Source organism: Citrobacter sp. XT1-2-2, from assembly GCF_023516235.1.
GTDB classification, from domain to species: domain Bacteria; phylum Pseudomonadota; class Gammaproteobacteria; order Enterobacterales; family Enterobacteriaceae; genus Citrobacter; species Citrobacter werkmanii.
The window spans coordinates 3,560,510-3,618,180 of the sequence record NZ_CP097324.1 but is presented as its reverse complement, the minus strand read 5'-3'; the positions used below and the strand labels follow the sequence as shown (position 1 = coordinate 3,618,180).

51 protein-coding genes and 1 tRNA gene (2 of these 52 running past the window's edge) are annotated in these 57,671 nt (G+C 51.8%); 30 read left to right on the top strand and 22 right to left on the bottom strand.

The annotated features are described in order from the left end of the window. The 3 genes in view from allB to glxK are tightly spaced (at most 58 nt apart) and all read left to right on the top strand, a layout consistent with a single transcriptional unit that may run on beyond the window. Positions 1-137, top strand: partial view of an allantoinase AllB gene (allB, locus tag M4I31_RS17335; protein WP_085047602.1) — the 3' portion only. It extends 1,225 nt beyond the left edge of the window; only the last 137 of its 1,362 coding nucleotides appear in the window; the start codon falls outside the window, past its left edge; it ends in the stop codon at positions 135-137. Between the two features lie 58 nt (positions 138-195). Beyond that, positions 196-1,494: a uracil/xanthine transporter gene (locus M4I31_RS17330; RefSeq protein ID WP_085047601.1), complete on the top strand. Its 1,299-nt coding sequence runs from the start codon at positions 196-198 to the stop codon at positions 1,492-1,494. Positions 1,495-1,514: 20 nt separating this feature from the next. Next, entirely contained in the window at positions 1,515-2,663 is a 1,149-nt protein-coding gene (gene glxK / locus M4I31_RS17325) for a glycerate 3-kinase (protein ID WP_085047600.1), read from the top strand. Between the two features lie 79 nt (positions 2,664-2,742). Here the strand turns inward: glxK and allE are convergent, their stop codons facing one another. From allE to allD, 3 genes are read right to left on the bottom strand one after another with little or no spacing between them, the layout of a single operon-like run. Further along, positions 2,743-3,528: a (S)-ureidoglycine aminohydrolase gene (allE, locus tag M4I31_RS17320; protein ID WP_085047599.1), complete on the bottom strand. Its 786-nt coding sequence runs from the start codon at positions 3,526-3,528 to the stop codon at positions 2,743-2,745. Between the two features lie 10 nt (positions 3,529-3,538). After that, the gene (gene allC / locus M4I31_RS17315; protein WP_061381596.1) at positions 3,539-4,774 is read right to left on the bottom strand and encodes an allantoate deiminase; all 1,236 of its coding nucleotides are present in this window, start codon (positions 4,772-4,774) and stop codon (positions 3,539-3,541) included. 21 nt (positions 4,775-4,795) lie between these two features. Next, on the bottom strand, positions 4,796-5,845 hold the full coding sequence (gene allD, locus M4I31_RS17310; protein ID WP_069323995.1) for an ureidoglycolate dehydrogenase: 1,050 nt from the start codon (positions 5,843-5,845) through the stop codon (positions 4,796-4,798). Between the two features lie 316 nt (positions 5,846-6,161). Between allD and M4I31_RS17305 the strand changes: the two genes are divergently transcribed. The 4 genes from M4I31_RS17305 to M4I31_RS17290 are packed head-to-tail and all read left to right on the top strand — an operon-like array spanning position 6,162 to position 10,816. Then, a complete protein-coding gene (locus M4I31_RS17305) occupies positions 6,162-7,829 on the top strand; it encodes an acyl-CoA synthetase FdrA (protein ID WP_085047598.1) in 1,668 nt (555 codons plus the stop codon). Positions 7,830-7,838: 9 nt separating this feature from the next. Continuing rightward, entirely contained in the window at positions 7,839-9,098 is a 1,260-nt protein-coding gene (locus M4I31_RS17300) for a DUF1116 domain-containing protein (RefSeq protein WP_038638468.1), read from the top strand. Positions 9,099-9,109: 11 nt separating this feature from the next. Next, positions 9,110-9,919, top strand: a complete 810-nt coding sequence (locus M4I31_RS17295) for a DUF2877 domain-containing protein (RefSeq protein WP_085047597.1) — start codon at positions 9,110-9,112, stop codon at positions 9,917-9,919. 3 nt (positions 9,920-9,922) lie between these two features. Beyond that, positions 9,923-10,816, top strand: coding sequence for a carbamate kinase (locus M4I31_RS17290; RefSeq protein WP_085047596.1), 894 nt, complete (start codon positions 9,923-9,925; stop codon positions 10,814-10,816). 41 nt (positions 10,817-10,857) lie between these two features. On the opposite strand, the gene purK is transcribed toward M4I31_RS17290, so the two are convergent. The 4 genes from purK to ppiB form a co-directional block, all read right to left on the bottom strand. Beyond that, positions 10,858-11,925, bottom strand: a complete 1,068-nt coding sequence (gene purK, locus M4I31_RS17285) for a 5-(carboxyamino)imidazole ribonucleotide synthase (protein WP_085047595.1) — start codon at positions 11,923-11,925, stop codon at positions 10,858-10,860. After that, the gene (gene purE, locus M4I31_RS17280) at positions 11,922-12,431 is read right to left on the bottom strand and encodes a 5-(carboxyamino)imidazole ribonucleotide mutase (protein WP_038638478.1); all 510 of its coding nucleotides are present in this window, start codon (positions 12,429-12,431) and stop codon (positions 11,922-11,924) included. The genes purK and purE overlap by 4 nt, the downstream gene beginning before the upstream one ends. 238 nt (positions 12,432-12,669) lie before the next feature. Next, positions 12,670-13,392 carry a UDP-2,3-diacylglucosamine diphosphatase gene (lpxH, locus tag M4I31_RS17275; protein WP_069323999.1) on the bottom strand — a complete coding sequence of 241 codons (723 nt, stop codon included), beginning with the start codon at positions 13,390-13,392 and terminating at the stop codon, positions 12,670-12,672. A 2-nt stretch (positions 13,393-13,394) separates the two neighbouring features. Continuing rightward, the gene (gene ppiB / locus M4I31_RS17270; RefSeq protein WP_003021875.1) at positions 13,395-13,889 is read right to left on the bottom strand and encodes a peptidylprolyl isomerase B; all 495 of its coding nucleotides are present in this window, start codon (positions 13,887-13,889) and stop codon (positions 13,395-13,397) included. A gap of 173 nt (positions 13,890-14,062) precedes the next feature. Between ppiB and cysS the strand changes: the two genes are divergently transcribed. Then, positions 14,063-15,448, top strand: coding sequence for a cysteine--tRNA ligase (cysS, locus tag M4I31_RS17265; protein ID WP_085047594.1), 1,386 nt, complete (start codon positions 14,063-14,065; stop codon positions 15,446-15,448). Between the two features lie 90 nt (positions 15,449-15,538). Here the strand turns inward: cysS and M4I31_RS17260 are convergent, their stop codons facing one another. From M4I31_RS17260 to folD, 3 genes are all read right to left on the bottom strand, one after another. Beyond that, on the bottom strand, positions 15,539-16,063 hold the full coding sequence (locus M4I31_RS17260; protein WP_069324001.1) for a metal-dependent hydrolase: 525 nt from the start codon (positions 16,061-16,063) through the stop codon (positions 15,539-15,541). A gap of 125 nt (positions 16,064-16,188) precedes the next feature. Further along, on the bottom strand, positions 16,189-16,401 hold the full coding sequence (gene ybcJ / locus M4I31_RS17255; RefSeq protein WP_085047592.1) for a ribosome-associated protein YbcJ: 213 nt from the start codon (positions 16,399-16,401) through the stop codon (positions 16,189-16,191). A gap of 1 nt (position 16,402) precedes the next feature. Then, complete coding sequence (gene folD, locus M4I31_RS17250) at positions 16,403-17,269, bottom strand: bifunctional methylenetetrahydrofolate dehydrogenase/methenyltetrahydrofolate cyclohydrolase FolD (protein ID WP_085047591.1); 867 nt, start codon at positions 17,267-17,269, stop codon at positions 16,403-16,405. A 572-nt stretch (positions 17,270-17,841) separates the two neighbouring features. Here folD and fimA point away from each other — a divergent pair. The 6 genes from fimA to sfmF all read left to right on the top strand — a co-directional run bounded on the left by fimA (position 17,842) and on the right by sfmF (position 23,926). Next, positions 17,842-18,411 carry a type 1 fimbrial major subunit FimA gene (gene fimA / locus M4I31_RS17245; RefSeq protein ID WP_038638492.1) on the top strand — a complete coding sequence of 190 codons (570 nt, stop codon included), beginning with the start codon at positions 17,842-17,844 and terminating at the stop codon, positions 18,409-18,411. Positions 18,412-18,488: 77 nt separating this feature from the next. Then, positions 18,489-19,022 (top strand): type 1 fimbrial protein subunit FimI, encoded by a 534-nt coding sequence (gene fimI, locus M4I31_RS17240; protein ID WP_085047590.1) that lies wholly within the window; start codon positions 18,489-18,491, stop codon positions 19,020-19,022. A 41-nt stretch (positions 19,023-19,063) separates the two neighbouring features. Next, positions 19,064-19,756 (top strand): type 1 fimbria chaperone FimC, encoded by a 693-nt coding sequence (fimC, locus tag M4I31_RS17235; RefSeq protein ID WP_038638498.1) that lies wholly within the window; start codon positions 19,064-19,066, stop codon positions 19,754-19,756. 7 nt (positions 19,757-19,763) lie between these two features. Beyond that, entirely contained in the window at positions 19,764-22,385 is a 2,622-nt protein-coding gene (locus M4I31_RS17230) for a fimbrial biogenesis usher protein (protein ID WP_085047589.1), read from the top strand. Positions 22,386-22,389: 4 nt separating this feature from the next. After that, positions 22,390-23,397 carry a type 1 fimbria D-mannose specific adhesin FimH gene (fimH, locus tag M4I31_RS17225; RefSeq protein ID WP_085047588.1) on the top strand — a complete coding sequence of 336 codons (1,008 nt, stop codon included), beginning with the start codon at positions 22,390-22,392 and terminating at the stop codon, positions 23,395-23,397. Beyond that, positions 23,390-23,926 (top strand): fimbria assembly protein, encoded by a 537-nt coding sequence (gene sfmF / locus M4I31_RS17220; RefSeq protein ID WP_085047587.1) that lies wholly within the window; start codon positions 23,390-23,392, stop codon positions 23,924-23,926. Before fimH ends, sfmF begins: the two co-directional genes overlap by 8 nt. A 49-nt stretch (positions 23,927-23,975) precedes the next feature. Here the strand turns inward: sfmF and fimZ are convergent, their stop codons facing one another. The 3 genes from fimZ to fimW all read right to left on the bottom strand — a co-directional run bounded on the left by fimZ (position 23,976) and on the right by fimW (position 26,897). After that, positions 23,976-24,608 carry a fimbria biosynthesis transcriptional regulator FimZ gene (fimZ, locus tag M4I31_RS17215; protein ID WP_038638509.1) on the bottom strand — a complete coding sequence of 211 codons (633 nt, stop codon included), beginning with the start codon at positions 24,606-24,608 and terminating at the stop codon, positions 23,976-23,978. A gap of 586 nt (positions 24,609-25,194) precedes the next feature. After that, positions 25,195-25,917, bottom strand: coding sequence for a fimbriae Y protein (locus M4I31_RS17210; protein WP_085047586.1), 723 nt, complete (start codon positions 25,915-25,917; stop codon positions 25,195-25,197). 386 nt (positions 25,918-26,303) lie between these two features. Continuing rightward, entirely contained in the window at positions 26,304-26,897 is a 594-nt protein-coding gene (gene fimW, locus M4I31_RS17205) for a fimbria biosynthesis transcriptional regulator FimW (RefSeq protein WP_085047585.1), read from the bottom strand. 37 nt (positions 26,898-26,934) lie between these two features. Between fimW and M4I31_RS17200 the strand changes: the two genes are divergently transcribed. Continuing rightward, positions 26,935-27,114, top strand: coding sequence for a hypothetical protein (locus tag M4I31_RS17200; protein ID WP_069324008.1), 180 nt, complete (start codon positions 26,935-26,937; stop codon positions 27,112-27,114). Between the two features lie 38 nt (positions 27,115-27,152). Beyond that, positions 27,153-27,229 (top strand) — tRNA-Arg (locus M4I31_RS17195). Positions 27,230-27,267: 38 nt separating this feature from the next. Here M4I31_RS17195 and torS read toward each other — a convergent pair. Continuing rightward, positions 27,268-30,024 (bottom strand): TMAO reductase system sensor histidine kinase/response regulator TorS, encoded by a 2,757-nt coding sequence (gene torS / locus M4I31_RS17190; protein WP_217808886.1) that lies wholly within the window; start codon positions 30,022-30,024, stop codon positions 27,268-27,270. A gap of 82 nt (positions 30,025-30,106) precedes the next feature. Here torS and torT point away from each other — a divergent pair, with 82 nt between their 5' ends. After that, on the top strand, positions 30,107-31,138 hold the full coding sequence (gene torT / locus M4I31_RS17185; RefSeq protein WP_085047583.1) for a TMAO reductase system periplasmic protein TorT: 1,032 nt from the start codon (positions 30,107-30,109) through the stop codon (positions 31,136-31,138). Here the strand turns inward: torT and torR are convergent. Beyond that, positions 31,111-31,803 (bottom strand): two-component system response regulator TorR, encoded by a 693-nt coding sequence (gene torR, locus M4I31_RS17180; protein ID WP_085047582.1) that lies wholly within the window; start codon positions 31,801-31,803, stop codon positions 31,111-31,113. The two genes, torT and torR, sit on opposite strands and share 28 nt — an antisense overlap. Positions 31,804-31,934: 131 nt before the next feature. Between torR and torC the strand changes: the two genes are divergently transcribed. The 3 genes from torC to torD are packed head-to-tail and all read left to right on the top strand — an operon-like array spanning position 31,935 to position 36,254. Then, entirely contained in the window at positions 31,935-33,113 is a 1,179-nt protein-coding gene (gene torC / locus M4I31_RS17175) for a pentaheme c-type cytochrome TorC (RefSeq protein WP_079225109.1), read from the top strand. Next, positions 33,103-35,643 carry a trimethylamine-N-oxide reductase TorA gene (gene torA / locus M4I31_RS17170; protein WP_085047581.1) on the top strand — a complete coding sequence of 847 codons (2,541 nt, stop codon included), beginning with the start codon at positions 33,103-33,105 and terminating at the stop codon, positions 35,641-35,643. The genes torC and torA overlap by 11 nt, the downstream gene beginning before the upstream one ends. Then, complete coding sequence (gene torD, locus M4I31_RS17165) at positions 35,640-36,254, top strand: molecular chaperone TorD (protein WP_085047765.1); 615 nt, start codon at positions 35,640-35,642, stop codon at positions 36,252-36,254. Before torA ends, torD begins: the two co-directional genes overlap by 4 nt. Before the next feature lie 65 nt (positions 36,255-36,319). On the opposite strand, the gene uspF is transcribed toward torD, so the two are convergent. From uspF to cusR, 5 genes are all read right to left on the bottom strand, one after another. After that, the gene (gene uspF, locus M4I31_RS17160) at positions 36,320-36,748 is read right to left on the bottom strand and encodes a universal stress protein UspF (protein WP_038638520.1); all 429 of its coding nucleotides are present in this window, start codon (positions 36,746-36,748) and stop codon (positions 36,320-36,322) included. A 163-nt stretch (positions 36,749-36,911) separates the two neighbouring features. Continuing rightward, entirely contained in the window at positions 36,912-37,715 is an 804-nt protein-coding gene (locus M4I31_RS17155) for an MBL fold metallo-hydrolase (protein WP_085047580.1), read from the bottom strand. An 83-nt stretch (positions 37,716-37,798) separates the two neighbouring features. Beyond that, entirely contained in the window at positions 37,799-38,008 is a 210-nt protein-coding gene (locus M4I31_RS17150) for a hypothetical protein (RefSeq protein WP_069323104.1), read from the bottom strand. Between the two features lie 120 nt (positions 38,009-38,128). Further along, complete coding sequence (locus M4I31_RS17145; protein ID WP_085047579.1) at positions 38,129-39,580, bottom strand: Cu(+)/Ag(+) sensor histidine kinase; 1,452 nt, start codon at positions 39,578-39,580, stop codon at positions 38,129-38,131. Beyond that, positions 39,570-40,253, bottom strand: a complete 684-nt coding sequence (gene cusR / locus M4I31_RS17140) for a copper response regulator transcription factor CusR (protein ID WP_085047578.1) — start codon at positions 40,251-40,253, stop codon at positions 39,570-39,572. The genes M4I31_RS17145 and cusR overlap by 11 nt, the downstream gene beginning before the upstream one ends. 195 nt (positions 40,254-40,448) lie before the next feature. On the opposite strand from cusR, the gene M4I31_RS17135 reads away from it, so the two are divergent. The 4 genes from M4I31_RS17135 to M4I31_RS17120 all read left to right on the top strand — a co-directional run bounded on the left by M4I31_RS17135 (position 40,449) and on the right by M4I31_RS17120 (position 46,735). After that, positions 40,449-41,831 (top strand): efflux transporter outer membrane subunit, encoded by a 1,383-nt coding sequence (locus tag M4I31_RS17135; protein WP_085047577.1) that lies wholly within the window; start codon positions 40,449-40,451, stop codon positions 41,829-41,831. A 32-nt stretch (positions 41,832-41,863) separates the two neighbouring features. Beyond that, a complete protein-coding gene (gene cusF / locus M4I31_RS17130; protein WP_069323108.1) occupies positions 41,864-42,211 on the top strand; it encodes a cation efflux system protein CusF in 348 nt (115 codons plus the stop codon). A gap of 76 nt (positions 42,212-42,287) precedes the next feature. Continuing rightward, on the top strand, positions 42,288-43,580 hold the full coding sequence (locus M4I31_RS17125; protein WP_085047576.1) for an efflux RND transporter periplasmic adaptor subunit: 1,293 nt from the start codon (positions 42,288-42,290) through the stop codon (positions 43,578-43,580). Positions 43,581-43,591: 11 nt separating this feature from the next. Next, positions 43,592-46,735, top strand: coding sequence for a CusA/CzcA family heavy metal efflux RND transporter (locus M4I31_RS17120; protein WP_110498597.1), 3,144 nt, complete (start codon positions 43,592-43,594; stop codon positions 46,733-46,735). A 52-nt stretch (positions 46,736-46,787) separates the two neighbouring features. Here M4I31_RS17120 and rclR read toward each other — a convergent pair whose 3' ends face one another. Further along, positions 46,788-47,642 carry a reactive chlorine-specific transcriptional regulator RclR gene (gene rclR / locus M4I31_RS17115; RefSeq protein WP_085047574.1) on the bottom strand — a complete coding sequence of 285 codons (855 nt, stop codon included), beginning with the start codon at positions 47,640-47,642 and terminating at the stop codon, positions 46,788-46,790. A 235-nt stretch (positions 47,643-47,877) separates the two neighbouring features. Between rclR and rclA the strand changes: the two genes are divergently transcribed. The 6 genes from rclA (at position 47,878) to M4I31_RS17085 (ending at position 52,907) form a co-directional block, all read left to right on the top strand. Then, a complete protein-coding gene (rclA, locus tag M4I31_RS17110; protein WP_085047573.1) occupies positions 47,878-49,203 on the top strand; it encodes a reactive chlorine resistance oxidoreductase RclA in 1,326 nt (441 codons plus the stop codon). A 168-nt stretch (positions 49,204-49,371) separates the two neighbouring features. Then, complete coding sequence (rclB, locus tag M4I31_RS17105; RefSeq protein ID WP_038643060.1) at positions 49,372-49,602, top strand: reactive chlorine resistance periplasmic protein RclB; 231 nt, start codon at positions 49,372-49,374, stop codon at positions 49,600-49,602. A gap of 11 nt (positions 49,603-49,613) precedes the next feature. Then, the gene (gene rclC, locus M4I31_RS17100) at positions 49,614-50,174 is read left to right on the top strand and encodes a reactive chlorine resistance membrane protein RclC (RefSeq protein WP_038638553.1); all 561 of its coding nucleotides are present in this window, start codon (positions 49,614-49,616) and stop codon (positions 50,172-50,174) included. Between the two features lie 568 nt (positions 50,175-50,742). Further along, positions 50,743-51,438, top strand: a complete 696-nt coding sequence (locus M4I31_RS17095; protein ID WP_085047572.1) for a flagellar brake protein — start codon at positions 50,743-50,745, stop codon at positions 51,436-51,438. 21 nt (positions 51,439-51,459) lie between these two features. Continuing rightward, positions 51,460-52,041 (top strand): LuxR family transcriptional regulator, encoded by a 582-nt coding sequence (locus M4I31_RS17090; RefSeq protein WP_170973229.1) that lies wholly within the window; start codon positions 51,460-51,462, stop codon positions 52,039-52,041. Positions 52,042-52,139: 98 nt separating this feature from the next. After that, positions 52,140-52,907 carry a bifunctional diguanylate cyclase/phosphodiesterase gene (locus M4I31_RS17085; RefSeq protein ID WP_038638561.1) on the top strand — a complete coding sequence of 256 codons (768 nt, stop codon included), beginning with the start codon at positions 52,140-52,142 and terminating at the stop codon, positions 52,905-52,907. A gap of 144 nt (positions 52,908-53,051) precedes the next feature. Here the strand turns inward: M4I31_RS17085 and M4I31_RS17080 are convergent, their stop codons facing one another. Then, on the bottom strand, positions 53,052-57,671 hold the end of the coding sequence (locus M4I31_RS17080) for an autotransporter outer membrane beta-barrel domain-containing protein (RefSeq protein WP_085047571.1). The gene runs 4,719 nt beyond the window's last position; 4,620 of the gene's 9,339 nt are visible here — the last part of the coding sequence; its start codon lies beyond the right edge, outside the window; it ends in the stop codon at positions 53,052-53,054.

Below are 57,671 nucleotides of genomic sequence, written 5' to 3'. Positions count from 1 at the left end.
AAGTCAGCCCGTATGTTGGCCGGACGATTGGCGCGCGCATTACGAAAACTATTCTTCGCGGGGATGTTATCTATGACATCGAGCAGGGATTCCCGGTAGCGCCAAAAGGTCAATTTATCCTTAAACATCAACAATAATGTGATGCGAATTAATGCCCGTCATGCTGGCGGGCATTCTCTATTTTAAGGTATGAATATGCTTCCTGTTATTAACCGCGAAAGTTTGCTATCTGGCTTTCAGTGGTTTTTCTTTATTTTTTGCAATACGGTCGTGGTCCCCCCAACGCTGGTTTCTGCTTTTCATCTCCCCGCGAGCAATCTGTTAATGCTCACGCAATACGCTTTTTTCACGACATCGCTGGCCTGCCTTGCGCAGGTTATTTGTGGCCATCGTCGCGCCATTATGGAAGGGCCTACCGGTTTATGGTGGGGCACCATTCTGACAATTACCCTGGCTGAGGCGTCACGCGGGACACCGCTCAATGATATCGCCACCAGTCTGAGCGTCGGGATTGTCATTTCCGCTGTGCTGACGATGATTATCGGCTTTAGCGGCTTAGGACACCGGTTGGCCCGGCTATTTACCCCAACGGTGATGGTCTTTTTTATGCTGCTGTTGGGCGCTCAGCTCACCACTATCTTTTTTAAGGGCATGTTGGGATTGCCTTTTGGCATTGCTGACACCAGCGTCAAAATTCAACTGGCGCCTTTTAGCCTGGCGGTTGGCGTGATGTGCTTCATCCTTGCGATGATCATTTTTTTACCGCAGCGGATCTCCCGTTATGCCCTGCTGGTGGGGGCGGTAGTGGGATGGGGACTCTGGCGATTGTGCTTTCCATCAACGTCTTTGCCGTCTGGTGAATTAAGCTGGCAGTGGTTCCCGTTAGGCAGTCATGGCAGGCTGTTACCCGGTATTATCCTGACGGCGGTTATCACCGGTTTGGTGAATATCAGTAATACCTATGGCGCGGTGCGCGGCACGGACGTCTTTTATGCGCATCAAGGCTCCAGCAGCTCGCGTTATCGTCGTAGCTTTATCATTTCCGGTTTTATGACGCTGGTGACAGTGCCTTTTGCCGTGATTCCATTTTCACCTTTTGTCTCCTCTATCGGGCTGTTAACACAAACTGGCGACAGCTCGCGAAAATCATTTATTTACGGCAGCGTATTATGTTTATTGGTGGCGATAGTAACGCCGCTAACCCGCTTATTCTGCGCCATTCCACTGGCGATCAGCAGTGCCGTTATGCTGGTCTCTTATCTGCCGTTGCTCTATTCCGGTCTGGTTTTCAGCCAGCAAATCACCTTTACCGCACGAAATATTTATCGGCTGGCACTCCCGCTGTTTGTGGGCATTTTTTTGATGGGGCTGCCACCGGTTTATTTACAAGATCTTCCACTGACTATTCGGCCATTACTGAGCAATGGCTTATTGGTGGGGATTTTACTGGCAGTGCTTATGGAAAACCTCATTCCATGGGAACGCATTAAATAACAGGATGAAAAGGATTAATGATGAAAATTGTAATTGCGCCAGATTCGTTTAAAGAGAGCTTAAGCGCCGAACAATGCTGCCAGGCAATTAAAGCTGGATTCTCAAGCATATTCCCGGATGCAGAATATATTTGTTTGCCTATTGCGGATGGCGGGGAGGGGACCGTGGATGCCATGGTGGCGGCGACTGGTGGAAAAGTGGTCTCGCTGGAGGTCTGTGGGCCGATGGGGGAAAAGGTCATGGGATTTTATGGCCTGACCGGTGATGGAAAGACCGCCATTATTGAAATGGCTGCGGCGAGTGGACTGATGCTCGTCGAACCGCAGGCGCGTAATCCGCTGCTGGCGTCAAGTTACGGTACTGGCGAACTGATTCGGCATGCGCTGGATGCCGGTATTCGTCATATTATCCTCGGTATCGGCGGGAGTGCGACAGTTGATGGCGGCATGGGGATGGCTCAGGCGCTGGGCGTGCGGTTTCTTGACGCGCAAGGGGCATCATTGAGGGCGGGAGGCGGTAGCTTGTCTCGCCTCGCGAGCATTGACCTGCAACAGTGCGATCCGCGGCTGACAGCATGTCGGATCGAAGTCGCTTGTGATGTGGACAACCCATTGGTTGGCCCGCGCGGCGCGGCAAGGGTATTTGGTCCGCAGAAGGGGGCGACGCCGGAAATGGTTGAGAAACTGGAGGAAGGGTTACTCAACTACGCGCATGTGCTGCAAGCGTTGACCGGTGAAGAGGTCTCTCAGGTTGCGGGCGGTGGGGCGGCGGGCGGAATGGGCATCGCCGCGGCTATCTTTCTGCAGGCCATCATGAAACCAGGGATTGAAATTGTGCTGCAGGCTGTGCAACTGGATCAGTCCATCAAAGATGCATCGCTGGTCATCACCGGCGAGGGACGTATTGATTCGCAAACGGTCGGGGGAAAAGCGCCAATCGGTGTTGCTTCTGTTGCTATGCAGCATCATGTTCCGGTTATTGGTATCGCCGGGGTGCTGGGGGAAGGCGTGGAGGTGGTTCACGATCATGGTATTGATGCGGTGTTCAGTATTTTGCCGCGACTCGCGCCATTGGCGGAAGTGCTGGCGAGCGGTGAAACCAACCTTTATTACTGCGCGCGTAATATTGCTTGCGCGATGAAGCTCGGTCAGGCGATGAATCTGCGTTAAGCATAAAAAAAGCCACGGTGTTAACCGTGGCAAAACCCAACATAGCTAAATAAAAAATTATCAGGCGGGCTGTTCGCCGTTAAATCTCTACATCCCGGTTGCAATCTTTGGAATAGATATAGCTGAATGCTTCGCCACGCCCCACGCCGTAACCCGCCTGCAGGGAGTACGCGCCCATAAAGATGTAGTCGCCTTTTTTCACCGGGACCCATTGGTTATCGAGGTTATAAACGCCCTGGCCTGAGAGAATATAAGCCCCATGTTCCTGTACGTGCGTTTCGATATAACCATGGCTGGCGCCGGGTTCGAATGACAGAATATGCATATTCATATCGAAGCCTAATTCTTTAGGCAGGAAATCCAGCAGGATTACGTCATCCATGCCTTCATAATGAATACGTTCTAACTGGTTGGCATTACCGGAGACCAGCCATGGCGAATGGCCGGCCACCGGCGTATAACGCCGTTTGTATAAAAACAGTTGGCTGTCTTCTGTCTGGGCATTATTAAAGGTGAGCAGTTCACCTGGCGGGCAATACAGATATCCGCCCTGAGACAAAGCAAATGTTTTACCTTCCGCTTTTGCCTCAACTTTGCCGGAAATAACATACACGAACGTTTCAATACCTTCGCCGCCAAAACCGCTGTGGTGGCCGCCGTTCTGGTGTAGGGTCACCAGATAGTCAACAAATGACGCGCCCAGTTTTGGCGTTGAGAGGATGGTGACGTCACAGTTTTCAAAACCCGGAATGATATTTTTAACCAGTCCGTCCGGGGTTAACAGGGCAAAGTTACCGTGTTTTACAATTGCGCGATTAGCCAGTAAATCATCGCGATAACCCGTGACGTTATTCAGATATCCCATGAATGGCTCCTTATTTCTGCCAGGCAAGTTGATGAAGCATTAATGCCAGAGTTTTGACCCCTTCGGCAAGGTCGTTAATGTTTGTGCGTTCAGCGGGGTTGTGGCTGATACCGTTAATGCTGGGAATGAAAATCATGCAGGTCGGTACACGAGGGGCAAAAATCTGCGCATCATGGCCCGCGCCACTGTGCATGACACGGTAGTTCAGTTGTTCCTTTTCACACAGTTCGGTAAGGGTGGAGACCAGTTTACTGTCCATCGGGACTGGCGTTTCATCCATCCACAAATCGATATCAATACCGATATCCATTTCATCACAGATGGCGCGCATGTCGTTTTCCAGTTGCTGAGTAAAATCACGCAGTACGTCGGCATCGGTATGACGGCAATCGATCGTGAAGGTCGTTTTTCCAGGCACCACGTTGACGGTGTTTGGCTGTGGCTCTACTTTACCAAAGGTCAGTACCAGAGGATCGCCATGCTTTTTGGCTTTCTCGATAGACTGGCTGCAGATGCGACTGAAAGCGTAAACGGTATCGCGACGGTAGCTCAGCGGCGTTGTACCCGCATGGTTGGATTCGCCGTTCAGCGTTACCGTATAGCGACGTTGGCCGACAATCGCGCTGACGACGCCTATCGACTGACCATTACTTTCAAGCACGCAACCTTGTTCGATGTGTAATTCAACGAAGGCTTTGATGTCATTACGAGCATGAAGCGGCTCTGCGGGGAGGGTAAAGCCGCAGGCGTTCATTGCGTCAACAAAACGGGTGCCTTTCGCGTCCTGGATGTTACGGACGTCATCAGGATTTGCCAGTCCAAAAATGTTTTTGCTGCCCCAGAAGACATACGGGAAACGGCTGCCTTCCTCTTCCGCCATGGAAACGACTTCGACCGTTTTCAGCGGGGCACCATAGGTGCTCTTGAGCCAGTCAACCGCGAGCCATGCCGCCAGCGCGCCAAACTGGCCGTCAAGATTGCCGCCGTTGACGACGGTATCAATATGCGAGCCGCTTAAAATGACTTGTTCCGGCGATTCACTCCCGAGCAGACGACCGTATAAGTTGCCCACTTCATCAAAGCGCGTTTCCAGGCCACTGGCGTCCATACGCTTTTTGAATTGCTGTTGTGTTTCAAGCCATTCTGGCGAATACAGCAAGCGCGTCATCCCACCGGTAGGATCCGCGCCAAAGGAAGAGAGCCAGGGAAGGGTTTCTTCAATTGCGTGACGAAAATGGTTGATCATATGAAATTCCTGTTTCAATAATTATTGTGCAAAGGGATTCTTTGTTTCGTATGACTTGAGATAGAGGGCATCGGAAATCAGGTATTGATAAATATCGTCAACAATGTCGATACCATGGACCGCGGCATTGCGTTGATTAATATCTTGATCCTGTCCGGGGTAATAAACTTGTTTAAAGCCGGGGGCCGGAGTAATGTTATTTAACTCTTGCATGGTCTGGCTGAGGTGCTGGCGGAATAATTGGCTGGAGGAGAAAAAGTCGGGATTAATAACCAAATGCAGTTGGCCTAAATTCCGACCGGCATGTAAATCCTCATACATTGAACTGACCTGACGACCAAACGGTAATCCCAATAAAATGCCGGATAACACATCGATCATCATCATCAGGCCATAGCCTTTAGGCCCGGCCGCAGGTAGCAACGCATTGACAGCAAAGGGATCGGAAGTTGGCGCGCCGTTTTTATCGACTGCCCAGGTATTAGGAATCGGCTCGTTGCGGGAGCGGGCATCCAGAACTTTTCCCCATGCCTGCACCGTTGTCGCCATATCAAACGTCATGATGTCGTCGCCTTCTCCTGGCGCAGCGAAGGCTAACGGATTGGTACCGTAGTAAATATCTGCGCCGCCGAACGGTACCACCATCGGGTCGGACTGGCACACGGAGAGGCCGATCAGACCAGCGCGAGCGGCTTGCTGCACAAAGTAAGAAATGGCACCGCTGTGCCCCATTCGGCTAATGCCAACGACGGCGACACCATTTTTTTTAGCAATTTTAATGGCATGCTCCATACCCATCTTTGCTGCGACTTGCCCGGCGGCATTATCGGCATGCAAAATCGCTGTACAGGGACCGGTTTCTTCAAAACGAAATGTGGGTTCGCGGTTAGTGCCGCCTTTTGAAATGCGCTCAGCATAGTATTCAACGCGTACGGCGCCATGAGAGTGAATGCCTCTGGCATCGGCGTAAACCAATACCTCAGCAACCGTTGTGGCGTGCTCACGTTTTAGTCCGGCCTTGCAAAGCTTATTCTCGATAAGCTGGTGGAGTGTTTCCCGACTGATTTTCATCTGTCTTCCTTTTTAACGACGGTGTGAAGCATGACTGCCGTTAACATACCGGGAATAAAAATTGATTATGTGATCCAGACACACAAAAAAATATAGTTAGAATTTATTTGATAATCAGTATGGATTTGCCATTTCTTTTTAAATAAATAATGCCGTTAGAAAATAATGTTTAATCTTCTGGTGGTTATTAAATTTATTTTGTTAATAATTCCAGTGTGATGCCAGTCACTCTATTTGTGATCCCAGATATATACCTTGAGCTACACATTAACACTACTCGTGCAATTGCCATGGGTGCAATTATTAAGGGGTTGTTATGATCCACGCCTTTATTAAAAAAGGGTGTTTTCAGGACTCTGTCAGTTTAATGATTATTTCACGCAAGCTGAGTGAGTCCGAAAATGTAGACGATGTATCGGTCATGATGGGAACGCCAGCGAATAAATCATTGCTGGAAACGACCGGGTTTTGGCATGACGATTTTAATAATGCGACGCCAAACGATATTTGCGTGGCGATTCGTACTGAAACGGCTGATGAAAGTATTACACAGACCATTCTGCAACAATTGGATGAGTCGTTGCAGCAGTTGGCGCAGGCCACCGGCGGTAGCCAAACGCTCCTGCAGGTCAGACGCTGGGAAAGCGCGTGCCAGAAACTGCCTGAGGCGAATATGACGCTCATTTCGGTTGCCGGTGAATACGCGGCGGAACTGGCGAACCAGGCCTTGGATCGCAACCTGAACGTCATGATGTTCTCCGATAACGTTACCCTGGAAGATGAAATCGCTCTGAAGCGCCGTGCACAGGATAAAGGTTTACTGGTGATGGGACCTGACTGCGGAACTGCCATGATTGCGGGTACGCCGCTGGCTTTTGCCAACGTGATGCCGGAAGGCAATATCGGTGTGCTGGGCGCCTCCGGGACAGGGATTCAGGAGCTCTGTTCACAGATAGCGCTGGCCGGGGAAGGCATCACCCACGCCATCGGTCTGGGTGGGCGCGACCTGAGCGCCGAGGTGGGGGGGATTAGCGCGCTTACCGCGCTGGAGATGCTTGGCGCAGACGACAAAAGCCAGGTGTTGGCTTTTGTGTCGAAACCGCCGGCGGAGGCTGTTCGCCAGCATATCGTGAACGCGATGAAGGCCACCGGCAAACCCGTGGTAGCTCTGTTTTTAGGTTACACCTCCGCGGTCGCTCGCGATGAAAATGTCTGGTTTGCCGCGACGCTGGACGATGCGGCCCGTCTGGCCTGTTTACTGGCGAGAGTCGCGGCGCGACGCAGCTCGCTTTCAACCACAGGAGACGGTGTGATCCGAGGGTTATACACCGGAGGTACGCTGGCCGCCGAAGCCGCTGGGCTGCTGGCCTCCCATCTGAATGTCGCCGCGGATGCACAACATCACCATGGCATGATGCTGGATGCCGCCGGGCACCAGATTATCGATCTGGGGGATGATTTTTACACCGTCGGGCGGCCGCATCCGATGATTGACCCTGCCTTACGTAATCAACTGATTACGGATCTGGGGGGGCAGCCGCAGGTACGCGTGCTGCTAGTTGATGTCGTGATTGGTTACGGCGCGACGGCAGATCCGGCCGCATCGCTGGTTCAGGCCTGGCAGAAGGCGTGCGCTGCGCGAGACCACGAGCAACCGCTGTATGCGATTGCGACGGTGACAGGTACAGAACGCGATCCGCAGTGTCGCTCACTGCAGATTGCCACACTGGAAGATGCCGGCATTGCCGTAGTGAATTCACTGCCCGAGGCAACGCTGCTTGCCGCCGAACTGATTCGTCCATCTCAACCGTTATCTGACAAATCCGCACCTTCGCTACTGGAAAAAGTGGCGGTCATCAATGCCGGGTTACGCAGTTTTGCACTGGATTTACAGGCTGCGGAAATGCCTGTGGTGCATTACCAGTGGGCGCCTGTCGCTGGCGGTAATAAGAAACTGGCTCGTTTATTAGAACGTTTGCAATAAGGGGTTCCAATGTTTACATCAGTGGCGCAAGCCAATGCTGCAGTAATCGAACAAATTCGTCGTGCGCGTCCACACTGGCTGGATGTGCAACCTGCCTCCTCATTAATCCGCGAGCTCAATGAAGGGAAAACGCTGCTGCATGCGGGACCGCCAATGCGTTGGCAAGAAATGACCGGTCCGATGAAAGGGGCCTGTATTGGTGCATGTCTGTTTGAAGGGTGGGCCAATGATGAGATGAGCGCGCTGGCTTTACTGGAGCAGGGCAAAGTCCGGTTCGTACCTTGCCACCATGTTAATGCTGTGGGACCAATGGGGGGAATCACCTCTGCCAGCATGCCGATGCTGGTGGTGGAAAATATCACCGACGGTAACCGGGCTTACTGCAATCTCAACGAAGGGATTGGCAAAGTGATGCGCTTCGGCGCGTATGGCGAAGATGTCCAGCAGCGTCTACGTTGGATGCGCGATGTCCTGATGCCTGTTTTAAGCGCGGCGCTGGCCAATCTGGAACAGGGTATTGATCTGACCGCCATGATGGCGCAGGGCATTACGATGGGCGATGAGTTCCATCAGCGCAACATTGCCTCTTCAGCTCTGCTGATGCGAACCCTGGCGCCGCAAATTGCCCGTCTGGAACATGATAAGCAGCAGATTGCTGAGGTGATGGATTTCCTCAGCGTGACCGACCAGTTCTTCCTTAACCTGGCGATGGCTTACTGCAAAGCGGCAATGGATGCCGGGGCACTGGTGCGTTCCGGCAGTATTGTGACCGCAATGACCCGTAATGGCGACATGTTCGGGATCCGGGTGAGCGGACTTGGCGATCGCTGGTTTACCGCGCCGGTTAACACACCGCAGGGGCTGTTCTTTACCGGCTTCTCGCAGGAACAAGCTAACCCGGATATGGGCGATAGCGCCATCACCGAAACCTTTGGGATTGGCGGCGCCGCGATGATCGCGGCCCCTGGCGTAACGCGGTTTGTCGGCGCCGGAGGAATGGAGGCCGCGAAGTCCGTTTCCGAGGAGATGGCTGAAATCTATCTGGAACGCAATATGCAGTTGCAGATCCCTGGCTGGGATTTCCAGGGGGCTTGCCTTGGTCTTGATATCCGTCGCGTCGTGGAAACAGGTATTACGCCGCTGATCAACACGGGTATTGCCCATAAAGAAGCCGGTATTGGTCAGATCGGCGCGGGCACCGTTCGTGCGCCGCTGGCCTGCTTTGAGCTGGCTCTGGAAGCGCTGGCTGAAAGTATGGGCATTAGCTAAGAGAGCCGCGCATGATGATCATCCGTCCTCTGATGGGCAGTCAGCAGTCTCCGGATTTTCGCCAGTCATGGCAGCTATCCGGGATCTGGCGGCGCTCGATTAACCTTGTGGCCGAAGGGGGCGCACTGTTAACGCTGCACCGCCAGGGCAGTGGTTTTAGCCCGGGAGGATGGGTGATCCGTGCGCCTGACTTTGATGCGCTGCGTACGGCGTTAAGCGGTAGCGAAACCCCTCAGGCTGTCCCCGAGGGGATTGTGCTGGGACCGTTTCTGTTACGCCAACCGCAGCGTTGTTGTTCGTTGAAAATAACGTCCCGTCCACATGCCCCGCGCCTTGCATCCGCCTGGATGGATCGCGGCGAGGAAACGGGATTATTCGGGCCGTTAATGCTGGCGGCAAATTTGCCTTTGTGCCCCGAGTTACGTCAGTTCCGCCATTGCTTTTTCTCGGCGCTGGCTGGCTTGTCGACAGACTGGCGGCAGTGGTTAGGCAAGGGGCCAGGTTTAACGCCCAGCCATGATGATACGCTGACCGGAATGCTGCTGGCCGCCTGGTATTTCGGCGCGCTGAATAAGGATTCCGGCCATCGTTTCTTTGAATATTCCGGCAATCTTCAACTGGCGACGACTGTGGTTAGCGTGAGCTACTTACGCTACGCGGCATTAGGGTACTTCGCTTCACCTTTGCTCCACTTCACTCATGCTTTGGGCCGACACCAAAGGATGGACGCGGCGATAAATTCGCTGCTGGCGCTCGGGCATACCTCCGGCGCAGATACCTTGTTGGGGTTCTGGCTTGGGCAACAAATTATAGAAGGATAGGGAATGAAAACGCTGGTTGTTGCTCTTGGCGGCAACGCATTATTGCAGCGCGGCGAGGCGCTGACGGCAGAAAATCAATATCGTAATATTGCCAGCGCCGTACCTGCCCTGGCGCGTCTGGCACGTTCGTACCGCCTGGCCATCGTACATGGCAATGGGCCGCAGGTTGGTCTGTTGTCGTTACAGAATCTTGCCTGGAAAGAGGTTGAACCTTACCCGCTGGATGTGCTGGTGGCAGAGACTCAGGGCATGATTGGTTATATGTTGGCGCAAAGTCTGACCGCTGAACCGGAGATGCCGCCGGTGACCACAGTGTTAACGCGAATTGTGGTGTCTGAAGACGATCCCGCGTTTATGGCGCCGGAAAAATTTATCGGCCCGGTGTATTCGCCTGAAGAACAAACGCAACTGGAAGCCACCTACGGCTGGCATATGAAACGTGACGGCAAATACCTGCGTCGTGTTGTCGCCTCGCCTGAGCCTCGCCAGATCGTCGAAAGCGATGCCATTAAGCTCTTGCTCAAAGAAGGCCATGTGGTGATTTGTAGCGGCGGTGGCGGCGTGCCGGTGACCGGGGAAGGGGTAGGGTCTGAAGCGGTCATTGATAAGGATCTGGCGGCGGCATTGCTGGCTGAACAGATCGATGCCGACGGTCTGGTTATCCTCACCGATGCTGATGCGGTCTATGAGAACTGGGGCACGCCAGAGCAACGTGCGATTCGTCAAGCCTCTCCTGATGAACTGGCTCCGTTTGCTAAAGCCGATGGTTCGATGGGGCCAAAGGTGACAGCCGTAAGCGGATACGTGAAGCGACGTGGAAAACCCGCGTGGATTGGCGCGCTGTCTCGCATTGAAGACACGTTGGCGGGGAAAGCCGGAACCTGCATTCGTCTGTAAAAGTAACGGGAGGCGTGCGCAGGCGCACCTCCCGTATCGGTTTATTTCAGCTTTGACTGCGCCCAGATGATGCCGCTGGCATATTCAGGCGGCAGCAGGGGAGTGAGCGCTTCCAGCGTGGCGCTAAGGCGCGCGGTATCGCTGTCGCTCAGATTCAGGTGTCCCACCTTACGCCCTTCGCGTACCTCTTTGTCATACCAGTGCAGATGCACCAGCGGCAGCTTCAGCCAGTCATAGTTCAGGTCGCTGCCGATCAGGTTTACCATCACCGAAGGATTGTTCACCACCGGCGTCGGCAACGGCAGGCCGGTAATGGCGCGCAGGTGCAGTTCAAACTGGCTGATGCTGGCGCCGTTTTGCGTCCAGTGCCCGCTGTTGTGTACGCGCGGAGCCAGTTCATTGATCAGCAAACCTTCCGGGGTGATGAAACACTCCATCGCCATCACACCGACATAGCCCAGCTCCTGCATGATGGCAGAGAGCATCGCTTCGGCCTGCGCCTGTTGTTTAGCGTTAGCCTGCGGAAATACCACGCTGGTGCGCAGAATGCCGTCCTGATGCAGGTTATGAGTCAGCGGATAGAAGACGGTGCTGCCGTCGTGCGCACGCGCGCCAACCAGCGAGACTTCACCGGAGAAGTTGATTCCTCGCTCGACGATGCACTCGCCGTAGCAGTCGTCTGGCAGTTGTTCGGTTTCATTCGCGCGTAAACGCCACTGTCCACGACCGTCGTAGCCGCCGATGCGACGCTTCACAATCGCCAACTCGCCGAGTTTGTCAAACACCGCAGACCATTCGCTTTTATCCGCCAGCAGTTGCCATGGCGCGGTCGCCAGGTTGAGTTTGTCAAAAAGCTGTTTTTGCGTCAGACGGTCAGCAATAATCGGAAAGACGTCGCGGTTAACAAACGCCGGGTGACGCGCCAGTTCGCGAGTGAGCGCCGTTTCCGGCCAGCGCTCAATCTCAGCGGTAATCACGCTTTGTTGAAAAGGAACGGCAGCGGGTTCGGCGTCCAGCCCGACGGGCCAGACCGCAATCCCCAGCGGCTCACCGGCCTGACGCAGCATGCGTCCTAGCTGACCATTGCCGAGTACACAGACCTGCTTCATGCGACACCTCGCGGGTCCGGGTTCTCCAGTACCTCATCGGTTTGCGCTTTACGCCACTCAGCCAGACGCTGATGCAATTCGTTGTCGTGTGTTGCCAGAATTTGCGCGGCCAGCAGGGCCGCATTGGCTGCGCCCGCTTTGCCGATCGCCAGCGTGCCCACCGGAATACCGCGAGGCATCTGTACGATGGAGTAGAGACTGTCTACGCCGCTCAACGCTGCGCTTTGTACCGGAACGCCTAAAACAGGCACCAGCGTTTTCGCCGCAATCATTCCTGGCAAATGTGCAGCACCACCGGCACCGGCAATAATCACCTGATAACCGTTTTCTTCAGCGCCTTCGGCGAAACTGAACAGTTTGTCTGGGGTACGGTGGGCGGAGACGACCTCAACATGGTGTGGAACGTCCAGCATTTCGAAGATTTCGGCGGCGAACTGCATGGTAGCCCAGTCGCTTTTGGACCCCATCACGATGGCGACTCGCGCCGGATTATTGCGGGAAGACATGCGTCTGAAAACTCCTGTGGTGCACTACACTCGACTTTTGAGGGCACAGAGAATAGCATAATTCACCGTCAAGGAAAACGATTGCGCGCTTTACACTTCACTCTTCAAGCTGCCTCTTTGTTGGCTGCATCTGCTCACCCCAGTCACTTACTTTAGTCAGCTCCAGGGGATTCACGGATTTGCCGCCTCGATGCAACTCGAATAGTTTTGTGTAAAGAGGAACGGGGTATTTGCAGAATTAAAACGGGAATGCGATCAGTTCAACGTCGTGCGGTGTGACTTTGATCATCGAACCTTCGCTGTGCCAGGCGCCTAATACTACGCGGAAGGCGGGTTGCCCATTGGCCGTAAGTTCGTGGACTGCCGGACGGTGGGTATGACCGTGAATTAACCACTGGGCCTGATGTTTTTCCAGCTCGGCAATAACGGCCTGCTGATTCACATCCATGATCTCCAGCGACTTACTGCTGTTGGCTGCTTTGCTGTTGGCGCGCATTTTCGCGGCAATACGTTGGCGAATGAACAATGGCAGGGCGAGGAATAGTTTTTGTAGCCAGTGTTGATGCACTTTGGCGCGAAACGCCTGATAGCCAGCATCGTCGGTGCATAACGTATCGCCATGCATGATCAGCACCTTGCGACCATACAGATCGAGCACTTTCTCTTCGGGCAGTAAGGTCATGCCGCTCTCACGGGAAAACCGTTTGCCAAGCAGAAAATCACGGTTGCCGTGAATAAAAAAGCAGGGAACGCCGGAATCAACCAGTGCTTTTATCGCTGCGGCTATTTGATGATGCAGTGGATTAGGGTCGTCGTCGCCAATCCAGGCTTCGAACAGGTCGCCGAGAATGTACAGCGCATCGGCTTGTCGCGCATCGCCGGCTAAAAAACGCAGAAAACCGGCGGTGATCGCCGGTTCTTCTGTGCAGAGGTGAAGATCTGCAATAAACAGTGTCGCCACGATTACTCGCTGACGGTCACGTTTTCGATGATGACGTCTTCTTTCGGCACATCCTGATGCATACCGCTGCGACCAGTGGAAACGCCTTTGATTTTATCAACCACATCCATGCCTTCAACAACTTCAGCAAACACGCAGTAACCCCAACCCTGCATGCTTTCGCCAGAGAAGTTCAGGAAGTCATTGTCAGCAACGTTGATGAAGAACTGTGCGGTTGCGGAGTGCGGAGCCTGAGTACGCGCCATTGCCAGCGTACCACGGGTGTTTTTCAGACCGTTGTTCGCTTCGTTTTTGATCGCTTCTTTCGTGGCTTTTTGCTTCATGCCCGGCTCGAAACCACCGCCCTGGATCATGAAACCGTTAATAACACGGTGGAAAATGGTGTTGTTATAAAAACCTTCGCGGCAGTAGTCCAGGAAGTTTTTAACTGTTTCAGGCGCTTTATCATCAAACGTTTTGATTACGATATCGCCGTGATTAGTGTGGAAAGTAACCATTTTTGCATCCTGTTCCGATAGATTGGTGCTTCGACCCTGTTAAGGGTCAGAGTTAGGGGTGTGTTATAGCATAACCGCAAGCTGCGATCACCTTGCAAAGTGTGCTGCTTCGATTACGAATAATATGTATTATACGGATATTATTACCCACACACGTCTACACGGAATCTTCGATGTTAAAAATCTTTAATACACTGACGCGCCAAAAAGAGGAATTCAAACCTATTCATGCCGGGGAAGTCGGCATGTACGTGTGTGGTATTACCGTTTACGATCTCTGTCATATTGGCCACGGACGTACTTTCGTTTCTTTCGACGTCGTTGCGCGTTATCTGCGCTTCCTCGGCTATAAGCTGAAGTATGTGCGCAACATTACCGATATCGACGACAAAATCATCAAGCGCGCGAATGAAAACGGCGAGAGCTTTGTCGCGCTGGTCGATCGCATGATTGCGGAAATGCATAGCGATTTCGATGCGCTGAATATTCTGCGCCCGGATCTGGAACCTCGCGCTACGCATCATATCGCCGAGATTATTGAGATCACCGAACAGCTGATCGCCAAAGGTCACGCCTATGTTGCCGATAATGGCGACGTGATGTTCGATGTCCCGACTGATCCGAACTACGGTCAGTTGTCACGCCAGGATCTGGATCAACTGCAGGCAGGCGCACGCGTTGACGTGGTTGACGTGAAGCGCAACCCGATGGACTTCGTGCTATGGAAAATGTCCAAAGAGGGTGAACCGAGCTGGCCATCTCCGTGGGGCGCTGGTCGTCCGGGCTGGCATATCGAGTGTTCGGCGATGAACTGCAAACAGTTGGGCAACCATTTTGATATTCACGGTGGCGGCTCCGACCTGATGTTCCCGCACCATGAAAACGAAATTGCCCAGTCCACCTGTGCGCACGATGGCGAATACGTGAACTACTGGATGCACTCTGGGATGGTGATGGTTGACCGCGAGAAAATGTCCAAATCGCTGGGCAACTTCTTTACCGTGCGCGACGTGCTGAAATACTACGACGCCGAAACCATTCGCTACTTCCTGATGTCGGGGCATTACCGTAGCCAGTTGAACTACAGCGAAGAGAACCTGAAACAGGCGCGTTCCGCGCTGGAACGTCTGTACACTGCGCTGCGCGGCACTGACAAATCCGTTGCCCCTGCGGGTGGCGAGGCCTTTGAAGCGCGTTTCATTGAAGCGATGGACGATGACTTCAACACCCCGGAAGCGTACTCCGTGCTGTTTGATATGGCGCGTGAAGTTAACCGCCTGAAGGGTGAAGATATGGCGGCGGCGAACGGTATGGCTGCGCATCTGCGTAAACTCTCCAGCGTGCTGGGCTTGCTGGAACAGGATCCAGAAGCATTCCTGCAAAGCGGCGCGCAGACGGATGACGGTGAAGTCGCCGAAATTGAAGCGTTAATCCAGCAGCGTCTGGACGCCCGTAAGGCGAAAGACTGGGCGGCGGCCGACGCCGCGCGTGACCGTCTCAACGAGATGGGCATCGTGCTGGAAGATGGTCCGCAGGGCACCACCTGGCGTCGTAAGTAACTCTGTAATGCCCGGTGGCGCCTACGCTTACCGGGCCTACTAAAGAGCGAGTGTAGGCCGGATAAGACGCAGCGCGTCGCATCCGGCAGATTAATATTTTCGATACCACCACAGCACACCCATCATCATCATTCCCGGTAGCCACACCCATAATAATTCCGAAATAATCACCTGATGCCCGTAAGGGGTCGCGTAGCGTGACAGCGCGAACGGCGCGACTTTAATCACCTGCCACGGCGCGAAAAAGCGTTCATCCGACCACGGCCACAGCCAGCCGACGCCTTTGCCGCCGGTGGTGACAGAATCCAGCACACTGTGCGATAGCAGTGAAACTGTCAGGAATAGCCAGCAGCGAATCAATCCGGCTTTAAACCATCGTCGGCCAATCAATACGCAAAGTAGCGGCACGACAAAGGCGAACAGCAGTGAGTGGGTAAATCCACGGTGGCCAAACACGTTGCCGTAGGCGACGCCAAGCTTAAATGACAGCACGTCGGCATCCGGCAGCATCGCCAGAATGACGCCAGTAAACAGTAATCGTGGGGGGATGACTTTAAGTCCGAGACCTAATCCTAAACAGAGTGGAACGGCCGCGTGAGTAACGATGGTTGGCATGATGTTCGCTTCATGTGGGAAAACGACATGCTAACTGTTCACTGTGAAGTGGGGATGAAGTTATTATCTGAAAATGAGACGGGGAAGCGGCCGGACAGGGCGTTAACCTCATCCGGCACTTGGGGTCACGCTACGATGTTAATGCTGTGGCCTTCAAAGCTGACGGTCTGTCCGGCAACGATTTTACAGCGTTTGCGCGTTTCAACCGCGCCATCGACCTTCACCAAGCCTTCGCCAATAGCGATCTTTGCCTGGGCGCCGCTTTCGCTCCAGCCTTCCAGCTTCAGCAAATCGCAGAGTTCAACGTGTGGGTGCTTACCCAGTGAAAATGTGGCCATCTTAAACGTCCTTTACATCATGGTATTCAACACACGCCTGTAGCGTGTTTTCGATAAGTGTGGCGACAGTCATTGGGCCTACGCCGCCCGGTACTGGCGTGATATATGACGCACGTGCGGCTGCATCTTCAAAGACCACATCGCCCACTACTTTACCATTCTCCAGACGGTTGATGCCGACATCAATCACAATCGCACCTTCTTTGATCCACTCGCCGGGTATAAAGCCCGGTTTGCCGACAGCAACAATCAGCAGGTCCGCATACTCTACGTGGCGACGCAGATCTTTGGTGAATCGGTGGGTGACCGTAGTGGTGCAACCAGCCAGCAGCAGCTCCATGCTCATTGGGCGACCGACAATATTTGAAGCGCCAATCACTACGGCGTTCAGACCATAGGTATCGATGTTGTAACGCTCAAGCAGAGTGACAATCCCGCGCGGAGTACATGGACGCAGACGCGGCGCGCGTTGACACAGACGACCAACGTTATACGGGTGGAAACCGTCTACGTCTTTATCTGGTGCGATACGTTCCAGCACCTTAACGTTGTCGATACCTGCCGGTAATGGCAGTTGTACCAGGATACCGTCGATGGTGGTATCTGCGTTGAGCGTATCGATCAGCTCAAGAAGCTCCGCCTCGCTGGTGGTTTCAGGCAGGTCATAAGAGCGGGAGACAAACCCCACTTCGTCACAGGCTTTGCGTTTACTCGCGACATAAATCTGCGAAGCCGGGTTGCTGCCTACCAGCACAACAGCCAGGCCCGGGGCGCGTAATCCAGCCGCTAAACGCGCCTGAACTTTTTGAGCAACCTCAGAGCGCACCTGCTGCGCAATCGTTTTACCGTCAATAATCTTTGCTGCCATCAGAGAGAGGATTCCATCTGTTACGTTAAATCGAAGGGGATGTCACTATTTTGTCAGAAGCAGAACGTGCTGTCAGTTTTCGTTTGCGTTTTTACGTGCGATCGCGGGGAGAGCGGTCAGTGAGCAGGGGCAGTTCAGTCGCTGAAGCCCTGCGCATCATTCATGATCATGCTAATTAAATTTAACGTCAATGAAACAACTCATCACCCTGGTGTTTTCAAGGTTAATGCACCATAAACCAGTCTGTTACGTTTGATTATGATGTCTTTACCTCATTTTTACTCGGATTTTTCCTGGATCCCAATAAGAATTAGCCAGGGCCATTAAAAGGATTTGCAGGTATTTTTCATTAATTTAAATGTTTAATTTAACGCTGTGACGAAATAGTCATATTCGCGAAGATTAATTAGTGAATCAAATACTCGGAGAGTTGGGTAAAGGTTAGCTAATTCTCTTGCGATATATATCTTTACAGGATGCAGAGATAATTCGCCTGACATTTAATGTCGATAATGATTCAAACGGATCCCGCAGGACGCCGGAGCCGGATGTGTGTAATTCAAGGGAAATCCATGAAACGTAAATTAATAGCCTCTTCTGTTATTGCCAGCCTGATGTTAGTCGCGGGTGCAGCGGTTGCGGCCGATCCGGCGGCGACCGATCCGGTAAGCGTTAGCGGCGGTACTGTTCATTTTGAAGGTGAACTGGTCAATGCAGCCTGTGCCGTCAGCACTCAGTCATCCGATCAGGTTGTTACGTTAGGCCAGTATCGTACCGCCAGTTTTACTGCAGTCGGTGATACCACGGCACAAATCCCGTTCACTATCGTACTGAACGACTGCGACCCGAAAGTGGCTGCGACCGCCGCGGTTGCTTTCTCTGGCCAGACCGACATCACTAACAATAACCTGCTGGCCGTTTCCTCCTCGGATAACAGCACTACCGCGGGCGGTGTAGGGATTGAAATTCTGGACAATACGTCCACCGCGCTGAAGCCGGATGGAGCAACCTTCTCTACCGCTCAGGCGCTGGTAGAAGGGACCAACACCCTGCGTTTCTCTGCCCGTTATAAAGCGACCGCGACCAGCGCTACGCCGGGTCAGGCGAATGCCGACGCGACGTTTATCATGAAGTACGAATAAGCCGTTCAGATTCGCGCAAGGATGATGTTCGCCTCATTGGATGAGGCAATATCCGGGGATGAAAAAGGATGCGGCAGATGATAGGGAAAGGCGTGGCGCTGGCGGGAATGCTGTGCGTAATGCCTGCGCTTGCTCATACGGTAATACTGGAAAGCGGGCGCCTCCACTTACGGGGACAGCTCGTTAACGGCGCCTGTACGGTCGCCACCGACAGCCAGAATTTGCGGGTGCAAATGGGGCAATATCGTACCAATGCCTTCTCCGGAACGGGAAGCTTTGCCTCTACCAGCGTACCGTTTTCACTGCGATTAACGTCGTGCAGTTCTGATGTTTATGACCACGTCGGGATTGCGTTTTCCGGTGTGACGCCAGCGGAAGATCCGCAGGTTTTTCTGGCCAGCGGCGATGCGTCTGCATCTTCGGGGGTTGGTCTGGCGTTATTTGACGAGCGACAACGGCAAATAATTCCTAATGCGCTACCGCTTCATTACGCGCCGATTATCACCCAAGAGATGACGTTTCATTTCACTGCTCGCTATCGGGCCGTCTCGGAAAATATCACACCGGGAATACTTCGTTCAGACGTGTGGTTTACGTTGGTTTATCCCTGATTTATTTCCCAACGATAATCGCATCAAAGGTATTTGTAGCTATGTTTAATAATCTAAAATCAGGTTTTATCCTTTTACTGGCCTTATTTTCTGCTGCCAGTGTGCAGGCAGCCGGCGGCATTGCATTAGGCGCTACCCGTGTTATTTATCCAGCTGATGCCAAGCAAACTTCGCTGTCTATTAGCAATAGCGATACCAAAGAACGTTACCTGGTAAATTCATGGATCGAGAATAGCGCAGGGGTTAAAGAAAAATCGTTTGTCGTGACGCCTCCGTTGTTTGTCAGTGAGGCTAAAAGTGAAAACACGTTGCGTATCATCTACGCAGGCGCGCCGCTGCCAAAAGACCGTGAATCGCTGTTCTGGATGAACGTGAAAGCCATTCCGTCAGTCAACAAGAACAGCCTTGAGGGTAAAAACGTTCTGCAACTGGCGATTTTGTCGCGCATTAAACTTTTTGTCCGCCCAAATAATCTGCCGCACATCCCGGAAGATGCCCCCGGCATGCTGCAGTTTTCCCGTTCCGGCAACCACCTGAAAATCAACAATCCGTCTGCGTATTACGTCACTCTGGTCAACCTCACTGTGGGGAAAACGAAGATCGATAACGTCATGGTTGCGCCAAAAAGCGATACGCAGGTGCTGCTGCCAACGGGCGTACAGGGCAACGTTACCTTCCAGACGGTCAATGATTATGGCGCGGTGACCACCGCTCAAACGGTAAGCGTGCGTTGAGATAACGATGAATAAGACAACGTATTTTCCTGACCTGTTACCGGGGGTTACGCCACCGCTGGCGGGGGTGGCGTTGTCCACGCTGGCGGCGCTTTTTCCCTCTTTAAGCCATGGGGAAAGCTATTTCAATCCGGCATTTTTATCTGCGGATACGGCAACCGTGGCGGATTTATCACGTTTTGAAAAAGGTAATCATCAGCCTGAAGGCGTTTATCGTGTGGATATCTGGCGCAATGATGAATTCGTTGCTACCCAGGACATTCATTTTGCCAGCAGTGCGGGAAAGGCAGGGGAGAAGTCTGGCGGACTGATGCCATGCTTTGGACTCGACTGGGTAAAACGCCTGGGCGTTAATATTGCCGCGTTTCCGGCACTCAGTCAGGATCCGAACGCGACCTGTATCAATTTGCCTGAGGCGATTCCCGGCAGTGAAATTGCCTTTGATTTTTCTACTTTGCGCTTAAACATCAGTCTGCCGCAGGCGTCGATGTTAAACAGCGCGCGCGGCTACATTCCACCGGACGAATGGGATGAAGGGATCCCGGCGGCGCTGATTAACTATAACTTTACCGGCAGCCGTGGGAGCGATACTGACAGCTATTTCCTGAGCATGTTGAGTGGCCTGAACTATGGACCCTGGCGGCTAAGGAACAACGGCGCGTGGAGCTATTCCAAAGGTGACGGATACCATTCACAAAGCTGGAAAAACATCGGTACATGGCTTCAGCGCGCGGTTATCCCGCTGAAGGGTGAACTGGTGATGGGCGACAGCAATACCGGAAATGACGTTTTTGACAGCGTCGGTTTTCGTGGCGCGCGACTCTATTCCTCAGACAGCATGTATCCCGACAGCTTACAAGGCTACGCGCCTACCGTACGTGGCATTGCGCGTACCGCAGCGAAACTGACTATTCGTCAGAATGGCTACGTGATTTATCAAAGTTATGTTTCACCGGGCGCTTTTGCGATAACCGATCTTAACCCGACCTCCTCCAGCGGTGACCTTGAGGTGACGGTGGATGAGAAAGACGGTAGCCAGCAGCGCTATACGGTGCCGTACTCCACGGTTCCGTTGTTACAGCGAGAAGGGCGTTTCAAGTATGACGTAGTTGCCGGGGATTTTCGCAGCGGCAATAGCCAGCAATCCTCACCGTTCTTTTTCCAGGGAACATTAATCGCCGGGTTACCAGAGGGGTATACCGCTTATGGTGGTACGCAGTTAGCCTCACGTTACACTGCGGTGGTTTTAGGTACTGGCCGAAATCTGGGGGATTGGGGGGCAGTTTCCGTCGATTTAACCCATGCGCGCAGCCAACTGGCGGATGACAGTACGCACCAGGGGCAGTCTCTGCGTTTCCTGTATGCGAAGTCATTGAACAATTTTGGCACTAACTTTCAGCTGTTGGGCTACCGCTACTCTACGCGTGGTTTCTATACCCTCGACGACGTCGCGTATCGCAGTATGGAAGGCTATGAGTACGAATACGACAGCGAAGGCAATCGCCACGACGTGCCGGATGTGAAGAGTTACCACAATCTGAGCTACAGCAAGAAAGGCCGTTTTCAGATCAACATTTCGCAGAATCTGGGGGATTACGGATCGCTGTATATCTCAGGTAGCCAGCAAACGTACTGGAATACCTCAGACACCAATACCTGGTATCAACTGGGCTATGCCAGTGGTTGGCAGGGGATTAGCTATTCACTCTCCTGGTCGTGGAATGAATCAGTCGGCATCTCCGACACCGACCGCATTATGGCGTTCAATATGTCAATCCCGTTCAGCCTGCTGAGCGGGCGGCGTTACTCGCGTGATAATGCCTTCGATCGCACCTACGCCACCTTTAATGCCAACCGCAATAGCAACGGACAAAATAGCTGGCAGAGCGGGATCGGCGGTACGTTGCTGGATGGCCGTAACCTGAGCTATAGCGTGAATCAGGGTCACAGCAGTACTAATGGTTACAGCGGAAACGCCAGCGCTAACTGGCAGGCGGCCTATGGCACGCTGGGCGTGGGATACAACTACGACCGCGACCAGCATGACTACAACTGGCAGCTCGCCGGCGGTGTGATAGGACATGAGGACGGCATTACGCTTAGTCAGCCGCTCGGCGATACCAATGTGTTGATCAAAGCGCCAGGCGCTCAGGGCGTGCGGATAGAAAACCAGACCGGCGTGCAGACCGACTGGCGTGGATACGCGGTGATGCCGTATGCCACCGTCTATCGCTATAACCGCGTCGCGTTAGACACCAATTCGATGAACAACAATACCGATGTGGAAAACAACGTCAGCAGCGTCGTGCCAACGCAAGGAGCATTGGTGCGAGCGGCGTTTGATACACGTATCGGTGTGCGGGCGCTGATGACGGCGAAATATGCCGGTAAACCTGTGCCATTTGGCTCCGTGGTACGTGAAAACACCAGCGGCGTGACCAGTATGGTGGGTGAAGACGGGCAAATTTACCTGAGCGGCCTGCCGCTTAAAGGCGAGTTGCTGATCCAATGGGGGGAAGGCGCAAAAGCTCGTTGCGTGGCGCATTATGCCTTGCCTGAAGAGAGCCTGAAACAGGCGGTGACGCTCACGAATGTGACGTGCGAATCACCAGCGGCACGACGGGAATAATACGATGAAACGACAAACAGGTTTGTTACTGGCAAGCGCGTTACTGCTGATGGCGCAACCGTCCTGGGCAACGGTCTGCCAAAATTCGAATGGCACACCAACGGATGTTTTTTACGATCTGTCGAATGTCTTTAACAGCAGCAACAACCAGCCGGGACAGGTGGTGACGTTGCCGGAAAAATCAGGCTGGATTGGCGTTAATGCCACCTGTCCGGCAGGGACGACGGTGGATTATACCTATCGAAGCTATGTCACTGAACTTCCGGTTCAAAGTACCGAGGGCGGTTTTCAGTACCTGAAACTCAATGACTACCTGCTGGGGGCTATGAGCATCACCGACAGTTACGCCGGGTTGTTTTATCCCCCGCGTAACTATATCCGCATGGGGACTCACCCTAACGTGCCGAAGCAGCAACCTTTTGGCGTAATGGATTCAAAGCTGGTGTTTAAACTCAAAGTGATCCGCTCATTTATTAATATGGTGCCTATTCCCCGGCAGACGATGTTCAGAGTCTATGTCACCACCAGTACCGGAGATGCGCTGAGTACGCCGGTTTACACCATTAGCTACAGCGGTAAGGTGGAGGTTCCACAAAACTGCGAAGTGAACGCCGGGCAGATTGTCGAGTTTGATTTTGGCGATATTGGCGCATCGCTGTTTAGCAAGGCGGGCGGGGGCAACAAGCCCGAAGGCATCAATCCGCAGACTAAAACGGTGGCCATAAAATGCACCAACGTTGCCGCTCAGGCCTACTTGACCATGCGGGTAGAAGCGGAGAAAGCCTCCGGGCAAATGATGGTTTCAAACAACCCGGATTTAGGTTTCATTGTTGCCGACAGCAGCGGTAATCCGCTAACGCCTAACAATCTGTCCAGCACTATTCCATTTCAACTGGACGACAACGCCGCGGCGAGTGTTGGGATCCGGACATGGCCGGTCAGCGTGACGGGTAATAAACCCACGGAAGGACCTTTTACTGCCCGTGGCTATCTGCGAGTGGACTATGACTAATAAGCAAAAGCCCGCCGCATGGGCATTTCTGGCGATTATGCCGATGCTGGCATTCAGCGCGTTATGCCAGGCCGCCTCGTCGCTGGGAGAAATCAATATTGAACTGCGCGGTAACGTGGTGGATTTTACCTGCGCGGTGATTGCCAGCGACAGCAATAAGTCGGTTGATTTAGGCACCTGGCCGACAAAGCAGTTACAGAACAGCGGAGACACCACCCAACCGGTCTCGTTTAAGCTGAAGCTTGAAGGCTGTCCGCCGGGATCCGCGTCGATAACGTTCTCCGGGACCCCGGCCCCAGGTACTACGCTACTGGCGCTCGATAACGCGCTTATGGCGCAAAAGGTGGCGATTGAGCTGCGCGATAGCGACCGGACGCGATTGCCGCTTGAGCAGGCCAGCCAGACCGTCGGTATTGATGAGAATGGCAATGCCACGCTGACTTTTTTTGCCAACTATATCGCGCTGGCTGATGGGGTGCAGCCCGGGGTCGCCAGGGCCGATGCCACGTTTATGATTAACTATAACTGATCATTGCGCTGACAAAACACTCCCGAACGACACCTCGCCGGGAGTGTTGTTACATTAATTCATGCATTTTGGCGTAGTCGATCAGTTCAACGATGGTATGCAAACCGAGCTTGGAGTAGATATTAGCTTTGTGAGCGCTAATCGTTTTATTACTGAGTAGCAACTGCTCAGCAATTTCCTTGTTGGATAGCCCGTTTGCCAGATAACGTAAAACCGTCACCTCGCGGTTAGAGAGCGGCATATCATTTAATACACCTTTTTGCACATTTACATTGTTAATAAAGTTCAGTGTATCCGAAGGGAAAAAAGAATATCCTGATAAAATCATTTTTACCGCATTGTAGATATCATTTAGATCCTTTCGTTTACTGACAAAACCATTTGCCCCAGCGCGAATAGCGCGCCCGGCATAAAAAGACTCAGATTTTGAAGACAGAAATAGCACCCGAGTATTCTCCTGCAATGATTTTATTCTCTTGAGTAATGTAAAGCCATCAGAGCCAGGCAGTTCAATATCCAGGATGACAAGATCGACAGGGTACGTGCGTAGATGTTCTATTGCCGCGCGGCTGTCATCGGTTTTCAGCACAACCTGAATATTACTGTTTTTTTCGAGGAGTACTTCTATCGACATTCTGACAATAGGGTGTTCGTCCATAATGATAACGGATGCTGGTTTCATTGTTGTATGCCTCAAACTGTTTGCGTATCTTGCGAATTTGATAAAACATCAGGCGTTATAATATTGTCAAATAGCCAAGAGTTGTTCTGAGGAGAACCGAATAAATACTATTTCGTCCTTGTTTATTCGGTTGTTCTTCTACAGAACAATGAATTTGTGGAACATCCATTTCACACTGGAAAAACTAACAATTAATCAGGAAACAGTGAGGATTATACCTGCTCCGCTCTTTCGGAAAAGACTTACAACATCCCGAACGTTAATGGCAGTTAGGATGTTCTGAAAGATCCAGATGTGTTAATGACTATTGGCATTATTTATATGTGGTTCGAATTATGGCAGATTGAAAATTTATTTTAAATAGTAAAAACGATACAATAAGCTAATTGTTTAGGTTTTGTTAAGTCAGCGGGAGCACTATTTTCGAGCGATGTACGCAGAAACAGTAAGGTTAAGTGTGGAAGAGGTGGTCTCTATAATACCAGGAATAGTTGTAAATATTAAATATTTGTGAAAATTGGATCAATTTTCTCATGCTAAAATAAGTAATTTCCTAAAAAATCTTACTGGACATAGGGTTATGGTGTTAAATTAAATGATGAGAGGTAACGTTTAGACGATGTATCAGATGCAAAAAGCGCTGCCGGTTTGGTAATCCCAGGCGGGTAATCAACTGGTTCAGGCGATAGATGATGCGGTGGTAGGGTTGTGTCTGTAACTGAGCAATCTTTTTTAAGGAGTTACCTTGTAAAAGTAAGGTCACCATCTCCCAATCGACCTGCTTTATGCGCCTCGAATGAATATAATTTAGCACCGGGGATAATAACGCCTGACGCATCTCTGGGAGGTGTAGACTGCGTGATAAGATATAAAATGGGCCAGACAGTGATATAAAGGTTTTAAGATCTTCATCATGACTGGAAAGCAATATGAAGATTTGGATATCATTCCGCTGTTTAAGTAGTTGGCGCAGGTACTGAAGAATATCGAAGTAAGAGCTTGTTAAGCCTTCCATATCAACCACTAACTGACTAATGACCGACTTTTGCAGGCAGACCAGCGCCGATTCAATGGACCGGAAGATCGCGGTGCGCGTGCCTGAGAATAAATGGCGGCTCAGTGTATAGGCAAGATAATAGTCCCCTGTAATAATCGCCTGAGATATAGTATCGCCCGGTATGGTGTATTCGATTTTTTGCGCCAGATACTCGATTTGGTCGAATACTTGTGAGGTACAGTGGGGATATTGATGGGTACAGTTAGCGTTTCGTATACGGCGATGTCGTTCCCGGCGTTTTGCGCTGTGCATCCGTTTCCATTCCATTTCTGTTGCGGCAGCTCTGGATAAATTGCTGACAACAAACATCCCTGACCCAAATTTTTCCAGCGCGACGGTGAGTTCCCTTGTGCCGTTGGGTTTCAATGTCTTCAACAATCACCAGACTGGCAATTGAGTATCCCATCAGAATAATCTGCCGGAAGTTTTCTGATGTCTTACTCAATGCCCAAAAGATCGTTTTATCCAGTTCAACCTCTCTCTGGGGTTAGTTAAAATATTACCGGGTGTACCTTTCGGTTACCTCATGAATTGTATGACTGGATTATTCTGGCAGTCAGCTGCCAGGTACAGTAGGAGCCGATACTTAATTGATGGTGAGATATTTCTCAATAAAAAATTAGGCGGAGAGGTTCCACCTAATTTTGTAGAAAGTTCAGATGCGCACGGATGTATCTTAAGAATTGCTGATCGTTTTTCACGTGCAGCTTTTTCATAATGCTGCGACGGGTTGCTTTGGCATGGATATCGCTGATTGAGAGCAGGTGAGCGGTTTCGGCTAACGTATATCCGCTGGCAAGAAACATTAAGAACTGGCGCTCTGCAATAGAAAAGTTGCGGGTGGTACAGTAATGGCAGATAGTCGCCGGTACGCTGTTGCGTAACGCGCGTTTTTGCAAGATGAGGACTAATTTTTTGGTGATCTCGTCAACGTCATCTTCCCGATAGATCAGTGGCAACATGTACAGGCAGGGCCGGAACATCAGCTTATCTTTATCGTTTCTGTTGCAGATCACCACCCGGTGTTGGCGCCTGGTGTGAACCGGAACCTGATAGCATTCGGCGCTGAGCCAATCTTCATCCAGTGAGATAAACGCGATGTCGGCGCGATCGATCTCCTCGACAGGCAAAAAACTAATCTCCTGATGCCACTGACTTGCCAGATGGGAAATAATGATTTTCAGCCCGTGTTCGAAGTGACTATTTTCTTCCTTGATGGCGATACTTAACATTGAAGAGTTCCTGAACCGCTGGAAAGAGGGTAAGGGAATGTTAAGCAAAATCATAAATATTCTAAATACATGTATCCTTAAATCTGGCGCTATGCGGGCTGAGTTGTTACCAGGTGATTTCCTGGATACCCTTGAACGACCAGAAAAAATCAACATTCGTACACTTCACCAGCAACTGAAACAAAAGGCATTGACTCAGCAAGCGCTGACCGTATAATTCACGCGTTTCTCTGCATGAAGTTATCACTTCACAATGCGCCCTTAGCTCAGTTGGATAGAGCAACGGCCTTCTAAGCCGTAGGTCGTAGGTTCGAATCCTACAGGGCGTACCATTTCAACGTAAGCCCCAATTCTTAGCTTCTGCGTACCGCTACGACTTTTCCTTCTCCAGCCATATTTCTACTTCATTAAGACTGCGTTGCACTTCCTCTCTGAGTGAAAAATCCGCAAACGGCTGTTGTTCCAGCGCTGCACACATCTTGCTGGCTGAGCGCATTCCCATGCTGGCACAACTGCTTTTGAGCTGATGCGCCAGGTGTTTTAGCTGCTCGTATTCGCCTTCTGCGCGTGCAGCGTCAATGTCATCTAATAAAGGCAGGGTATGTTGCTTAAAGAGTGCTAACCATTCATGTACTTTTTGTACTCCCATGGCCTGGATATCGTCAGCCAATTGCTGAGTGTCCAACCGTGCGCTTTCCCCCCCAGGGGGTTGCGAAATGGCTTCGTTATCGCGCAGATAATGGGTAATCAGCCGACTGAGTTCATCCCGGGGGACCGGTTTTTGAATAATGCCGAGAAACAAGGCGCTGGTTCTTTGGCTAAGCGTTTCGTCGATAACGTGCGCGCTAAAGCCAATCAGGTTAAGCCCTGGATACGCGCGGATTAACTGTTGTGCCAGCGTGATACCGTCGATATCCGGCAGATCGAAATCAACCAGGGCAGCGTCATAACGAGCATCTTTCTGCAATATTTTTAGCGCATTAGCAGCGCTGTCGGCAGAGGTGACCTGCGCACCATTGAGAGTGAGCATTTCCGTGCTGATGTGCTGCGTGAGGGGATTATCCTCAATAAGTAATAAACGCAAACCTTGTAACGATACCCTGTGTTGGATGGATTCAACCATGGGCATTGCGGCCGCGCGTAATGGTAATCGCAGGCGAAAACAACTCCCGACACCGGGTGTACTGGTAACGCTCAATTCTCCCTGCATCGCCTGAGCCAGACTTGCGCTGATGGTGAGTCCCAGCCCGGTTCCTCCACGTTTGCCGCTGACTTGTACAAACGGCTGAAAAATATCGCGCTGACGGGAGGGGTCAATCCCACATCCGGTATCTTCAACCTCGATATACCAGTCTTTGTTTTCACGCCGGCTACGCAGGATGATGTGTCCATGATCGGTAAAGCGTAGTGCGTTGTTTAATAAGTTAGTAATAATTTGTCGGATGCGCCGCGGATCGCCGCGTAGGGCCATGGGTACGTCATCGGCAAATTCCGCTACCAACTCGACGGGGCGACTCGCGACGCGGCCATGCATTAGCTGAAGCGAACTTTCCAGCAAGGGTTTGTGTTCAAAAGGTTCATCGCCGATCGCTACATTTTTACCACCAGCTTCGATGGCGGAATAGTCCAGAATATCGTTAAGGATGGTCAGTAGAGACTCGCCCGAGTCGGTGATGGCGCGTAAATTATCCCGATGCTGCGCCAGAGCAGGATTGTCTGAGAGCAATTGCGCGGTGCCAAGGATCCCATACAGCGGAGTGCGTATTTCATGGCTCATGGCGGCAAGAAACGCCGATTTTGCCTGGTTGGCTTTTTCGGCCTCAGCGCGCGCTTGTCGGTGTTCATATACCAGAGAACGAAGCTCTGCGGTGCGAGCTTTAACCTGAGCAGCCAGATGCTCACGATGGCTATTGAGCGTATGAACGCTGGTACGAAAGGCATCCATCAAACGACCAATGGTATCCAGTTCGCGAACACCCGCGGTTTCCGGGAAGGGAGAATCAATATCGCCTTCCAGAAGGCGCTGTAACGCCTGCGTCTGCTGTGCCAGCGGACGGGTGACTGAGCGATAAACCACACGCCAAAGAATGAGAATCAACAGGCATAATGAGACGCCGCTCAACAGCAACAACAGGTTTTGCCCGCGCTGGCTGGCTTGTTTGAGATGCGCCAGTCCGGTCTGGTTGCGTTGGCCGATGATGTCCACCAACTGACTGACTTCGCTACTGAAACGGGTGAATTGCTCAATATTGTTCTGCGATAAGATCTGTAACCGGGTGGTGATGTCATTATCCTGACGATACAGGGCCAGCAGATCAACATAACGGCCAATCGTATCGACGGTATTGGCAACCTGAGCGCGTACCACCGGATCCTCAATACGAATTTGTCGGCGGTGAAGCACTCTGACGGCGGCATTGAGCTGGGTTTCCAGCGCCGCCAGGTTATTCTGCGCCTGGTTATTCCCCAGATTCATCACCCTTTGCTGCACCCGTAACGCGCTCAGACGCAGTTCGTTCATCTGATTATAATATTCCAGATCGATATCAATGAGCCTGTCCAGCGCTTGTTCAGCGGCCTGGCCCTGACGGCCCTCGATCAGATCATAAATACTTGCCTGAGTAGCGCCCGCAGACGTGGCGGCATTATTGGCCTGTCCGCGCGCCATTTCGGCTACGTCTGTGGTGGCCTCAACAATTTGCTGGCTGAGTTGCTGCTGTTGATCGCGTAGCTTCAAACGCTCGCCAACCATCTCCCCCTGATGGCTTAACGACTGGGCGATCTCTTTTTCCTGTTGTTCAATGGCCGAAGTGTCAAAACCCTGCTCACGAAGGGTTTTCAGTAATGCAGTTATTTTCAGGCTTTGGGCGGTTAACATCCGTCCCTGAGCCAGCCACATGTTTTCATTATCTGCGGTGGTCAGATTCTGCGCGGCAAACAGTTCCCAGGCGCTGGCTTCGCTGAGCTGGCGCGCCATATCCATGGTCGGGATAAGCGCCTGAGTATTGGCCTGCTCAACCTGGCTGACAAAACGCAGGTTATACCAGCCTACCAGCGTGCTGATGAGGGTCAGTGCCGCCATCAGCGCAAAGCCAATCCACAGTCGTTTGGTCAGAGATAAATTCACTGTCTGGTCGCCACAGATTAAAAAGGTTGAGTCCAAAAGAGGAAAGCAACTAGGATAAAGCCTTATCAATGATGAGGCTATCATGCGCGTATTGCTTTTCCTGCTGATCACACTTTTTCCCGACTTAGGACACGCGACCGAGTCCGTATTGCTGCGCTGGCGGGATTCTCAGCAGGCTGTCCCGCAATCGCAACTGACCGTGACGGCAAACAAGGCATGGAAACTGTGCGCGTTGTATCCCAGTCTGAAGGATTCCTATTGGCTTTCAGTAAATTACGGCATGCTTGAGGCCGCAAGAAAATATGGGGTAAGCCTGAAGGTGTTTGAAGCGGGAGGGTATCGCCAGTTTAGCACGCAAAAATCACAAATCGCTCAGTGTCAGCAATGGGGCGCGGATGCCATTTTGTTAGGCAGTAGCACGACAACTTTTCCGGATTTGCAGGCGCAGGTGGGCACGCTGCCGGTTATTGAGGTGGTGAATGCGATACATGACGCAACGGTGAAAGCCCGGGTTGGTGTGCCGTGGTTCCAGATGGGGTATCAGCCAGGTCGCTATCTGGTTAAATGGAGCGGTAGCAGACCACTAAAAGTTTTATTATTGCCAGGCCCTGATGACGCGGGCGGCAGCCGCGAAATGGTGGATGGATTCCGCCAGGCGATTGCCGGTAGTCAGGTACAGATTGTGGATATGGCGTTGGGTGATAATGATATTGAAATACAGCGTAACCTGCTGCAGGAGATGCTTGAGCGTCACCCGGATGCCGATGTGGTTGCCGGTACGGCAATTGCGGCAGAAGCGGCGATGGGGGAGAGACGTAATCAGGGAACGCCATTGACCGTGGTCTCTTTTTATTTGTCGCATCAGGTTTATCGCGGGCTTAAACGCGAAAGAATTATTATGGCTGCCAGCGATCAAATGGTCTGGCAAGGCGAACTGGCGATTCAGCAGGCTATCAGGGTGTTGCAAGGACAGTCGGTGCCGGAAAATATCAGTCCGCCGATCCTCGCGCTTACGTCGAAAAATGCGGACAGCCGGCATGTTCAGCGCTCACTGTCACCCGGTGGATTTCGCCCTGTTTATCTGTATCAGTACACATCGGCTGCTAAAAAATAGCCTTCCCCGTGCTGTGTCACCAGCAAATCGGCCCGCAGCTTGTGGCGCAAACGGCGGATCAGAACGTCCACGGTGCGTAAGTCTGGATTATCTACCCGTCGTGCGGAAAGCATGCGTAATAAACGTTCCCGACTGAGAATCTCCCCCGGATTAGTGACAAAGGCGACCAGCATTTCATATTCGGCGCGGGTGAGTTTGATGGCTTCATCGCCAAGCTCCAGGGTATGGCGGGAGACATTCAGACAATATCCGGCAAACTGATAGCAGTTGTCTTTGGTCTCCGGCTGCGTCTGGCGGGCAAGATCGATCCGCCAGAGCAAATTTTTTACCCGAACCACCAGTTCACGTAGCTCTAACGGTTTAGTGACATAATCATCTGCCCCCATTTCCAGGCCAACGATACGGTCGATTTGGTCGCTGCGACCCGTCACCAGAATGATGCCCACCGTTGAGCGTTCGCGCAGGGCGCGCGTCAGCATTAAGCCATTTTCGTCCGGGAGATTGATGTCTAACAGAATCAAATCGACAGGGTGTAGCGACATGATTTCACGCAGACCGGCTCCGCTGGCGGTGACTGAGACGTGATAACCTTCCTGTTTGAAGTAAGCCTGTAACCGCGCCTGGGTGACCGGCTCATCTTCAACAATGACAATGTGATGCGACATCCTGGTTGCTGTCTCTTTCTGTTCATATCTGTTCACATTGTGCCGTAAGCCATTCATCCTGACCAGTGTTGCTGTTCACATTTGGGAAATAAGATCCTCTGTAACTAAACCATATAATTACAGGGGCTATTATGCGGAAACTATGGAGGGCGCTGCTCAGACCGAGCGCACGTTGGTCAGTGTTGGCGCTGGTCGTTATCGGAATTGTGGTCGGCATCGCGCTGATCGTCTTACCGCACGTTGGCATTAAATTAACCAGTTCAACCGAGTTTTGCGTGAGTTGCCACAGCATGCAGCCGGTTTATGAAGAATATAAACAGTCGGTGCATTTTCAGAATGCCTCCGGGGTGCGCGCAGAGTGTCACGATTGCCACATTCCATCAGATATCCCTGGTATGGTGAAACGTAAGCTGGAGGCCAGCAACGATATCTACCAGACCTTTGTTGCCCACTCTATTGATACGCCTGAGAAATTCGAAGCCAAACGCGCCGAGCTGGCGGAGCGCGAATGGGCGCGAATGAAAGAGAACAACTCCGCAACCTGTCGTTCCTGTCATAACTATGATGCGATGGACCATGCTAAACAGCATCCTGAAGCCGCACGCCAGATGAAAATTGCGGCGAAGGATAACCAGTCCTGTATCGACTGCCATAAAGGCATTGCGCACCAACTTCCCGACATGAGCAGCGGTTTCCGCAAGCAGTTTGATGCGCTTCGCGCCAGTGCGAATGATGATGGCGATACGCTCTACTCCCTTGACATCAAACCTCTGTATGCCGCGAAAGGTGATAAAGAACCCGCAGGCTCACTGCTGCCCGCCTCTGAAGTCAAAGTGTTAAAGCGTGACGGCGACTGGCTGCAAATCGAAATTGTGGGCTGGACCGAGAGTAACGGACGTCAGCGCGTGTTGGCGCAACTGCCGGGTAAGCGCATTTTTGTGGCTTCTATTCGCGGTGATATCCAGCAGCACGTGAAAATGCTGGAGCAAACCACCGTCGCGGAAACGAATACGCCGTGGAGTAAGTTGCAAGCCACCGCCTGGATGCACAAGGGCGATATGGTTAACGACATCAAGCCGATTTGGGCCTATGCCGACTCACTCTATAACGGAACCTGTAACCAGTGCCACGGCGCCCCAGAGAAAGAACACTTTGACGCCAACGGCTGGATTGGCACGTTGAACGGCATGATTGGGTTTACCAGTCTGGATAAACGCGAAGAACGTACCTTGCTGAAATATCTGCAGATGAATGCCTCTGACACCACCGACAAGCCACATAGCGCTACGGGAGAAAGCAATGAAAAATAACGATCTCTTTCAGGCATCTCGCCGACGTTTCCTGCTGCAATTGGGCGGTTTGACCGTAGCCGGTATGGTAGGCCCCTCTCTACTCACACCGCGTAGCGCCAGTGCCGCCGGGGTACAGGGAACGGGTGTTAAAGAGGGAATTTTGACCGGTTCTCACTGGGGAGCAATCCGTGCCACCGTGGTTGATGGGCGTTTTATCGAGGCGAAGCCGTTTGAGCGTGATAAGTACCCGTCCAAAATGATCGCCGGACTGCCGGATCATGTACACGGTGGCGCGCGTATCCGTTATCCGATGGTGCGCGTTGACTGGTTACGTAAACGACACCAGAGCGATACCACACAGCGCGGCGATAACCGCTTTGTGCGCGTTTCCTGGGATGAAGCGCTGGACTTCTTCTATCAGGAGCTGGAGCGCATTCAGAAGACCTATGGTCCAAGCGCGCTGCTTACGGCCAGCGGTTGGCAATCAACCGGCATGTTCCATAACGCTTCCGGTATGCTGGCGCGCGCCATTGCGCTGCACGGCAACAGCGTGGGTACCGGGGGAGACTATTCCACCGGCGCCGCTCAGGTGATCCTGCCGCGGGTGGTGGGTTCAATGGAGGTGTATGAGCAACAAACCTCCTGGCCATTGGTGTTGAAGAACAGCAAAACCATTGTGCTGTGGGGCTCCGATCTGATCAAAAACCAGCAGGCGAACTGGTGGTGTCCGGATCATGATGTCTATGAATACTACGAGCAGTTGAAGGAAAAAGTGGCGCGTGGCGAGATCTCTGTCATCAGTATTGACCCGGTCGTCACCTCGACTCATGACTATCTGGGTCGTGATAAAGTTAAACACATTGCCGTAAATCCGCAGGCTGATGTGCCGCTACAGTTGGCGTTGGCGCACACGCTCTATACCGAGAAGCTCTATGACCCGCATTTTCTCGATAACTACTGCGTGGGGTTTGAACAGTTTCTGCCTTATCTGCTGGGAGAAAGTGACGGGCAGCCTAAAGATGCCCTGTGGGCGGAAAAGATATGTGGGATCGATGCCGACACGATTCGTGAACTGGCACGGCAGATGGCGGGGGGGAGAACGCAAATTATTGCCGGCTGGTGCGTCCAGCGCATGCAGCATGGGGAGCAATGGGCGTGGATGATTGTGGTGCTGGCTTCAATGCTCGGACAAATCGGTTTACCCGGCGGGGGCTTTGGTTTTGGCTGGCACTATAACGGCGCGGGTACGCCAGGCCGTAAGGGGGTAATTCTGAGTGGTTTTTCTGGCTCCACCACCGTTCCTCCGATACATGACAGCACCGATTATAAGGGCTATAGCAGCACCATCCCTATTGCACGTTTTATTGATGCGATACTGGAGCCGGGCAAGCAAATTAACTGGAACGGTAAAACGGTGAAACTGCCGCCGTTGAAGATGTGCGTTTTCGCCGGGACCAATCCTTTTCATCGCCACCAGCAGATCAACCGCATTATTGAGGGCTGGCGGAAGCTGGAAACCGTTATCGCTATTGATAATCAGTGGACCTCGACCTGTCGCTTCGCCGACATTGTATTGCCTGCGACGACGCAATTTGAACGTAACGATCTCGACCAGTATGGCAACCACTCCAACCGCGGCATTATCGCCATGAAACAGCTGGTACAGCCGCAATTTGAAGCGCGTAATGATTTCGATATTTTCCGCGATCTTTGCCGCCGCTTTAATCGTGAAGAGGCCTTCACCGAAGGATTGGATGAGATGGGGTGGTTGAAGCGGATCTGGCAGGAAGGAAGCCAGCAGGGGAAAGGGCGCGGCGTTCATCTCCCGGCATTTGACGTCTTCTGGAATCAGCAGGAGTACGTTGAGTTCGAGCATCCACAGATGTTTGTTCGACATCAGGCATTCCGCGAAGATCCCGATCTTGAGCCGCTGGGGACACCAAGCGGTTTGATCGAAATTTTCTCGAAAACTATTGCCGATATGCAGTATGACGACTGCCAGGGGCATCCGATGTGGTTTGAGAAAATCGAACGATCACACGGCGGGCCGGGGTCGCAGCGTTGGCCGCTGCATCTGCAATCCGTCCACCCGGACTTCCGTCTGCATTCGCAGCTTTGTGAATCTGAAGCGCTACGTAAGCATTATGCGGTAAGTGGCAAAGAACCGGTGTTTATCAACCCGCAGGATGCCAGTGCAAGAGGGATTCGCAATGGTGATATCGTCCGTGTATTTAATGCGCGTGGACAAGTGCTCGCCGGGGCAGTTGTCTCCGATCTCTACTCGCCAGGCGTCGTGCGTATTCATGAAGGCGCCTGGTACGATCCGGAGAACGGCGGAGAAATCGGGGCACTGTGCAAATACGGCAACCCGAACGTGTTAACGATAGATATCGGCACGTCTCAATTGGCACAAGCCACCAGTGCCCATACTGCGCTGGTGGAAATCGAGAAATATACCGGCAAGCTGGCGAATGTGACGGCATTCAGCGGCCCGATAAAAATGGTGGCGCAGTGCGAATATGTTCCGGCAGAGCAGGGGAGGTCATAATGAAAGACTCTTCCCTGACACCAGAGCAGATGGCCTGCGTTTACGCCTGGCTGGCGCAGTTGTTTTCCCGTGAGCGCGATGACGAAAGCCTGGAACAGTTGCATTCCAGCGAAATGGCGGAGTGGTTTGCGTTGCTAAAAGGTGAGCCATCGCTTGAGGCGGAAGTACTTCTGCTGGAGGAAAAAATTGCGGCGCTTAAGATGCGTGAAGACGTCACTCTGGAACTGGCAGCTGATTTTTGCAGTCTGTTTCTGATGTCGGACAAACACGCGGCGTTACCCTATGCGTCGGCTCATCTCGAAGGGGGATCGAACTACGGCGTCATTAAACAACTGTTATCTGATGCGGGCATGCAGGTCAGCAATACGTTTAGCGAGTCAGCCGATCACCTGGCGATTTTCGTCGAACTGCTGAGCCATCTGCATTTTTCACTGGCTGAAGCTGGCTTGCGTCATCAGCAAATTGACGCGCTGCGCAGAGAAACGCTGGCGGGGTTGTTACGCTGGTTACCGGAATTCACCGCTAAATGCTGTCGCTATGATGATTTTGGGTTTTATGGTGCGCTGAGCCAGCTGTTGCTGGCATTGGTCAGGCTGGATAATCAGCACTGAGTGCTGACCTTAGTCGGAAAAAAACGGGAGTAAATTTACTCCCGTTTTTATTATGTTAGCCAGTGTCACCGTACAACCAGCACCGGACATTTCGCATGGCGGACTACGGCAGAAGCCGTTGAACCCAGCAGGTAGGTGCTAAAACCAGGCTTATGCGAGGCGATGACGATAAGTTCGGCGTCAACCGCTTCCGCCAGTTTGAGGATCTGATCCTTCGGTGGGCCGTAAACGACGTGGATTTGACTCCTGCCAGCAGGAATGTTGAATTGCTTAACAATCTCTTCGAGTTTTTCGCTGGCCTTGGCCTGCAGACCACTGCGATCCGGGAATTCGCTTGAGTAGGCCAGCCCCAGCGAGGCATAGAACGGAACGGTAGGAATAACGGCCAGAAAATGGACCTTGGCGGTTTTGGCATGCGCCTGAACCTGCGGCACAACATGGCGGGTTAAATCGGCTTCAGAGATATCAATGGGCACCAGAATTGAGCGATACATATTCACTACCTCCTGTTTGTTTACCTCTATCCTGAGTGTACCCAAGGTTGTCTCTGTATAATAAGTGACCAGATCAAGGTTACGTGCATAATTGTCGTCAATGATAAACGGGGAACGTAAGTTCCCGTTTTCTAATGCAGATGTGGGCCACGTTTTACCGCCTTTAGTTCGCCAGCACGATGACATCCCCCGTTGCCGGGGCTTTTGTTCCCGGTAGCCACAACCGTCCCCACGAACCGGTACAATGACAGCCGAGCAGTTTTTCCGGTTGCTGCTGCTTAATAAATTGCCGCGTCCGCCACAGTTTAGCGGGAGAGGCGGCGCGTAAATGGAACCCACCGATGAGGGCGTGAATTTTGCGAATGCCGGTGATGTTCTGGCAATGGCGGACGATATTTTCTATTCCCCGGTGCCCGCAACCGGTAATGATCACCAGCCCACGGTCAGATTTATAGATCAATACGCCTTCATCGCTGATGTAATCCGGCTGAGGTGTTTTCTCGCGAATAACACCGTAGGCCTGCGGTGTGGATACGCTAATTTCCCCGGACCACAAAAAACGATCGCTAATCGCCAACGGTTCGCGGGTGTATTCCATATTCAGACGAGAGTAGTCGTTATCGCGGGAGAGTTTTTTAATTTGTCGCGGCTTTCCCGCAAGCGTTATCGACGCGTAACGCTCACAGGCTATTTGAGGATGGCAAATAATACGGCTGTTATCGGCAAGCCAGGGGACGCCGCCACAATGATCGTAATGACCGTGTGACAGCACCACGGCGGTTAATTGCGTCAGGTCGATCCCCATTTGCGCGGCGTTTAGAATGAAGCTGTCATCCGGCCCGGTATCAAACAGTATGGTGCTGGTTTCATCCTGAATTAACAGACTTAATCCGGGTTTTGCCCGTAATGATTTATCTGCGCCAGCAGCGCGCCGGTTTTCAAGCAACACCGTGAGGGTTAAAGCCATGCCTGACTCCAGTATTAAAACGGCATACTGTAACGCACAGCTTTTGAGAGCGCTGTGATCGCAGCGCCCTTTGGCGTTATCCGTTATTGCGTACTGTTTGCCTGCGCACGATGTTTTTGGGCCTGCTGCTCATGGGCATAGGAATGAGCATTATTTGTCGACTGATGTACTACCATCGCTTTTTCATGTTCATTCATTTGCGAAAATGATTGTGCATGGGGTGACGTTTCGGCTGCATTAACGCCTGCTGAGATAAAAAATGCGATAGCTAAAAAAGAGGACATCTTATTCATCATATTTCTCCTGTGTGGGTTTACGGAAGAAATTATAATTAGCACGCGCTGTCAGTGACGTGACAGGAATATGACGGTTGTGTCAGAGAACAGGAAACACTTAACCGTCATCAGCAGAGATTAAATTGCATGCCGGGGCAGCGTCAGAATAAAGCGGGTGGCATGTGAATCAGATGTCACCGCAACGTTTCCCTGATGGGCAATGACTATCGATTTCACGATCGCAAGGCCAATGCCGCTGCCTTCTCCCTTACGTTGCCGGGAAGGATCTACCCGATAGAATCGGTCAAACAGTCGCGGAAGATGTTGCGGAGGAATTGGCGGGCCAGGGTTTTCAACGACTATCTGCACCTGTTCATCGGCCTCTTTCACCCGCACGGTCACTGACTCGCCTTTTGGCGTGTAACGCATGGCGTTTGAAAGCAGATTACTCATTGCCCGGCGTAACATTAACGGATCGCCCGATACCCAACATTCGCGCCCCTCAAAGCGTAAACCAACCTCACGCTCTTCTGCCCAGGCTTCGAAAAAGTCGAACACTTTACTGACCTCATCAGCCAGATTGAGCGCGGTCTTTTCCGGGATCAGTTGATTGTTATCCGCTTGCGCCAGAAACAGCATGTCACTCACCATCTTCGACATCCGGCCAAATTCTTCGAGATTGGAATACAGCACGTCCTCCAGCTCTTTTTGGCTGCGGATCTGGCTTAGCGCAATTTCCGTTTGCGTGACCAGGTTGGTAATTGGGGTGCGGATCTCATGGGCAATATCTGCCGAGAAGTTCGACTGACGTTTAAAAACATCCTCGATGCGTTCGATCATGTGATTAAACGAACTTACCAACTGTTCCAGTTCAATAGGCACGGTTTGCGGATCAAGGCGTACGTCGAGATCTTTCGAGGTGATATTTTGGATGCGGCGACTGACATTACGGATCGGTTCATGACCTTTATAAACGGCGAACAGCACGATAAAAACAATCATCATGCTAATCAGTGATGCCGTCATAATCAGCTTGTTTTTCAGGTCATTAATATAGTGCAGATGAAAATCGATCGATAATGCCAGGTACAGCGTATATGCCGGTTTTCCATCGGCAAGCTGGCCTACAGGCAAACGAATCATGCGCCAGTTTGATGATGTCATCTGACCGTGCGTATGTTTGGGCGTTTGCAGTATGGGGCCGGATATAATAAAGACATCGCGGGCTTGGGCATTTTTATCCGGCCTTGCACTGGCGATAAATTGCCGAAGATCCGGGGCGTCAGGTGAATGAAAAATAGCCTTCTGATTGCTATCTTCCAGAGAAATAATGACGTTCGAGTAACCTGCCACGACGTTTTTTAGCGTTTCCAGTCGGCGTGGTTCAGATTCGTTCGGTTGATTAAGAATACGCTCCAGCGTGGCGCTGATCTCTTGTAAATCATTGATGTCCTGCTCGGCGAAATGTACTTTCACTGAGTGGATCATTATCCATGCGAAGGCGAAAAATGAAGCGATAGTCGCCAGACTGATGAAAAAGGTCAGTCGCGTCGCAAGGGAAAAAGGGCGTTGCCATCGTTTACTGGCCATCAGGAACCTCAAGCATATATCCCACGCCGCGCACGGTCTGAATCAGTTTCGGCTCAAAGTCATTATCGATTTTGGCGCGCAGACGCTTAACGGCGACATCGATGGCGTTGGTATCGCTGTCAAAATTCATATCCCAGACCTGAGAGGCAATCAGCGAGCGGGGTAAAACTTCTCCCTGGTGGCGCAGGAAAAACTCAAGCAGCGTAAACTCTTTGCTGGTCAGGGTGATGCGCGCCCCGCTGCGGGTGACTTTTCTACTCACCAGATCAACCATTAAATCTGCGACCTGAAACTGGCTTTCAACAATTACCGCCGCGCCCCGGCGTAATAGCGTTCTGACCCGCGCCAACAGTTCGGCAAAGGCAAACGGTTTGACCAGGTAATCGTCAGCGCCTAATTCCAGACCTTTAACCCGATGTTCAATGGTACCCAGCGCAGTGAGGAGAAGAATGGGCATGCCTTTATTGGCGCAACGCAGCATGCGTACGATATCCCAGCCGTTTACATCCGGCAGCATGATGTCGAGGATGAGCAGATCGTAATCGCCGGTCATCGCCAGGTGGTACCCGTTCAGGCCGTTATCCGCCAAATCCACGACAAAACCTGCTTCCGTCAGGCCTTTCGTCAGGTATTCACCGGTTTTTTTCTCATCTTCGACTATCAAAATCTTCATCGCATTCTCCTTCTCGCACTGCTTGTGCGGACTTTCAATTCTAGGGAAGCGGGATCGGATAGCAATCGGTTATTGGGAAAATGACAGTTTTGTCATTTTCCTGTCACCGGTTAAACAGAGTCACTTCGTTAAAGTACAACCCTATAAATTCCTACATATTTTAGGGTCATCAGTCCGGTCAGGACGTGAAGAACTATGAGCAAATTTAAGCTTCTTACCCTCAGCGCTATATTCGTTCTCGCCGGTTGTTCATTAGCGCCGGACTATCAGCGCCCGGCTTTGCCGGTGCCACAGCAATTCTCCTTAAGCCAGAATGCGCTGGTGTCAGCCTCGGGGAATTATCAGGACACCGGTTGGCGGACCTTCTTCGTTGACGACCAGGTTAAGGTGCTAATTGGTGAGGCGCTGGCCAATAACCGCGATTTGCGTATGGCTGTGCTGAAGGTTCAGGAGGCGCGAGCGCAATATGGCGTCACGGACGCTGACCGCTATCCGCAAATTACGGCAGGATCCAGCGGTACCTACAGCGGTAAATTAAAAGGCGACAGCAGCACCGATCGCGAATTCGAGGCCGGACTGAATCTCAGTTTCGATTTGGATTTTTTTGGTCGGCTGAAAAATATGAGTGAAGCCGATCGACAGAATTTCTTTGCCAGCGAAGAGGCGCGTCGGGCGATACATATCTCATTAATCTCTAACGTGTCGCAAAGTTATTTCAATCAGCGTCTGGCTTATGCACAACTGCAAATTGCCGAAGAAACGCTGCAAAACTATCAGCGTTCCTACGCCTTTGTTGAAAAACAACTGGTCACCGGTAGCACTAATGTACTGGCGCTGGAACAGGCGCGGGGCGTGATTGAAAGTACGCGCAGCGAAATCGCGAAGCGTAAAGGTGAACTGGCGCAGGCCAACAACGCGCTGCAACTGTTGCTGGGTACCTACGGAAAATTACCCGACGATAGGGCGCGCAGTCGCGGAGATATTAAACCGGTTACGCTGCCGCCATCACTCTCGTCGCAAATACTGTTACAGCGTCCGGATATTATGGAAGCTGAGCACGGATTAATGGCGGCGAATGCCAATATCGGTGCCGCGCGGGCGGCATTTTTCCCGTCGATTACTCTGACCAGCTCCGTGTCCAGTAGCAGCAGCGATCTCTCCAGCTTGTTTAATGCTGCCAGCGGCATGTGGAATTTTGTCCCCAAAATAGATATTCCAATTTTTAACGCCGGACGTAATCAGTCCAATCTTGATCTGGCTGAAATTCGCCAACAGCAGTCGGTGGTGAATTACGAACAAAAAATTCAGGGCGCATTTAAAGAGGTGGCCGATGCGCTGGCGTTGCGTCAAAGCATTGCCGATCAAATTAGCGGCCAGCAGCGCTACCTGACGTCATTGCAAATCACCCTACAACGTGCCAGAGCGCTGTATCAGAATGGCGCGGTTAGCTATATCGAAGTTCTGGACGCCGAACGTTCTTTATTTGCCACGCAGCAATCGCTGCTCGATCTTAATTACGCCCAGCAGGTTAATGAAATTAAGCTGTTTGCTGCCTTAGGCGGCGGTTGGGTGGAGTAAACCTTAATATTAACTTTTCAGGAGCATCAACTATGAATACTACCGCCAAAGCCGTGCTGTTAAGCCTTTTCTCTGTGGTCATATTTAACGCTCAGGCCAATGAGCATCAACATGGCGAGATGATGAGTATGCAGCCGGCGGCTCAACAGGAACAACGCATTAGCGCGACTGGAGTGATTGAAGCTGTTGATATGGAAAGTAAAAAAGTCACGATTAAACATGATCCTATTCCGGCGGTGAACTGGCCGGCGATGACGATGCGTTTTACGCTGGTGGCCGACACCAGGGCTGACGATATTAAACCGGGCGATAAGGTCGCGTTTACGTTTGTTCAACAGGGAAATCTCTCTGTGTTACGCGATATTCACATCAGTAAATAACGTTCTCGCTGGTCTCTTTAATTCTTGCCCGGGTTCTTGCGAGCGCGGGTGAGATTATCGCGCAATGGAAATCATTATGGCGTCTTTAAATATTAAAAATACCGCGCTTATTCTCGCTGGCATGATTGCAGGTGGGATTATTTCTGTCGGTGTTTATACTTATTATTCATCCGCAAAAGTATCGACCGAAACCGGACAGGCTTCGCCAAAAGAAGCCAGAAAAGTTCTGTTCTGGTATGACCCCATGTATCCGAATACGCGTTTTGACAAGCCGGGCAAATCGCCGTTCATGGATATGGATTTAATCCCGAAATATGCCGATGAAGAGACCGCAAGCGCGTCAGCACCTGGCGTGCGCATCGATCCCACTCAGACCCAGAATCTGGGGCTAAAAACGGAACCCGTGCGTCGGGGACCACTGCACTATGCGCAAACTTTCCCGGCTAACGTGAGCTATAACGAATACCAGTTTGTTATTGTCCAGGCACGCTCCGCTGGCTTTATCGAGAAGGTTTACCCGCTCACTGTGGGTGACAAAATCAAGAAGGGTTCTCCGCTCATTGACCTGACGATTCCTGACTGGGTTGAGGCGCAGAGCGAATATTTGCTGCTGCGCGAGACCGGCGGCAGCGCGACGCAGGTGGAAGGGATTCTGGAGCGATTACGCCTTGCCGGTATGCCGGAAGCGGATATCCAGCGTTTAAAGTCGACGCGTAAAATTCAGACCCGCTTTACCCTGAAAGCCCCCATTGATGGGGTGATCACCGCATTCGATTTGCGTACCGGCATGAATATTTCTAAAGACAATGTGGTCGCGAAAATTCAGGGAATGGATCCGGTATGGGTCAGCGCGTCGGTCCCGGAATCTATTGCCTGGCTGATTAAAGATGCCTCGCAATTTCGCATCACTGTTCCTGCCTGGCCGGATAAGCCATTCACCATCAGTAAGTGGAGTATTTTGCCAAGCGTTGATGCTACCACGCGTACCCTCCAGCTGCGTTTGCAGGTTGATAACCCCGACGAAGCGCTCAAGCCTGGAATGAATGCTTACCTGCAATTGAAAACGCAAAGCGAGCCGATGCTGCTGATCCCGTCTAAAGCGTTAATTGATACGGGTACCGAACAGCGGGTGATTACCGTTGATCATGAAGGTCGATTTGTGCCGAAGCAGGTTGCTGTATTCCATGAATCTCAGGGGCTGACGGCTATTCGCTCAGGCCTGGCCGAAGGTGAAAAAGTGGTGTCCAGCGGCCTGTTCCTGATTGACTCCGAGGCGAATATTTCTGGCGCCCTTGACCGTATGCGCGCCCAGCACAGTGGTGCGCAAGACGCAGGCGCGATGCCAGCCCAGGCGACCCATTCACATTGAGGACATGATAAATGATTGAATGGATTATCCGCCGTTCAGTGGCAAACCGCTTCCTGGTGATGATGGGGGCGCTGTTTCTCAGCATCTGGGGAACCTGGACCATCATTAACACCCCGGTTGATGCGCTGCCCGATCTCTCTGATGTCCAGGTGATAGTCAAAACCAGCTACCCCGGACAGGCGCCGCAAATCGTCGAGAATCAGGTCACTTACCCGCTGACCACCACCATGCTGTCGGTACCGGGCGCGAAGACGGTGCGCGGCTTCTCGCAGTTTGGCGATTCCTATGTGTACGTCATTTTCGAGGATGGCACCGATCCTTACTGGGCACGCTCGCGCGTACTGGAATATCTCAACCAGGTGCAGGGAAAATTGCCGGCAGGCGTTAGTGCCGAAATGGGACCGGACGCCACGGGCGTCGGCTGGATCTTTGAATATGCGCTGGTGGATCGCAGCGGAAAACATGACCTCGCGGAATTACGTTCTCTTCAGGACTGGTTTTTAAAATATGAGTTAAAAACGATTCCTAACGTGGCGGAAGTGGCCTCGGTGGGCGGCGTGGTTAAACAGTACCAGGTGGTTATCGACCCGATGAAGCTGACGCAATATGGCATCAGCCTGGCGGAGGTGAAATCTGCGCTGGATACGTCAAATCAGGAAGCGGGCGGCTCGTCGGTGGAGATGGCTGAAGCCGAATATATGGTGCGCGCCAGTGGCTATCTGCAAACACTTGATGATTTCAATAATATCGTCCTGAAAACCGGGGCCGACGGTGTACCGGTTTATCTGCGCGATGTGGCACGCGTTCAGATTGGACCGGAAATGCGCCGCGGGATCGCCGAGCTGAACGGCGAAGGCGAAGTGGCGGGCGGGGTGGTTATCCTGCGCTCCGGTAAAAATGCGCGTGAGGTGATCTCCGCCGTTAAAGCCAAACTCGACACCCTGAAAAGCAGCCTGCCGGAAGGCGTTGAGGTAGTTACAACATACGATCGCAGTCAGCTTATCGATCGCGCCATTGATAACCTGAGCTACAAGCTACTGGAGGAGTTTATCGTCGTTGCGCTGGTGTGCGCGCTGTTCCTGTGGCATCTGCGTTCGGCATTGGTGGCGATTATTTCCCTGCCGTTGGGGCTGTGTATCGCGTTTATCGTGATGCATTTCCAGGGGCTGAACGCCAATATTATGTCGCTCGGGGGAATTGCCATTGCCGTCGGGGCGATGGTTGATGCGGCAATCGTGATGATTGAGAATGCCCATAAGCGGCTGGAAGAGTGGGGGCATCAACATCCGGGTGAAACGCTGGATAACGCCACGCGCTGGAAGGTCATTACTGACGCCTCGGTGGAAGTCGGCCCGGCATTGTTTATCAGCCTGCTGATAATTACGTTGTCGTTTATCCCTATTTTCACCCTTGAAGGGCAGGAAGGGCGGCTGTTTGGTCCGCTGGCGTTCACCAAAACCTATGCCATGGCGGGCGCGGCATTTCTGGCTATTGTGGTTATTCCGATCCTGATGGGATTCTGGATCCGCGGAAAAATACCGGCGGAAAGCAGTAACCCGCTTAACCGCTTTCTGATCCGTATTTACCATCCGCTATTGCTGAAGGTGCTGCACTGGCCCAAAACCACTCTCCTGGTAGCGGTGCTGTCAATACTGACGGTTATCTACCCGTTGAATAAAGTCGGTGGTGAATTCCTGCCGCAGATTAATGAAGGCGATTTGCTGTATATGCCTTCGACACTACCGGGGATCTCGGCGGCGCAGGCGGCGGACATGCTGCAAAAAACCGATAAGCTGATCATGACCGTTCCTGAAGTGGCGCGCGTATTTGGTAAAACCGGTAAAGCGGAAACCGCAACTGATTCCGCACCGCTGGAAATGGTTGAAACGACGATCCAACTGAAGCCGCAGGATCAGTGGCGTCCGGGTATGACGATGGACAAAATCATCGCCGAGCTGGATAAAACCGTGCGCTTGCCGGGGCTGGCGAATCTGTGGGTGCCACCAATTCGTAACCGTATCGACATGCTCTCTACCGGGATAAAAAGCCCTATCGGGATTAAAGTGTCAGGTAACGTGCTGGCTGATATCGATGCGACGGCGGAACAAATTGAAGAGGTGGCCAGAACCGTGCCAGGCGTCGCCTCTGCGTTAGCTGAGCGTCTGGTAGGGGGACGCTATCTCAATGTGGATATTAATCGTGAGAAAGCGGCTCGTTATGGCATGACCGTTGGCGATGTACAGCTGTTTGTGACCTCCGCTGTGGGGGGCGCGATGGTGGGCGAAACGGTAGAAGGGATCGCGCGTTATCCTATCAACCTTCGCTATGCGCAGAGCTATCGCGACAGCCCGCAAGCGCTGCGTAATCTGCCCATTCTGACCCCCATGAAACAGCAAATCACGCTGGCTGATGTGGCGGATGTCACGGTCGTTTCTGGGCCGTCAATGTTAAAAACAGAAGATGCGCGACCCACCAGTTGGATTTACATCGATGCCCGCGATCGTGACATGGTTTCGGTGGTGAACGATCTGCAAAAAGCGATCGCGGAAAAGGTGCAGTTAAAGCCGGGGACCAGCGTGGCGTTCTCCGGGCAGTTCGAACTGCTTGAACGCGCCAGCCATAAGCTCAAATTGATGGTGCCGATGACGCTGATGATTATCTTCGTCCTGCTTTATCTGGCTTTCCGTCGCTTTGGCGAAGCGCTGTTGATTATCACCAGCGTCCCCTTTGCCCTGGTAGGGGGCATCTGGTTCCTCTACTGGATGGGGTTCCATATGTCGGTCGCGACCGGAACCGGGTTTATTGCGTTGGCCGGCGTGGCCGCAGAGTTTGGCGTGGTGATGCTGATGTATCTGCGTCACGCCATTGAAGCAGAGCCTGCGCTGGAAAACCCGCAAACCTTTACGGCGGATAAACTGGATGAAGCGTTATATCACGGCGCTGTACTGCGCGTGCGCCCGAAAGCGATGACCGTGGCGGTGATTATCGCCGGTCTGTTGCCCATCTTGTGGGGGACGGGAGCCGGGTCAGAAGTGATGAGCCGCATAGCCGCGCCGATGATTGGCGGCATGATCACCGCGCCGCTGTTGTCGCTATTTATCATTCCGGCTGCGTATAAGCTGATGTGGCTGCACAGGCATCGCAAGCAAAAGTAACCTTCTCAATCATACGCCTGTCTTCGGTTTGTACCCCGAAGCAGGCGTAGCTCTATGCTTCCAGCGCTTTCACGCGTTTGCGGTACTCGCCCGGCGTACAGCCGAATTCGCGTAGAAAGACTTTATAAAACGATGACTCGCTGGCGTAGCCCACCGATTCAGCTACCACAATCAATGGTTGCGATCCGCGTGACAACATCTGAGCGGCGAATTGCAGGCGCAAAGTGGTTAACACTGCCATCGGTGTGGAGTTTGACACTTCACGGAATAATTGCGCAAAGCTGGCCCGCGACATGTGTACGCGCTTCGCCAGCTCTTCGACGGTCCATGCAAAGGACGGTGATTCGAGCATCAAAAACACCACAGATCCGAGTTTGGGGTGCAGCAGTAAATTCAACACGTTTTGTGCGGGCGATGCACTGGTTAACCACTCACGAACGGCTAAGGCGAACAGCGTGGCGCATTGTTGGCTGCATACAGCGCTGGAACCCGGCAGCCCACTAATGGATTCCTGTTGTAATAGCGCAATCACGGCCTTGAGCCAATGGCTGACGGGACTCTTTTCTTCAGGCGCCAGAATCAGTGCTTCCGGTAGCGCGGTTAAAAAATAGCGTGAGGTGGCGTGCAGTCGCAGGCTACCGCAAACGATATGCGTTTGTTCATCCCCGGACTGGCAAAGTCGATGGGCGGAGTTCTGCGGCAGGATAACAAGAGTCCCTGGCCGCAGGGTGAAAGATGTCCCGTCAGGCATGTCAAGTTGGGCTGCTCCCTGAGTGACTGTATGCCAGCGGATAACGGATAGCTCGCCCGCCGCATGCGGCAGTTGCCAGTTTCTGCTCAACAAACAGTTTTGATCGATCGAGCCTTGCGGGTCGTTAAGCATGAGTAATCGACTAAGGGCATCCATGAAGACTCCTGGGCAGTTTTAATCACTATTGGTTTGGCGGAATTATCTCGTCAATTTTAAATTAAAGTAATACCTTCAAGGTGTTAATTTATTATGCTTATGTGTTTCATGAAAAGAGGTTAAAAGTGATTTAGACGATTTAACAGTAATAAGCGCGTTCTGGATACATTTCCCTTGTCTGGTTACCCCTATACTTCAGTTCAACAAATGAACAGTGACCAGGCGGAGAGAGAGCATGAATCAGTATCAGGCGATTATTATTGGATTTGGCAAAGCGGGTAAAACGCTGGCAGCTACCCTGGCAAAAACGGGCTGGCGGGTGGCGATTGTTGAACAGTCGAACACCATGTATGGCGGGACATGCATCAACATCGGCTGTATTCCAACCAAAACCCTGGTACATGACGCTGAACTTCAACATGATTTTGCTGCGGCGATGCAGCGCAAGGCTGCCGTTGTCAGTTTCCTGCGCGATAAAAACTTCCATAATCTGGCCGACCTGGAAAATGTCGATGTGATCGACGGTCGTGCTGAGTTTGTCGATAACCATACTGTGCGAGTCGTGCAGTCAACAGGCGCGATTGAGCTAAGCGGCGAGAAGATCTTTATTAATACCGGCGCGCAGTCAACGGTTCCAGACGTGGAAGGGTTAACCACCACACCGGGGGTGTTTGACAGCACCGGGCTGTTGAATTTGACGCAACGGCCTGAACGTCTGGGAATTTTGGGTGGCGGTTACATTGGTGTGGAGTTCGCATCAATGTTTGCTAACTTCGGCAGCAAAGTTACCCTTTATGAAGCCGCTCCGCTGTTTTTAGCCCGTGAAGATCGGGATATTGCCGAAGCTATCGCCAGGATTTTACGCGACAAAGGCGTTGAGATTATCCTTAATGCCAACGTACAGGCGGTTTCGTCCGGGGACGGCGCGGTACTGGTGAAAATGCCGGGAGGCGTCCAGACCGTGGATGCGCTGCTGGTGGCATCGGGCCGCAAACCGGCGACCGAAAACCTGCAGTTGCAGAAAGCGGGTGTGGATGTAAACGACCGCGGCGCCATTATTGTGAATAAATATTTGCGTACCTCGGCAGATAATATTTGGGCAATGGGCGATGTTACCGGGGGGTTGCAGTTCACGTACATCTCACTGGATGACTTCCGCATTGTGCGTGACAACCTGTCAGGCGAGGGGAGACGTCACACCGGCGATCGTCAAAATGTACCGTATTCCGTCTTTATGACGCCGCCGCTTTCCCGCGTGGGGATGACCGAAGAACAGGCTCGCGCCAGCGGTGCTTCTGTGCAGGTAGTCACGCTGCCGGTCGCGGCGATTCCGCGTGCGCGAGTGATGGATGACACACGCGGCGTACTTAAAGCGGTGGTGGATAGTGAAACGAAACAGATATTAGGTGTTTCGCTATTATGTGTGGATTCACATGAGATGATTAATATCATCAAGACGGTTATGGATGCAGGATTACCCTATACAACCTTACGCGATCAAATATTTACCCATCCGAGTATGAGTGAATCATTAAACGATCTCTTTTCTCTCGTTAAATAATAAAAGCGTAGTCTGCATGTTTGCCCCACCCGTGTGGGGCTTTTTTTGTCTTTTTAACGGCTGGATACTCATTGACAGTTATTCTGGCGTCCTGGATGAAATAAAATAAATTGGCATGTTTTATTATATTGCCACTGAAATCACTGTTTAATGGAAATAGGAATGAACATGTTTAAAACTACGTTACTAATGACCGCGTTACTGACTGCACCGGTGACATTTTCCGCATTGGCGCAAACCGAAGTTGTCCATGTTAGCGTGTCTGCCATATCTGGTGCGCCTTCCGAGATAGAGGATGCTATTGCGAAACTGGCGCAGGAAAATAATGCAACGTCCTGGAAAATCACCTCAATGCGCATTGATGGCAGCACTCACGCAACGGCAATTTTATACAAGTGAGGAGAGCCTGCATGGAAAAGTATCTGCGTTTACTCAGTAAGGGCGATAAAATTGGATTGACCTTAATTCGCCTGAGCATTGCAATTGTTTTTATCTGGATTGGGTTATTAAAATTTGTACCTTACGAAGCTGACAGTATTACGCCATTTGTTGCTAATAGCCCGGTAATGTCATTTTTTTATGAACATCCAGAAGAGTATAAGCAGCATTTAACCCACGAAGGTGAGTTTAAGCCACAGGAGCGTGAATGGCAGGCGGCGAATAATACCTATACATTCTCCAATGGTCTGGGCGTAGTCGAAGTTCTTATCGCTTTATTGGTGCTGGCAAATCCTGTTAGCCGTTGGTTGGGATTAATTGGCGGCATACTGGCATTTGCTACGCCGATTGTTACCTTATCCTTTTTAATTACCACACCAGAGGCATGGGTAATGCCGTTGGGCGATTTACATCATGGTTTTCCGTACTTGTCCGGGGCCGGGCGTCTGGTATTGAAAGACACGCTAATGCTGGCGGGAGCAGTGATGATCATCGCAGACTCATCTCGATCAATAATTAAGCAGCGGTATTGAATTTTTAACGTTGTACCCTCTGTAAGGTAGCAAGCCACTCTAGTTCTATTCGGTATTTGCCGGGCCAGCAGGATGCTGGCTTTTTTCTGACTTAAGGGAAATTTATTTAATATATAAAATGTAATTATTCACTTTATAACAATCACGCGTCAGGCTGTATTGGCAGTTAATGATATGAAGATGTAAGCATCATACGCACTGACGACAAAAGCGCGACAACCTGCGCATTGCCCAACCATCCCAACACCTTCATTTTTCTTTGTTTTTTTCTGTGCAATTCTTGCTATTTTTTATCTCAAAACAGCATCTTAAATAAAATTATTATTCATTTTTGTTATAGTTAATCCATAAGTTCGCGTGGTTTTAAGCGCGGCTTAAGCTAGAATTATCCTGATTAAATGATTTTACGTATCAATAATTGGCTAAAGATAGTTAAAAACTTAATTTTTAACCAACTGTCTGACATGGAATCCACTATGGTAATTAAGCACCAGGGCGGATGCTGATCTCGCGTTTTTGGGTAACCAAAAGCGGGACATATCTTAAATATGGAAATAAGGGTTTTAGAATGAGCTTTGGATTAGCAAAGGACAACAAGTTTGAAATCATCGCTATCCTTCGTGAAGAGCTGCACAAGAAAACGAAACTGGAAGTCTTATGCGAAAACAGTAGCGTTATCACACAGCTAGAGAAGGTCGATTTCGAACGGTTTGTCATCTCCGGCCATGAAGAGATTGTGCCTGAAAAGGTCCAATACTTTATCCTGCACAGCGAAAGCGGGATTGTAAAATTTAGTGCCAGATTTGAACAAACCCCACCCGCAGGTGCGGAGGCAGGATTATCCTACCTCATCCCGGATATGATTTTCTTTGCCCAGCAGCGACAAAATCAGCGTTTTTCCTTCCTGAAGGGTTATGACTTTTTCTGTTTTGGTCGTTACAAAAACGGAGAAAACTACTCTTTCAGGATTAAAAACATCTCTCAGGGTGGCTGTGCGTTAATTGTTAAAGATGTAAATACCCGCTTTGTTTATAAAGATGCGGTGATTAAAAATGCCTCACTGGAGTTTGATACGTTTGGCAGTTTACAGCTGGATTTAAAAGTGATCGATGTCGTCACGATCAATGAGTTTGATGAGGATAATCAGTTGTACTCCTGTCATCAGATCTCGTGTGAGTTCGATTTTAAAAATCGTCGTGAAGAGGCTGAAGTCGAGAAAATTATTATCAAATTTTTAATGAGTAACAAGATCAGAAGCTTATAAGGAGCGGTAAACAGGATGTTGATGTGTGGCAATGATAATTTTGTGGGCAACGGTATGTTCGCCTACCTGACCAGCAAACATGTACCCGTACAAACATTCCAGTTTGAGGATATGTTGCATCAGTCATCATTATGTCAGCATCAAACCATGATTTTTAATATCATTAATAATGAACAACCGTGTTCAGACGTCGTACAGTTTCTGAATAAAAATCGATTCAAGTTCTATAATAACGTCGTAGTCATTGTAGCTGACAGTTTGGTGGCGAAATTATGCGTGGAGTTATTATATATTGAGAAAGCAATAGTGTTGACTGAGAAATCTTCACTGCGAGATTTCGGTCAATTGGCGACGTTGTCAGTCGGGAAATGGAATCCCCGGCTGTATCGTTCGCAGAAAAGGTTAACCGAAAGGGAACAGCAGATCCTGAGTTTGCTGGTAAGTGGCTATACCGCTAAAGAAATTTCTGAGTTAGTGAGCCTTAACTATAAAACCATTCAGGCTCATAAAATGCGCGTCGTCGCCAAGTTGGGACTGAACAATACTTCTGATTTAAATAAATTAATTGTCAGATTCACCCATCGGATGTCTTTTTTACCCTAGTCTGGTGATTCTTTTCTGATGTAAAACATATCATAGTAGATATAATTCGGGAGCGATTTGACTGGTTTTAAATTTTATGATTTGTAGAGGTAGAGGGAATGTTTAATTCCAACGAGGTGCTCACCGCGCTTGAACAGGCATTGAATACCAGTCAGTTTTATATGGTTTATCAGCCCATTTTTAATTTGCACACTCAGCAAATTAGCGGATTTGAAGCATTAATGCGTTGGAACAGCCCTCAGATGGGGATGATCTCTCCCGATATTTTTATTACGTTATTGGAAGACAGCGGCAATATCATTTCAATTGAAGACATGGTTACCCACACCCCCTGGGATGTGGCGACGTCCTGGCCCGATCCTCTTGTATTATCAATCAATATTTCCGCACTTGAATTTTGTGACCCTCTCTTACCGCAACGCGTCAGACGTAATCTCACCCTCTGTGGACTACCGCCTTATCGATGCCAAATTGAGGTTACGGAAACGTCACCACTGCGCGACAGCCAGATAGCGGTTAACAATATGCTGGAGCTAAAGGAGATCGGGGTTAAACTCGCTCTTGATGATTTTGGTACCGGTCACGCAAATCTTAATTATCTGCTGAAGTATCCTTTTGATACCCTAAAAATTGATAAGGAATTTGTTGCTGGCATTGAGCCCGATACCCGATCGACAAAGATTGTTGAGGGCATTATTTCACTGGCGCACAATTTTGGTATTGAAGTTCTTGCTGAAGGGGTGGAAACCCAGTCCCAACTGGACCGTTTAACGCAGATTGGTTGTGACAAAATTCAGGGCTTTTTCATTTCTCCGCCGGTGTTAGCAGAAGAAATCCCGTTACTCCTGACGCAGTATAATCATTAATCCCACCTTTTTACGTTTCCCAAACCCTTGATTGTTCTGCGTTGTCGTTAAGTTCGTAGGACTGATAAGCGTAGCGTATCAGGCAGCCCTGAAAGGCAAAAAAAAGCCCCCTGCAGAACAGAGGGCTGGTGAGTTTATGACTGCTTAGAACGATTTCTTAAAGCCAATGGAAGCATTGATCGGTGCTTCAACTTGCGACTTACTGCCACCGTTGCTGAATTGCGTACCCAGTTCACCGTAGACCTGCACGTTTCTGTCGATTGACCAGGACAGACCGGCCGCAACTTCGGTGTTGGAGTACTGCTGTGAGGATTCGAGCGTGGTGGTGGCGACCGCATTGCTAAAGTGCGTTTTGTCTTTTGAACCCAGACCCTGCCAGACGTTTACCCTGCCGTACGGCTGGAATTTGCCATGGTTGGTGTCATAGTCAGCAACCAGACGTACGCCCAGACGGGCGGTAAAGGAATCAGCGGTATCCATTTTCACTTTCGTTTGGGTCACACCATCAAGCCGACCATTATCAAAATCGCTGTATTGGTAGATTAACTGAGCCTGAGGTTCCAGACTCCAGGCGCTTGAACCCAGACGGAACGATTTACCCACCTCCGTTGACGCCGTCAGCGTGTTGCCTTTGACGGTATAAGAACCGTTGTTCCCGGTCGCCGCCAGGCGAGATTTATGGTTACCGTACTGCAGGACGTTATCAACATACATCCCGTCGCCCGAGAACCAGGTGGCGTAACCGCCGACGTAAAACGCATTGTCATCGATGTTTCCGCCTTTGCCGTCGCTACCCGTCTTTGTGCCTTTCACATTGCTGTCGATGTCAAGGATGCTGGTATACATCCCGGCTTTCCAGCTTTCGTTAGCATACATATCGACGCCGACCTGGATACCCATAGTATGGGAGCTGGTTTGCGTCCCGGCCGCATCGTCCAGTTTGGTTTTACCGGAGTAACCAAGCATTCTCGCCCAGGCGCGATTATCTTCATCAATGCCCGGTTTAACCTCGTCGCCCATACGTTGGTGCATGTTACCCAGCAGACTAATGTCACCCTGACGCACGACGCTGGCAAGGCCTGAATACAGCATGGTTTCCGGACGATATTCGCTTCTCAGATACCAGTTTTCCCCCTGACCCTGAGCATTGCCCGCATGCAGTTGGTACTCAAACGCGCCTGCTGCCATACGATCGGCGGCCAGGTGGAAGGCGTCGCGCGACGTTTGCGCGGTGGTGGTAGCGCCATTGAGGGCCGTGACCACCTCGATACCATCCCCGACGGTCGGTGCGCCGAGGCCAGAACCATCAACGTCCAGCAGCGTACTCCCGCTGGCTTTACCGCCATCAATAATCAGACGGTCGGCAATACCTGCACCGCTACCATTCTGAATGGCCGCCATGTTGATGATCCCTTTTTCGCCGACGTAATCCCCTTTGACGGTTAACGTTGTGCCAGTCTGCTGGCCGATGAGCGAGACATCACCGCCGTTGCTCAGGCCTGCGACGGTCTGGTTGTATCCCTGCGTGTTCAACATGGTGTCAGCGACAACGTAGTGGTGTGACGCGCTACTCAGGGTGTTGGTATTACCCGCCTGCAGTACGCCGTTGGCAATCAACGTTGCGCCGCTGTAGCTGTTTTCACCTTGCAGTTCCGTAATACCGCTGCCGGTCTGGTGCAACTGGCCTTTACCGCTGATATTGGCCGTTAACGCCAGGGTATCCGCGCGATCAACCTTGAGTACGCCGTTATCAACGATATCTCCCTGAATGCTGCCGATGTTACCGCCATTACCCAGCTGTAAAACGCCTTGTTCGATGGTAGTGCCCCCGGTGTAGGTATTATCCAGCGTCAGGGTGAGGGAGCCTTTACCGGTTTTGGTCAGATGACCATTACCTTCGACTTCCGTCAGCAGGGAAACGTTATGTCCGTTGGTATCGAATGTCCCGCCGCCGGATTCCAGCGTCACCTGACGGGCGGTATCAAATGCTTCGCCATACTTCAGCGTACCGCCGTTGAAGGTAATACCCGTCTCTGGCGCGCCAAGATTGGTATCACCCGCCACCTGCAACGTACCTGAGGTGATGGTGGTTCCACCGCTGTAGGTGTTGTCGCCAGTGAGGATCAGCGTCCCGAGATCGCTTTTATTCAGGCCGCCGGTACCGCGGATCACGCTGTCGATAGTTGCGGTGTAGTTTGCGCCGTCTACCGTGCCATCGCCCACGCGAATCAGCGTGTTCGCTGTGTCGGTGGTAATGGCCTCACCACCCACGCGATAGCCATCGGTGGCGAACTGTGCGCCGCTAATGATAACGTCGCCTTTGCTGTTATCGACGGTGACGTTGCCAGCTTCACCCTGGAAGACGGCGAAGGCGGCATCGGTAAACGGTGCGTTCAGCGCGCCTTCTGGCGTGGATTCATCCGTGGTCCAGTTGTCGTTACCCTGGCTGGATTGCCAGATACCGTCGCCGCCGTTGATGACGCCGTTGTTTTTCAGCTCGCCATTCTCACCGCCGGTACCGTCCCAGAAGCGCAGCGTCAGTCCGGCATGGTTGACCAGGTTAACCTGGTTGTTAACCGAGGTTTGCACGTACAGGCTGTCTGCGGCTTCCGGCGCGTTGGCAATGTCCATCACATTGTTGGTCAAGGTGCCGGTGTAGTTGATGACGCGGTAAACGCCCACGTCAAAGCTGCCGCCCGGAGAGGTCTCGATATTGAGCTTACCGTCGAGCGTCAGGTCGCCATTCACATCAATCAGGTCGTTGAAGGCACCGCCTGGGGTATAAGCCTGACCAAACTGATAATCCAGTTGGGCGTTATCACTCAGCGTCAGTGAACCGGTGGTCAGTTTACCCACGCTGTTGATGGCGGCGCCAGCAGTAATATGACCGTCGTCCAGCACGTCAACCGCGCCGCCGATAATACCGTTACCGCCGAGCGTCGCGCCGGATTTAACCGTTACCTGACCGGTCGCGGTAGACTGGTTGCCGTTGACCAGCAGCACGCCTTCATTGACGTCCGTGGTGCCGGTGTAAGTGTTATCGCCTGTCAGCGTTAAGGTGCCGTCACCGATTTTCACCAGGCTACCGTCGTTACCGCTGATAATGCCGCTGATGGTGTCATCAAGTTGCAGATTCCCCAGCGACAATGCTTTATTGCCCAATTCGACATTCCCCGCGCCGGACAACGAGCCGATAGAGGTTGCGCTGTCGACCGTGCTGATATCGACCTTACCGCCCACCAGGTTTTTAACGACGGTATTTTCCGCCATCGCCAGGTCGGCAAAGGTCATCAGTCCGCTGTTATTCACGCTGGCATTGCCGCCGCTGGCATTCTCTTCCAAAGCCAGCGTACTGTCTTTTGCCACGTTAACCGTCGCGTTGCCTGCGGTGGCGTTGTCGGTTAACAGCGCTTTTGCAGCGCCAGTCAGGTTGAGTTTGGCGCTTGCGGCGGTGACATTATCCGCCAGCGTTAACAGGCTGTCGGCGATGTTCATGGTCAGGGATTTCAGACTGGTCTCTGTCCCGCTGACATTGAGCGTCGCCCCCTTATTGACGTTCACGGTGCTGCTTTCATTGCTACCAAAGGCCCCGGTTTTGCTGACGTTGACCGTGACATTGTTGGCATTACCCGTACCGGCGATTTCGGTATCGCCTTTGTAGCTGTTGGCGCGATCGAGCGACAAGGTGCTGCCCGCATCGCTTGAGCTGCTGGTGACTTTCAGTTTACCGTCGCCGGTAATCTCACCGGCTGGCGTGAAGTGGCGCGAATTGAGGTCAAACACCGCCGCGTTATCACTCGCTCCCAGCTCGATAGTGCGATTGCTGGTCAGGTCCGCACCCATCTGCAGGGTGGAGCCGTTGTTAATAACCAGATCGGTTCCGCTTTGGCCGAGGTTGCTGTCAGAGGAAATCTGCAACGTACCGCCATCAATGCGCGTGCCGCCGCGATACTCGTTATCACCGCTGAGGATCAGACGACCAAGGTCGGTTTTCACCAGCGTCAGTTTGTCAGTCGTGCTGGCTTCGCGGATCACCGACTCAATGGCCGCGGTATAGTTTTGACCCGCGCCACCGGCGCCAACGCGCAGCAGCAGTTCACCGGTACCTGGCGTCTGGCCTGCATGGGTCGCGTTTTCTGTGGTGGCATACGCGTTAAGCGCATCACCTTTAACGATATAGCCATCGGCGTCAAACTGCGCCCCGGAGAAGTTAACTTCGCCCGCGGCGTTATCCACGGTAACGGTTCCGCCTTTGGTGGTGAAGACGGCAAAGGATTTCTGCGCCCAGGGGGCGTTACCTTCACCGGTTGCCGTGGTCCAGTTGTTATCTCCCTGGCTGCCGATCGCCATCCATTTGCCATCGCCGCCGTCAATTTTGCTGTTGCCTTCAATCCCCGACGCGCCATGGCTCTGATTGACGGTTGCGCCGTCCCAGAACTGCAGGGTAACGCCGTTGGCATTCACCAGGTTGACCTGTTTGTCGATAGAGGTCTGGACAAAAATATTACTTTTATCCTGGTTGTCTGGTATTGCGCCGAGCTCCAGCGTCTGGTTATCCAGCCTGCCGCCATAGTTATAGATACGATATACGCCCGGTCCGAAGTTACCGCCCTGTGAAGTGGTAACATCCAGGGTTCCGTCAAGCTGCAGATCGCCTGCGACGTTGACCAGATCGTTTAGCGCACCGCCTGGCGTATAAGCGTTGCCCAGTTCGAAAGCGGAGGTCGTTTTGCTGCCAAGCTGCAAGTTACCGTTAATGGTGAG

What these genes read in the sequence shown, in the direction of transcription:
- fimZ (WP_038638509.1), bottom strand. Translation starts at nt 24,608, where the DNA reads ATGAAACCAGCATCCGTTATCATTATGGACGAACACCCTATTGTCAGA.
- fimH (WP_085047588.1), top strand. Translation starts at nt 22,390, where the DNA reads ATGAAACGACAAACAGGTTTGTTACTGGCAAGCGCGTTACTGCTGATG.
- M4I31_RS17300 (WP_038638468.1), top strand. Translation starts at nt 7,839, where the DNA reads ATGTTTACATCAGTGGCGCAAGCCAATGCTGCAGTAATCGAACAAATT.
- torA (WP_085047581.1), top strand. Translation starts at nt 33,103, where the DNA reads ATGAAAAATAACGATCTCTTTCAGGCATCTCGCCGACGTTTCCTGCTG.
- sfmF (WP_085047587.1), top strand. Translation starts at nt 23,390, where the DNA reads ATGACTAATAAGCAAAAGCCCGCCGCATGGGCATTTCTGGCGATTATG.
- M4I31_RS17145 (WP_085047579.1), bottom strand. Translation starts at nt 39,580, where the DNA reads ATGGCCAGTAAACGATGGCAACGCCCTTTTTCCCTTGCGACGCGACTG.
- ybcJ (WP_085047592.1), bottom strand. Translation starts at nt 16,401, where the DNA reads ATGGCCACATTTTCACTGGGTAAGCACCCACACGTTGAACTCTGCGAT.
- M4I31_RS17135 (WP_085047577.1), top strand. Translation starts at nt 40,449, where the DNA reads ATGAGCAAATTTAAGCTTCTTACCCTCAGCGCTATATTCGTTCTCGCC.
- allD (WP_069323995.1), bottom strand. Translation starts at nt 5,845, where the DNA reads ATGAAAATCAGTCGGGAAACACTCCACCAGCTTATCGAGAATAAGCTT.
- fimA (WP_038638492.1), top strand. Translation starts at nt 17,842, where the DNA reads ATGAAACGTAAATTAATAGCCTCTTCTGTTATTGCCAGCCTGATGTTA.
- cysS (WP_085047594.1), top strand. Translation starts at nt 14,063, where the DNA reads ATGTTAAAAATCTTTAATACACTGACGCGCCAAAAAGAGGAATTCAAA.
- rclB (WP_038643060.1), top strand. Translation starts at nt 49,372, where the DNA reads ATGTTTAAAACTACGTTACTAATGACCGCGTTACTGACTGCACCGGTG.
- rclA (WP_085047573.1), top strand. Translation starts at nt 47,878, where the DNA reads ATGAATCAGTATCAGGCGATTATTATTGGATTTGGCAAAGCGGGTAAA.
- M4I31_RS17295 (WP_085047597.1), top strand. Translation starts at nt 9,110, where the DNA reads ATGATGATCATCCGTCCTCTGATGGGCAGTCAGCAGTCTCCGGATTTT.
- M4I31_RS17155 (WP_085047580.1), bottom strand. Translation starts at nt 37,715, where the DNA reads ATGGCTTTAACCCTCACGGTGTTGCTTGAAAACCGGCGCGCTGCTGGC.
- M4I31_RS17120 (WP_110498597.1), top strand. Translation starts at nt 43,592, where the DNA reads ATGATTGAATGGATTATCCGCCGTTCAGTGGCAAACCGCTTCCTGGTG.
- purK (WP_085047595.1), bottom strand. Translation starts at nt 11,925, where the DNA reads ATGAAGCAGGTCTGTGTACTCGGCAATGGTCAGCTAGGACGCATGCTG.
- glxK (WP_085047600.1), top strand. Translation starts at nt 1,515, where the DNA reads ATGAAAATTGTAATTGCGCCAGATTCGTTTAAAGAGAGCTTAAGCGCC.
- fimI (WP_085047590.1), top strand. Translation starts at nt 18,489, where the DNA reads ATGATAGGGAAAGGCGTGGCGCTGGCGGGAATGCTGTGCGTAATGCCT.
- cusR (WP_085047578.1), bottom strand. Translation starts at nt 40,253, where the DNA reads ATGAAGATTTTGATAGTCGAAGATGAGAAAAAAACCGGTGAATACCTG.
- M4I31_RS17305 (WP_085047598.1), top strand. Translation starts at nt 6,162, where the DNA reads ATGATCCACGCCTTTATTAAAAAAGGGTGTTTTCAGGACTCTGTCAGT.
- rclR (WP_085047574.1), bottom strand. Translation starts at nt 47,642, where the DNA reads ATGGATGCCCTTAGTCGATTACTCATGCTTAACGACCCGCAAGGCTCG.
- uspF (WP_038638520.1), bottom strand. Translation starts at nt 36,748, where the DNA reads ATGTATCGCTCAATTCTGGTGCCCATTGATATCTCTGAAGCCGATTTA.
- M4I31_RS17150 (WP_069323104.1), bottom strand. Translation starts at nt 38,008, where the DNA reads ATGAATAAGATGTCCTCTTTTTTAGCTATCGCATTTTTTATCTCAGCA.
- torC (WP_079225109.1), top strand. Translation starts at nt 31,935, where the DNA reads ATGCGGAAACTATGGAGGGCGCTGCTCAGACCGAGCGCACGTTGGTCA.
- cusF (WP_069323108.1), top strand. Translation starts at nt 41,864, where the DNA reads ATGAATACTACCGCCAAAGCCGTGCTGTTAAGCCTTTTCTCTGTGGTC.
- allE (WP_085047599.1), bottom strand. Translation starts at nt 3,528, where the DNA reads ATGGGATATCTGAATAACGTCACGGGTTATCGCGATGATTTACTGGCT.
- M4I31_RS17090 (WP_170973229.1), top strand. Translation starts at nt 51,460, where the DNA reads ATGTGTGGCAATGATAATTTTGTGGGCAACGGTATGTTCGCCTACCTG.
- rclC (WP_038638553.1), top strand. Translation starts at nt 49,614, where the DNA reads ATGGAAAAGTATCTGCGTTTACTCAGTAAGGGCGATAAAATTGGATTG.
- M4I31_RS17095 (WP_085047572.1), top strand. Translation starts at nt 50,743, where the DNA reads ATGAGCTTTGGATTAGCAAAGGACAACAAGTTTGAAATCATCGCTATC.
- ppiB (WP_003021875.1), bottom strand. Translation starts at nt 13,889, where the DNA reads ATGGTTACTTTCCACACTAATCACGGCGATATCGTAATCAAAACGTTT.
- M4I31_RS17260 (WP_069324001.1), bottom strand. Translation starts at nt 16,063, where the DNA reads ATGCCAACCATCGTTACTCACGCGGCCGTTCCACTCTGTTTAGGATTA.
- M4I31_RS17210 (WP_085047586.1), bottom strand. Translation starts at nt 25,917, where the DNA reads ATGCACAGCGCAAAACGCCGGGAACGACATCGCCGTATACGAAACGCT.
- purE (WP_038638478.1), bottom strand. Translation starts at nt 12,431, where the DNA reads ATGTCTTCCCGCAATAATCCGGCGCGAGTCGCCATCGTGATGGGGTCC.
- fimC (WP_038638498.1), top strand. Translation starts at nt 19,064, where the DNA reads ATGTTTAATAATCTAAAATCAGGTTTTATCCTTTTACTGGCCTTATTT.
- folD (WP_085047591.1), bottom strand. Translation starts at nt 17,269, where the DNA reads ATGGCAGCAAAGATTATTGACGGTAAAACGATTGCGCAGCAGGTGCGC.
- M4I31_RS17200 (WP_069324008.1), top strand. Translation starts at nt 26,935, where the DNA reads ATGTTAAGCAAAATCATAAATATTCTAAATACATGTATCCTTAAATCT.
- M4I31_RS17125 (WP_085047576.1), top strand. Translation starts at nt 42,288, where the DNA reads ATGGCGTCTTTAAATATTAAAAATACCGCGCTTATTCTCGCTGGCATG.
- M4I31_RS17290 (WP_085047596.1), top strand. Translation starts at nt 9,923, where the DNA reads ATGAAAACGCTGGTTGTTGCTCTTGGCGGCAACGCATTATTGCAGCGC.
- torT (WP_085047583.1), top strand. Translation starts at nt 30,107, where the DNA reads ATGCGCGTATTGCTTTTCCTGCTGATCACACTTTTTCCCGACTTAGGA.
- fimW (WP_085047585.1), bottom strand. Translation starts at nt 26,897, where the DNA reads ATGTTAAGTATCGCCATCAAGGAAGAAAATAGTCACTTCGAACACGGG.
- M4I31_RS17085 (WP_038638561.1), top strand. Translation starts at nt 52,140, where the DNA reads ATGTTTAATTCCAACGAGGTGCTCACCGCGCTTGAACAGGCATTGAAT.
- torR (WP_085047582.1), bottom strand. Translation starts at nt 31,803, where the DNA reads ATGTCGCATCACATTGTCATTGTTGAAGATGAGCCGGTCACCCAGGCG.
- allC (WP_061381596.1), bottom strand. Translation starts at nt 4,774, where the DNA reads ATGATCAACCATTTTCGTCACGCAATTGAAGAAACCCTTCCCTGGCTC.
- M4I31_RS17230 (WP_085047589.1), top strand. Translation starts at nt 19,764, where the DNA reads ATGAATAAGACAACGTATTTTCCTGACCTGTTACCGGGGGTTACGCCA.
- M4I31_RS17330 (WP_085047601.1), top strand. Translation starts at nt 196, where the DNA reads ATGCTTCCTGTTATTAACCGCGAAAGTTTGCTATCTGGCTTTCAGTGG.